General features: G+C 69.7%; 43 protein-coding genes and 1 pseudogene. 27 read left to right on the forward strand and 17 right to left on the reverse strand.

What is annotated here, in order from left to right:
• Both ABR571_RS09735 and ABR571_RS09740 read left to right on the forward strand, forming a co-directional pair.
• Nucleotides 1-462: hypothetical protein (locus ABR571_RS09735; RefSeq protein WP_409452996.1), on the forward strand; the 462-nt coding region annotated here is incomplete at its 5' end.
• Between the two features lie 126 nt (nt 463-588).
• The gene (locus tag ABR571_RS09740) at nt 589-2,256 is read left to right on the forward strand and encodes a methylmalonyl-CoA mutase (protein WP_409452997.1); all 1,668 of its coding nucleotides are present in this window, start codon (nt 589-591) and stop codon (nt 2,254-2,256) included.
• A 5-nt stretch (nt 2,257-2,261) separates the two neighbouring features.
• Here ABR571_RS09740 and ABR571_RS09745 read toward each other — a convergent pair whose 3' ends face one another.
• On the reverse strand, nt 2,262-3,266 hold the full coding sequence (locus ABR571_RS09745) for a LacI family DNA-binding transcriptional regulator (RefSeq protein WP_409452998.1): 1,005 nt from the start codon (nt 3,264-3,266) through the stop codon (nt 2,262-2,264).
• Nucleotides 3,267-3,415: 149 nt separating this feature from the next.
• Here ABR571_RS09745 and ABR571_RS09750 point away from each other — a divergent pair, with 149 nt between their 5' ends.
• The 8 genes from ABR571_RS09750 (at nt 3,416) to ABR571_RS09785 (ending at nt 11,878) form a co-directional block, all read left to right on the forward strand.
• Entirely contained in the window at nt 3,416-4,945 is a 1,530-nt protein-coding gene (locus tag ABR571_RS09750; protein ID WP_409452999.1) for an alpha-N-arabinofuranosidase, read from the forward strand.
• A 14-nt stretch (nt 4,946-4,959) separates the two neighbouring features.
• On the forward strand, nt 4,960-6,288 hold the full coding sequence (locus tag ABR571_RS09755; protein ID WP_409453000.1) for an ABC transporter substrate-binding protein: 1,329 nt from the start codon (nt 4,960-4,962) through the stop codon (nt 6,286-6,288).
• A 2-nt stretch (nt 6,289-6,290) separates the two neighbouring features.
• Nucleotides 6,291-7,253, forward strand: coding sequence for a carbohydrate ABC transporter permease (locus ABR571_RS09760; RefSeq protein WP_409453001.1), 963 nt, complete (start codon nt 6,291-6,293; stop codon nt 7,251-7,253).
• A gap of 19 nt (nt 7,254-7,272) precedes the next feature.
• The gene (locus tag ABR571_RS09765; protein ID WP_409453002.1) at nt 7,273-8,175 is read left to right on the forward strand and encodes a carbohydrate ABC transporter permease; all 903 of its coding nucleotides are present in this window, start codon (nt 7,273-7,275) and stop codon (nt 8,173-8,175) included.
• Nucleotides 8,175-9,209, forward strand: coding sequence for a glycoside hydrolase family 43 protein (locus ABR571_RS09770; protein WP_409453003.1), 1,035 nt, complete (start codon nt 8,175-8,177; stop codon nt 9,207-9,209). Before ABR571_RS09765 ends, ABR571_RS09770 begins: the two co-directional genes overlap by 1 nt.
• Nucleotides 9,210-9,445: 236 nt before the next feature.
• The gene (locus tag ABR571_RS09775; RefSeq protein ID WP_409453004.1) at nt 9,446-9,847 is read left to right on the forward strand and encodes an ATP-binding protein; all 402 of its coding nucleotides are present in this window, start codon (nt 9,446-9,448) and stop codon (nt 9,845-9,847) included.
• Nucleotides 9,834-11,552, forward strand: a complete 1,719-nt coding sequence (locus ABR571_RS09780; protein ID WP_409453005.1) for a PP2C family protein-serine/threonine phosphatase — start codon at nt 9,834-9,836, stop codon at nt 11,550-11,552. Before ABR571_RS09775 ends, ABR571_RS09780 begins: the two co-directional genes overlap by 14 nt.
• The gene (locus ABR571_RS09785) at nt 11,540-11,878 is read left to right on the forward strand and encodes an STAS domain-containing protein (protein WP_409453006.1); all 339 of its coding nucleotides are present in this window, start codon (nt 11,540-11,542) and stop codon (nt 11,876-11,878) included. Before ABR571_RS09780 ends, ABR571_RS09785 begins: the two co-directional genes overlap by 13 nt.
• 21 nt (nt 11,879-11,899) lie before the next feature.
• On the opposite strand, the gene ABR571_RS09790 is transcribed toward ABR571_RS09785, so the two are convergent.
• Together ABR571_RS09790 and ABR571_RS09795 are read right to left on the reverse strand one after the other, a co-directional pair.
• Complete coding sequence (locus ABR571_RS09790; protein WP_409453007.1) at nt 11,900-12,523, reverse strand: maleylpyruvate isomerase family mycothiol-dependent enzyme; 624 nt, start codon at nt 12,521-12,523, stop codon at nt 11,900-11,902.
• Between the two features lie 76 nt (nt 12,524-12,599).
• A complete protein-coding gene (locus ABR571_RS09795; protein WP_409453008.1) occupies nt 12,600-13,367 on the reverse strand; it encodes a crotonase/enoyl-CoA hydratase family protein in 768 nt (255 codons plus the stop codon).
• Between the two features lie 173 nt (nt 13,368-13,540).
• On the opposite strand from ABR571_RS09795, the gene ABR571_RS09800 reads away from it, so the two are divergent.
• The 4 genes from ABR571_RS09800 (at nt 13,541) to ABR571_RS09815 (ending at nt 18,773) form a co-directional block, all read left to right on the forward strand.
• Nucleotides 13,541-14,443: a co-chaperone YbbN gene (locus tag ABR571_RS09800; RefSeq protein WP_409453009.1), complete on the forward strand. Its 903-nt coding sequence runs from the start codon at nt 13,541-13,543 to the stop codon at nt 14,441-14,443.
• Entirely contained in the window at nt 14,443-15,441 is a 999-nt protein-coding gene (locus ABR571_RS09805) for a bifunctional lysylphosphatidylglycerol flippase/synthetase MprF (RefSeq protein WP_409453010.1), read from the forward strand. The genes ABR571_RS09800 and ABR571_RS09805 overlap by 1 nt, the downstream gene beginning before the upstream one ends.
• Before the next feature lie 92 nt (nt 15,442-15,533).
• Nucleotides 15,534-16,286, forward strand: a complete 753-nt coding sequence (locus ABR571_RS09810; protein ID WP_409453011.1) for an esterase/lipase family protein — start codon at nt 15,534-15,536, stop codon at nt 16,284-16,286.
• Between the two features lie 150 nt (nt 16,287-16,436).
• Nucleotides 16,437-18,773, forward strand: coding sequence for a family 43 glycosylhydrolase (locus tag ABR571_RS09815; protein WP_409453012.1), 2,337 nt, complete (start codon nt 16,437-16,439; stop codon nt 18,771-18,773).
• A gap of 20 nt (nt 18,774-18,793) precedes the next feature.
• On the opposite strand, the gene ABR571_RS09820 is transcribed toward ABR571_RS09815, so the two are convergent.
• The 6 genes from ABR571_RS09820 to ABR571_RS09845 form a co-directional block, all read right to left on the reverse strand.
• Nucleotides 18,794-19,330: a CAP domain-containing protein gene (locus ABR571_RS09820; protein ID WP_409453013.1), complete on the reverse strand. Its 537-nt coding sequence runs from the start codon at nt 19,328-19,330 to the stop codon at nt 18,794-18,796.
• 162 nt (nt 19,331-19,492) lie between these two features.
• Nucleotides 19,493-21,661, reverse strand: a complete 2,169-nt coding sequence (gene glgB, locus ABR571_RS09825) for a 1,4-alpha-glucan branching protein GlgB (protein ID WP_409453014.1) — start codon at nt 21,659-21,661, stop codon at nt 19,493-19,495.
• The gene (locus ABR571_RS09830) at nt 21,658-23,037 is read right to left on the reverse strand and encodes a maltokinase N-terminal cap-like domain-containing protein (protein WP_409453015.1); all 1,380 of its coding nucleotides are present in this window, start codon (nt 23,035-23,037) and stop codon (nt 21,658-21,660) included. Before ABR571_RS09830 ends, glgB begins: the two co-directional genes overlap by 4 nt.
• Complete coding sequence (gene treS / locus ABR571_RS09835) at nt 23,037-24,743, reverse strand: maltose alpha-D-glucosyltransferase (protein WP_409453038.1); 1,707 nt, start codon at nt 24,741-24,743, stop codon at nt 23,037-23,039. The genes ABR571_RS09830 and treS overlap by 1 nt, the downstream gene beginning before the upstream one ends.
• A 75-nt stretch (nt 24,744-24,818) precedes the next feature.
• Entirely contained in the window at nt 24,819-25,547 is a 729-nt protein-coding gene (locus ABR571_RS09840) for a class I SAM-dependent methyltransferase (protein ID WP_409453016.1), read from the reverse strand.
• Nucleotides 25,548-25,648: 101 nt separating this feature from the next.
• A complete protein-coding gene (locus ABR571_RS09845; protein ID WP_409453017.1) occupies nt 25,649-27,643 on the reverse strand; it encodes an alpha-1,4-glucan--maltose-1-phosphate maltosyltransferase in 1,995 nt (664 codons plus the stop codon).
• 141 nt (nt 27,644-27,784) lie between these two features.
• Between ABR571_RS09845 and glgP the strand changes: the two genes are divergently transcribed.
• The 3 genes from glgP (at nt 27,785) to ABR571_RS09860 (ending at nt 33,877) form a co-directional block, all read left to right on the forward strand.
• Entirely contained in the window at nt 27,785-30,337 is a 2,553-nt protein-coding gene (gene glgP / locus ABR571_RS09850; RefSeq protein ID WP_409453018.1) for an alpha-glucan family phosphorylase, read from the forward strand.
• 76 nt (nt 30,338-30,413) lie between these two features.
• On the forward strand, nt 30,414-32,363 hold the full coding sequence (locus ABR571_RS09855) for an acetoacetate--CoA ligase (protein WP_409453019.1): 1,950 nt from the start codon (nt 30,414-30,416) through the stop codon (nt 32,361-32,363).
• Nucleotides 32,360-33,877, forward strand: a complete 1,518-nt coding sequence (locus ABR571_RS09860; RefSeq protein WP_409453020.1) for a bifunctional phosphatase PAP2/diacylglycerol kinase family protein — start codon at nt 32,360-32,362, stop codon at nt 33,875-33,877. The genes ABR571_RS09855 and ABR571_RS09860 overlap by 4 nt, the downstream gene beginning before the upstream one ends.
• 16 nt (nt 33,878-33,893) lie before the next feature.
• Here ABR571_RS09860 and ABR571_RS09865 read toward each other — a convergent pair.
• The 4 genes and pseudogenes from ABR571_RS09865 to glgX form a co-directional block, all read right to left on the reverse strand.
• Nucleotides 33,894-34,737 (reverse strand): annotated as a pseudogene (locus ABR571_RS09865) (ABC transporter permease).
• Entirely contained in the window at nt 34,734-35,729 is a 996-nt protein-coding gene (locus ABR571_RS09870; protein WP_409453021.1) for an ATP-binding cassette domain-containing protein, read from the reverse strand. The pseudogene ABR571_RS09865 and the gene ABR571_RS09870 overlap by 4 nt, the downstream one beginning before the upstream one ends.
• A gap of 82 nt (nt 35,730-35,811) precedes the next feature.
• A complete protein-coding gene (locus tag ABR571_RS09875) occupies nt 35,812-36,588 on the reverse strand; it encodes an HAD-IIA family hydrolase (protein WP_409453022.1) in 777 nt (258 codons plus the stop codon).
• 45 nt (nt 36,589-36,633) lie between these two features.
• Nucleotides 36,634-38,784 (reverse strand): glycogen debranching protein GlgX, encoded by a 2,151-nt coding sequence (glgX, locus tag ABR571_RS09880; RefSeq protein WP_409453023.1) that lies wholly within the window; start codon nt 38,782-38,784, stop codon nt 36,634-36,636.
• A gap of 88 nt (nt 38,785-38,872) precedes the next feature.
• Between glgX and ABR571_RS09885 the strand changes: the two genes are divergently transcribed.
• From ABR571_RS09885 to ABR571_RS09900, 4 genes are all read left to right on the forward strand, one after another.
• On the forward strand, nt 38,873-40,111 hold the full coding sequence (locus ABR571_RS09885) for a S1C family serine protease (RefSeq protein ID WP_409453024.1): 1,239 nt from the start codon (nt 38,873-38,875) through the stop codon (nt 40,109-40,111).
• A gap of 86 nt (nt 40,112-40,197) precedes the next feature.
• Nucleotides 40,198-40,998, forward strand: coding sequence for an ABC transporter ATP-binding protein (locus ABR571_RS09890; protein ID WP_409453025.1), 801 nt, complete (start codon nt 40,198-40,200; stop codon nt 40,996-40,998).
• Between the two features lie 103 nt (nt 40,999-41,101).
• Complete coding sequence (locus tag ABR571_RS09895; RefSeq protein WP_409453026.1) at nt 41,102-42,565, forward strand: purine-cytosine permease family protein; 1,464 nt, start codon at nt 41,102-41,104, stop codon at nt 42,563-42,565.
• Entirely contained in the window at nt 42,562-43,125 is a 564-nt protein-coding gene (locus ABR571_RS09900) for a cysteine hydrolase family protein (RefSeq protein WP_409453027.1), read from the forward strand. Before ABR571_RS09895 ends, ABR571_RS09900 begins: the two co-directional genes overlap by 4 nt.
• 53 nt (nt 43,126-43,178) lie before the next feature.
• Here ABR571_RS09900 and ABR571_RS09905 read toward each other — a convergent pair whose 3' ends face one another.
• Nucleotides 43,179-43,556 carry an HNH endonuclease gene (locus ABR571_RS09905; protein WP_409453028.1) on the reverse strand — a complete coding sequence of 126 codons (378 nt, stop codon included), beginning with the start codon at nt 43,554-43,556 and terminating at the stop codon, nt 43,179-43,181.
• 50 nt (nt 43,557-43,606) lie between these two features.
• Here ABR571_RS09905 and ABR571_RS09910 point away from each other — a divergent pair, with 50 nt between their 5' ends.
• Nucleotides 43,607-45,004 (forward strand): NAD(P)/FAD-dependent oxidoreductase, encoded by a 1,398-nt coding sequence (locus ABR571_RS09910; RefSeq protein ID WP_409453029.1) that lies wholly within the window; start codon nt 43,607-43,609, stop codon nt 45,002-45,004.
• Nucleotides 45,005-45,007: 3 nt separating this feature from the next.
• On the opposite strand, the gene ABR571_RS09915 is transcribed toward ABR571_RS09910, so the two are convergent.
• On the reverse strand, nt 45,008-45,466 hold the full coding sequence (locus ABR571_RS09915; protein WP_409453030.1) for a nitroreductase family deazaflavin-dependent oxidoreductase: 459 nt from the start codon (nt 45,464-45,466) through the stop codon (nt 45,008-45,010).
• Between the two features lie 96 nt (nt 45,467-45,562).
• Here ABR571_RS09915 and ABR571_RS09920 point away from each other — a divergent pair, with 96 nt between their 5' ends.
• Genes ABR571_RS09920 through ABR571_RS09935 form a run of 4 tightly spaced genes read left to right on the forward strand, consistent with a single transcriptional unit; the run spans nt 45,563 to nt 48,562 of the window.
• Nucleotides 45,563-46,342, forward strand: coding sequence for an enoyl-CoA hydratase/isomerase family protein (locus ABR571_RS09920; RefSeq protein ID WP_409453031.1), 780 nt, complete (start codon nt 45,563-45,565; stop codon nt 46,340-46,342).
• Nucleotides 46,339-47,280, forward strand: coding sequence for a class I SAM-dependent methyltransferase (locus ABR571_RS09925; protein WP_409453032.1), 942 nt, complete (start codon nt 46,339-46,341; stop codon nt 47,278-47,280). The genes ABR571_RS09920 and ABR571_RS09925 overlap by 4 nt, the downstream gene beginning before the upstream one ends.
• An 11-nt stretch (nt 47,281-47,291) precedes the next feature.
• Nucleotides 47,292-47,933, forward strand: a complete 642-nt coding sequence (locus ABR571_RS09930) for an HAD hydrolase-like protein (RefSeq protein WP_409453033.1) — start codon at nt 47,292-47,294, stop codon at nt 47,931-47,933.
• Nucleotides 47,934-47,935: 2 nt separating this feature from the next.
• Nucleotides 47,936-48,562, forward strand: a complete 627-nt coding sequence (locus tag ABR571_RS09935) for an acyltransferase (protein WP_409453034.1) — start codon at nt 47,936-47,938, stop codon at nt 48,560-48,562.
• Between the two features lie 31 nt (nt 48,563-48,593).
• On the opposite strand, the gene ABR571_RS09940 is transcribed toward ABR571_RS09935, so the two are convergent.
• The gene (locus tag ABR571_RS09940) at nt 48,594-49,772 is read right to left on the reverse strand and encodes a glycosyltransferase family 4 protein (protein ID WP_409453035.1); all 1,179 of its coding nucleotides are present in this window, start codon (nt 49,770-49,772) and stop codon (nt 48,594-48,596) included.
• Nucleotides 49,773-49,818: 46 nt separating this feature from the next.
• Here ABR571_RS09940 and ABR571_RS09945 point away from each other — a divergent pair, with 46 nt between their 5' ends.
• Nucleotides 49,819-50,394 carry a hypothetical protein gene (locus tag ABR571_RS09945; protein ID WP_409453036.1) on the forward strand — a complete coding sequence of 192 codons (576 nt, stop codon included), beginning with the start codon at nt 49,819-49,821 and terminating at the stop codon, nt 50,392-50,394.
• Here the strand turns inward: ABR571_RS09945 and ABR571_RS09950 are convergent.
• Nucleotides 50,391-50,871: amidase family protein (locus tag ABR571_RS09950; RefSeq protein ID WP_409453037.1), on the reverse strand; the 481-nt coding region annotated here is incomplete at its 5' end. The two genes, ABR571_RS09945 and ABR571_RS09950, sit on opposite strands and share 4 nt — an antisense overlap.

The following is a 50,871-nucleotide window of genomic DNA, read 5'->3' on the forward strand; positions in this document are numbered from 1 at the left end:
CTTGACCGACGACGGCGCCAACCTCTAGTCCTCAGCTCCAACCAGCAAGCCCTGCAGTCGGTGAACCCGGCGACGGACGCGACGACGACCTACGGCCCGATCGACGACGTCGGGTGCGGTCCGCTCGCGGCGACCGCCGGCGTCATATGGAGCGTCGATGGCTGCACCGGAGCGTTCTACCAGCTCTCGGCCGAGGGGGTGGAGCAGCTCTACCTGCCATCCGCAGGTTCACCGGGCGGCATCACCACCCGTGGCAGCGAGCTCTGGATCAGCGATGACACCGCGTTCGACCAAAACACGTTCACCGGATCCAACGCCGTGCTCGAACAGCTCGACCCGCTGACCGGAACGCTGCTGCGGACAGTGCCGATCGGCGGCGATGCAGTCGACATCGCCAGCGGCTTCGGCGATCTGTGGGTATATGACGCGGTGGCCAACACGATCCGTCGCGTCACCGTGTGAGCTTCCCAGGCTGGGCCCGACGGGGGGGTCGGGCCCGGCCGGAGGGCAACTACTAGGACGTCCTACTAAATATGTAGGATGTAGTCGACACCCACCGTGCGCGAATGGCTCTCTAAGGTGCGAGACATGGATCGGGACGAGATCGAGGCGGGCCGAGCCCGCTGGCAGGAACGCTACGAGGCCGCCCGGCAGGCCGACCGGGACTACACCACGCTGTCGGGCACCGAGGTCGACCCCGTCTACGGCCCGACCGGCGCCGACGACCGGATGGAACGGATCGGGTGGCCGGGGGAGTTCCCCTTCACCCGCGGCATCCATCCGACCGGCTACCGGGGCAAGCCCTGGACGATCCGCCAGTTCGCCGGGTTCGGCAGCGCGAGGCAGACCAACGAGCGGTACAAGATGATCCTGGCCGAGGGCGGCGGCGGCCTGTCCGTCGCCTTCGACATGCCGACGCTCATGGGCCGCGACTCCGACGATTCCCGCGCGCTCGGGGAGGTCGGTCACTGCGGCGTGGCCATCGACTCGGCCGCCGACATGGAGGTGCTCTTCGACGGCATCGACCTCGCCGCGACCACCACATCCATGACGATCAGCGGGCCGGCCGTTCCCGTGTTCTGCATGTACGTCGTCGCCGCCGAGCGCCAGGAGGCCGACACGTCGGTGCTGAACGGCACCCTGCAGACCGACATCTTCAAGGAGTACATCGCGCAGAAGGAGTGGATCTATCCACCCGAGCCGCACCTGAAGCTGATCGGCGACCTGATGGAGTACGTCGACGAGAACATCCCGGCCTACAAACCGTTGTCGGTATCCGGCTACCACATCCGGGAGGCGGGCGCGACGGCCGCGCAAGAGCTCGCCTTCACCCTCGCCGACGGCTTCGGCTACGTCGAACTCGGCCTGTCCCGGGGTATGGACGTCGACCGCTTCGCGCCGGGTTTGTCGTTCTTCTTCGACGCCCACATCGACTTCTTCGAAGAGATCGCCAAGCTGCGGGCCGCCCGGCGCATCTGGGCGCGGTGGATGCGCGACGTCTACGGCGCCAAGACCGACCGGGCCCAGTGGCTGCGCTTCCACACCCAGACCGCCGGGGTATCACTGACCGCCCAGCAGCCGGACAACAACATCGTCCGGACCGCGGTCGAGGCGCTGGCCGCCGTGCTTGCCGGCACCAACTCGCTGCACACGAACGCGCTGGACGAGGTCCTGGCGCTGCCGTCGGAGAAAGCCGCTCAGATCGCGCTCCGGACCCAGCAGGTCCTGGCCGAGGAGACCGGCGTGCTGAACGTCGCCGACCCGCTCGGCGGGTCCTGGTACGTCGAGGCTCTGACCGATCGCCTCGAGGCCGAGGCGGAGAAGATCTTCGCCCGCATCAAGGACATCGGTGGCGACGGAACCATGACGGCCGGGTTGCTGCGCGGCATCGAGGACGGCTGGTTCATCAGCCAGATCGCCGACTCCGCGTTCGAGTACCAGGTCGCGTTGGAGAAGGGCGACAAGCGAGTAGTGGGCGTGAACGTCCTCACCGGCGACATCAGCGAACAGCTCGAGATCCTACGCGTCTCGCACGAGGTGGAGCTGGAGCAGCGGGCGACGCTCGCCGACCGGCGGGCCCGGCGCGACCAGGGCGCGGTCGACGACGCCCTGCGCCGGATGGTCGACGACGCGGATGCCGGCCGCAACACGGTGCCGGCAATGCTCGACGCCGCCCGGGCCGAGGCGACGCTGGGCGAGATCTGCAACGCGTTGAAGCCGCTGTGGGGCGAGTACCGCGAGCCGGCCCGCTTCTGAGCGGTTCAGCCGGCCGTACTCTCGCGGACGACCAGCCGGTAAGGCGGGAAGACCTCGCGCGGCTGGGTCGGGCCCGTGCCGTCCATCCGCTGGATGAGCAGGTCGACCGCCGTCTCGGCCACGGCCCTCTTGTCGGGCGACACCGAGGTGAGCGGCGGGGCGGTGTACATGCACTCCTCGACGTCGTCGAAGCCGACGACGGCGACGTCGTCGGGGACCTGGCGCCCGGCCTCGCGCAATGCGCGCAGCGCGCCGATCGCCAGCAGGTCGTTGAAGCAGAACACCCCGTCGATGTCGGGGCGCGTGCGGAGCAACTCGTTCATCGCGGCGTAGCCGTCGGGTCGGTGGAACCACCGCGCGTCGCCGTGCAAGGTCGGGTCCTGAGGCAGCCCGGCATCGGCCAGCGCCTCTTCGTAGCCGTGCAGGCGCAGGCGGCCCGTCTTGCTGATGTCTTCCCCGGTGCCGATCACGGCGACGACGCGCCGCCCGATGTCGATGAGGTGCTTCGTAGCCGCCCGAGCCGCGCTGACGCTGTCGATGGCGACGTGGTCGACGGTCACCAGCGCCAGCCGTTCGCCCAGCAGTACCAGCGGGTGGATCCGGCCGAGGGTGTCGACGTCGGCGGCGGTCATCGCGAGCGGACTCGCGATCGTCCCGTCGACCAGGTTGTCGCGGATCCCGGACGCAGCCACCTGCTCGTGTCCGCGCTGGCCGCCGGTCTTGTCGATGAGCACGGTGATGCCCCGCGGCTCGGCCGCGGCCACCACCTCGTCGGCCAGTTCGGCGAAATACGGGGCCGCGATCTCGGGCAGGGAGAGTGCGATCAGCCCCGATCGGCCTTTGCGCAGGCGGCGGGCGGACAGGTTTGGCCGGTAGCCCATTTGGGAAATGACGGTCTGCACGCGCGAGCGGGTCGCATCACTCACGAACGGGTAGTCGTTCACGACATTGGAGACCGTCTTGATGGAGACGCCGGCCGCTTGGGCGACATCCTTGAGGCTGACTGCCAATCCCCGACCTCCTTCCCGCGCGCGTCCGGGTGATCATCCTCTCCGACGGCTATGGCAGGTATCAGTCTGACGGCAATTCGTTTCGATCGGTTTACAACGATGTTTGCAACGTTGTAGAACGGTAGCCCGACTATGACGGAGGTCACCGGGTGACGCAAGGCCGACTCGTTGTCGATCCTGACTTCGCGCTGGGTCCCGTGGACCGGCGGCTGTTCGGCTCGTTCGTCGAGCACATGGGGCGTTGTGTCTACGAGGGGATCTTCGAGCCCGGCCACCCGTCGGCGGACGAGCAGGGCCTGCGCCGCGACGTCCTGGAACTCGTCCGCGAGCTGGGGCCGACCGTTGTGCGCTATCCGGGCGGCAACTTCGTGTCCGGCTACCGCTGGGAAGAGGGCGTCGGACCGGTCGCCGAACGCCCGACCCGCCTCGACCTGGCCTGGCGATCGATCGAACCCAACACCTTCGGCCTGCACGAGTTCATGTCCTGGGCCGCGCAGGCCGAGGTCGAGCCGATGCTGGCCGTCAATCTCGGGACGCGGGGCGTGCAGGAAGCCGCCGATCTGGTCGAGTACGCCAACCACCCGGGCGGTTCGGAGCTGTCCGACCTGCGCATCAAGAACGGGGCGGTCGATCCGTTCGCCGTCAAGCTGTGGTGCCTCGGCAACGAGATGGACGGGCCGTGGCAGGTCGGCCAGAAGAGCGCCGAGGACTACGGCAAGCTGGCCGCTGAGGCGGCCAAGGCCATGCGGCTCGTCGATCCGCGCATCGAACTGGTGGCCTGCGGCAGCTCCAACCGGCAGATGCCTACCTTCGCCGCCTGGGAAGCGACGGTCCTCGAGCACACCTACGAGTGGGTCGACTACATCTCGATGCACGCGTACTACGAGGAGGCGGACAACCTGGCCGACTTCCTCGCCTCCGCCGTCGACATGGACGGATTCATCGACGACGTGATCGCCGCGACCGACTACGTGCGTGCGAAGATCCGCAGCCCCAAGAAGCTCAAGATCTCTTTCGACGAGTGGAACGTCTGGTACCAGACCGAGTACCACCGGCTGCCACCGCGCGACTGGACGCACGCGCCCGCGTTGATCGAGGACAACTTCACCGTCGCCGACGCTGTCGCGGTCGGGTCGTACCTGATCTCGCTGCTGAACCACGCCGACCGGGTCGGCGTCGCCTGCCAGGCGCAGTTGGTCAACATCATCGCCCCGATCCGCACGGAACGCGGCGGCCCGGCCTGGCGTCAGCCGATCTTCTACCCGTTCGCCCAGATGGCCCGGCTCGCCCGCGGCGTGGCCCTGCGAGTTCCGGTGCAGTCGCCGGAGGTCGTCACTCCGAAGTACGGGGCCGTGCCCGCTGTCACCACGGCGGCGACGTGGGACGAGGAGACCAAGACACTGGCCCTGTTCCTGGTGAACCGGAGCGTCGACGACGACATCGTGACGACCGTCGACGTGCGGGCGCTGCAACCGCACCGCGTCGCCGAGCAACTGGTCCTGTCCGGCCCCGACGTCCGGGCCACGAACACCGCAACCGAGCCCGACCGGGTGCGGCCGCGTACCGAAAACTCCGCCGAACTCGACCGCGGCCGGCTGACCGTCTCGTTGCCGGCGACGTCATGGACGGCCCTCGCCGTCTCCTGTACCCCCACCCAACCCAGCACCGTCAACGCATGACACGAGGAGAAGCAATGGAACGACTCGAAGCCCACATGTCCCGGCGCGGTTTTCTCGGCGCCACGGGCGCTCTCGGCGGTGCCCTCGCCCTCGCTGCCTGCGGCGGCAAGAGCAAGCCGGGCGGCGGTGGTGACACAGGCGCGGGGGCCGGTGGCACCAGCTACAACGGTCCGGCGGTGACGCTGGCCTTCTGGAACGGCTGGACCGGCGCTGACGGCGACTTCGCCAAGAAGATGGTCGCCCAGTTCAACAAGGCCAACCCCAAGGTGCAGGTCCACATGAACGTGTACCAGTGGGCCGACTTCTTCCAGAAGCTGCCGGCCGCGGTGCAGAGTGGCAACGGCCCCGACGTCTCGGTCATGCACATCGACGACATCCCGACGCAGGCGGCGCAGCAGGTCATCGTCCCCATCGACTCGATCGCCAAGACCCTGAAGTTCCAGGAGTCGCAGTTCGCGCCGGCCGTCTGGAACGGCGGCGTCTACCAGGGCAAGCGCTACGGCATCCCGATCGACGTCCACGACCTCGGCCTGTACGTCAACCAGGACCTGCTCCACAAGGCCGGCGTCAGCTCCATCCCGACCGACGAGAACTCCTACATGGACGCCCTCGACAAGCTGAAGAGCAAAGGGATTCAGGGCTGCTGGGTCAGCCCGTTCCAGTTCACCGGCGCCTTCATGTTCGAGTCGCTGCTGTGGCAGTACGGCGGCGACCTCCTCAACAAGGACAACACGAAGGCGACGTGGGACTCCGAGGCCGGCGTCAAGGCCCTCACCTGGATGGTCGACCTCGTGAAGAAGGGCTACAGCCCGCAGAACGTCGGGCAGGACGCCGACTACATCGCGCTCAAGAACAGCAAGAACGCGTTCAACTGGCAGGGCATCTGGCAGGTCGACGATGCCCGCGCGCAGAAGGCGAAGATCGTCAACGCCCCGCTGCCGAAGATCGGGACGCAGGGTGGCGTCTGGGGCAACTCCCACCAATTCGTGCTGCCAAAGAACGGCAGCAGCGACGCCAACAAGGCGGCGGCCGCGCGGTACTTCATCCACTGGTTCACCTCGAACGAGGCCGAATGGGCCAAGAGCGCCAAGGTGCCCGCCGAGACCGACCTGCAGAAGAGCTCGGCGTTCACCTCGGGGCTGAGCTACCTCAAGCCGTTCGCCGAGGAGGTCCCCGACGTCCACTTCCCGCCGGCCGTGGCCGGATTCGGCGACGTCACGCAGAAGCTCTACGACGCGTTCCAGAGCGCCATCCTGATGAAGACGAGCCCGGAGCAGGCCCTGAAGACCTCGGCCAAGCAAGCCACGAGCATTCTCGCGGCGAACAAAAAGAAGTACGGCTGATCATGACTGCCACCTCGCTCGACACGCAGCCGTCGAAGAGCGAGTCAGCGCGCCCGCGCCGGTCCCGCCGCAAGATCCGCGGGTCCGGCCGGGCGACGCCGTACCTGTTCCTCTTGCCCTACGGCGTGCTGTTCATCGGCTTCATCGGCGTTCCCGCGATCTACGGCGTCTACATCAGCCTGCACGACTACGACTACCTCCTGCCGCATCAGCCATGGGTGGGCCTGCGCAACTACACCGACCTGTTCAAATCCGGGTCGCGCGACGGCGCCGACTTCTGGCAAAGCATGCGGGCGACCCTGGTCTTCACGATCTTCAGCGTCCCGCTCCTGGTCGTGATCCCGCTCGGCGTCGCGCTGCTGCTGAACCGTAAGTTCCCCGGACGCACCTTCTTCCGCGCCATCTTCTTCACCCCGTTCGTCCTCGGCGTGGCCGTCGTCGGCGTCCTGTTCCGTTTCCTGCTGGACCCGAACATCGGCGTGGTCAACCACTACCTGCACTCGGCCGGTGTCTCGCGCAACATCCCCTGGCTCACCCAGTTGCCGTGGGCCTGGATCTCGCTCGTGTCGATGACCGTGTGGTGGACCCTCGGCTTCAACGCGATCATCTATCTGGCCGGGCTGCAGGACATCTCGCCGGAGCTCTACGACGCCGCCGACATCGACGGGGCGAACGAGTGGGGCAAGTTCCGCAACGTGACGCTGCCCGGGCTGCGACCGGTCATGCTGTTCGTGACCACGGTGACGATCCTTGCCTCGGCGAACATGTTCGGCCAGGCGCTGCTGGTCACCAACGGCGCACCCGGGAACGGAACCCGCACCGCGATCTTCTACATATCCCAGGTCGGTCTCCGGCAGTACCGGCAAGGCGCGGCGGCGGCGATGAGCTACATCTTCGCGATCATCTTGATCCTGATCAGCCTCGTCAACTATCGCTTCTTCCGCGGCGAACAGGCCAAGACGTGACGGCCGGGAAGGACTACCGATGACCACCGTGACCGAGGACGCGCGGCCGACGGATGCGCCGGCCGCCCGCTACGTGGCCGGCAAGAGCTCCGGCGGCGCCGGTCGCACCACCCGGCGGGTCGTGTTCTGGCTGACCATGGCCTTGCTGACCCTGATCTTCGTCGCCCCGCTCATCTGGATGCTCATCACCTCTTTCCAGACGAAGGACGCGGCGACGTCGAGCTACTCGTGGTGGCCCAATCCATTCGACACCTCGAGCTACCACGCCCTGTTGCACTCCAATTCCCTGCCGGTGCTGCGGTGGTTCGTCAACAGCCTGCTGGCCGGCCTGGCCAACGCGGCGCTGATCGTCGTCGTCGATTCGATGGCCGCGTACGCGCTCGCGCGGCTGGACTTCTTCGCGAAACGGCCGATCTTCGCGATCATCATCGCGACGATCTTCCTGCCGGTGTTCGTCTTCCTCGTGCCGAACTTCCTCATCGTCAGCAAGCTGGGGTGGCTCGACTCGCTGTGGGCGATCATCGTGCCCAGCGCCGGCGGAGCCTTCGGTGTCTTCTTCCTCAGGCAGTTCTTCCTCAGTCTGCCCATGGAACTCGAAGAGGCGGCGCGGATCGACGGCGCCAACACGTGGACGATCTTCACCAAGGTGGTCCTGCCGCTGTCCCGGCCGGCCCTGGCGACACTTGGTGTGCTGTCGTTCCTCACCAACTTCAACGACTTCATCTGGCCGATCTACGTGCTGTTCAGCCCCAACTCGCTGACGATGCCGGCCGGGCTGAACACCTTGCAGAACTCGGCGAGCACGAACTATCCGCTGATCATGGCCGGTGCGGTCATCGCCAGCGTCCCGGCGATCATCCTGTTCGTGATCGCGCAGCGGCAGATCATCGAGAGCGTTTCGCGCAGCGGACTCAAGGGTTGATGCCCCGACGGCTCGGCGTGATCTCCGCGGCAGCAGCGGTGCTGACCGTCGCGGCGTGTGGGGGGTCGAGCCGAGGGGCGGACAAGTCGTCGAACGGTTCGACGGCGCCGGCAACCGCGGCGGCGGGCGGGTACGTGAACCCCGTCTACGACCAGGACTTCCCCGACCCGGCCGTCCTGCGCGTCGGCACGACCTACCACGCCTACGGCACACAGGGCGCCGGCAAGAACATTCAGACTCTGAGCTCGCCCGACCTGGTGCACTGGCGCCCGGGCGGGGACGCGTTGCCCCAACTCGGATCCTGGGCCGACGCCGGCAACACCTGGGCGCCTGAGGTGATCACCCTCGGCTCGACCTACGTCATGTACTACGTGGCCCGCTCGGCCGACCGCGGCGTCCAATGCATCGGCCGGGCCACCGCGTCGGCACCGGGCGGCCCGTTCACCGATACAGCGACCCGACCGCTCGTGTGCCAGGCATCGCTGGGCGGCTCGATCGACGCCGACCCGATCCGCGCGAAGGACGGGTCGCTCTACCTGTACTGGAAGAACGACGGGAACTGCTGCGGCAAGCCTGTGCACCTGTGGGGGCAGCGGCTCAGCGCCGACGGGGCGGCCCTGGTCGGCCGGCCCGTCGCGCTCATGACCAATGCGAAGGCATGGCAGGGCAACCTCGTCGAGGCACCGGAAATGGTCGCCCACGGCCGCGGCTACGTCCTGTTCTACTCGGCCAACAACTACGCATCGGCCGACTACGGCATCGGCTACGCCACCTGCCGCACGCCGCTGGGGCCGTGCACCGACCGGTCGAACGCATCGATCATCGCGTCCGACGACGTGGCGGCGGGCCCCGGTCATTGCTATGTCGTCGTCACGACGAGCGGCGCGACCTGGTTGCTGTACCACGCGTGGCCAGCCGGTGCGATCGGTTCGACGACTCCCGGGCGGCAGCTGTGGCTGGAGCCGGTCACGTGGCGCGGCGACGTGCCCTCGGTCCATCCGTCGCAGGCCGGTCCGCAGCCGGCGCCGCGTTGACCGGCGACGCGCCCGCCAATCCGGCCGGAGGTGGGGGAACCGGGCGCCCGAGGTGCCAATGCCTGTGAAATAGGGCCGAATGGTGCCTGGTCACCGCCCTCGGCGTCCCGGATACTCGGCCGGAGCGGAGGATGCGCCTAGTCCGACGCGGCCCCCTCCCACCCCGCCAGAGGAGCGTCCATGCCCCCCGACACCGCGCCGGTGCTGTCGCGCCGCCAGGCGATCGGTGGTGCCTGATGACGCAACTGAGGGCCGTCGTGGAGCTGCCGGCGAGCGTGCGCTCCGCGGCCACGGCCCGGGCGCTAGTCCGGGCCCTGCTGCCCGCATGGGGACTCACGCCGGTCGTCGACGACGCCGAGCTGGTGGTCAGCGAGCTCGTCTCCAACGCGGTTGAGCACGCGCCCGGCTCGGAAACATACGAACTCGAGGTGTCGCAGCGCGACGGCAACGTCCGAATCTCGCTGATCGACGGATCGTCGATCAGGCCGGTCGTCGCCGAGCTGGCCCACGATCGTCCGCGCGGCCGGGGAATGCGAATGGTCGAAGCGCTGACCGACTCGTGGGGAGCCGACGATCACCACGGCGGCAAGCGCGTCTGGGTCGAGTTGCATGCGAGCGGTGGCCATGACGACCCGTGAGCTCGGCTCCACCGTGGTGAGCGCGGGGGGCGCCAGGGGGCAGGACCCCGAAGCGGCCGCTGCGCCGTCCGGTGCGGCGACGACACCTCCACCGCCGGCCGTGGCCCCCGGCCCTCCGGTGACGTCGCGCCGGCCGGTCAATCGGATCAGCGCGCTCGTGCTGGTGGTCGGGTTGGCGATGACGGCGGTGCTGTCCTGGACGACGTTCCATCTCAACCGCAAGAACGAGGATCGGCTGCTGCGGTTGGAGACCAAGCAGGCGTCCACGGTCCTGTCAGCGGTGGTGCCGACGATCCAGACGCCGCTCGATTCCGCGGTAGGGATCGCGGCGCGAAACCCGGACAGCAGCGCGGCGCGCTTCCGCAACTACATCACGGCCTACGTGGGCGCCAAACAACCGTTCGCGTCGGCCTCCCTCTGGCGGGTCGGGTCCGGCTCGGCCCAGATGGTCACCGTTGTCGGCCCGACGCCGCGACTCGCTGCGGACCCGGCGGCCGCCACCAAGTTCCTGACCGCGGCCAAGCCGGGTCGGGCGTTCGACGTACTCGGGCCGCTCGGCACCGTCGCGCGATCGAGTCTCGGTTACGCCGTCGCAGCGAGCGGTCGGACCGAGCGGTTCGTGGTCTACGCCGAGAGCCCCCTGCCGGCCGGTCGGAAGGCCGTCGTGGCCCCCGGGTCGGCGTTCTCCGATCTCAGGTTCGCGCTTTTTCTCGGCACGTCCCCGACACCTGGCATGCTTCTGGAGGGCAACACGCCGACGCTCCCGGTGGAAGGCCGCACGTCATCGGTCCAGACCCCGTTCGGCACCTCGGCTCTGCTGCTCGTGGCCGCGGCCCAGCGTCCCCTGGGGGGGCCGCTCGCCGCCCGGCTCTGGTGGATCCTCGCGATCGGCGGCGGCGTTCTGTCGCTGGTGGCCGCGGGCACCGCGGAGGGTCTGGTACGCCGCCGGCTGGCCGCCGAGCGCCTCACCGGCGACGTCGAGCATCTGCTCGGCGAGCAGCGGACGATCGCCGAGACGCTGCAGCACGCGCTGCTGCCGCAGGCCCTGCCGCAGGTGGCCGGCATAGAGACGGCCGTGCGCTACCTATCGGGTACCAACGGCGTCGACATCGGCGGTGACTGGTACGACTTGGTACCCATCGACAGCGCCCGATTCTTCTTCGTCGTGGGAGACGTCTCGGGTCGGGGCGTCCCCGCGGGCTCGGTCATGGGCGCTTTGCGGTTCGCGATCCGGGCCTTCGTCTCCGAGGGGCACCCGCCTGACGTCGTACTCGAATCGCTGCGCAAGATGCTCGACGTGGTTGACGACCAGCACTTCGCCACCGCCGTGTGCGGCCTCGCCGACGTCGAGCGCCACGAGGTCACCATCGCCAATGCCGGGCATCCGCCGCCGCTGTGCGTCACGTCCGATCACGCCGTGTATGTCGATACCCCCGTCGGCGTGCCCATAGGAGTAGCGAGCCCCCATGCCTACAGCTCCTCATCGGTCACCGTCCCGCCCGGGGCAACGCTGCTCATCTACACCGATGGGCTGATCGAGCGCCGCGGCGAGAACCTGAATGCCGGCTTGGACCGGCTGCGCGCTCTGGCGACGTCGGCCGCTGCGTTGCCGGTCGACGCGATGTTGGACACTGTCGTCTCTGAAATCGCACAGGGCGGTTTGGATGACGACACGGCGATCCTGGGGGTTCGGTGGCTGAGCTAGAGGAGAACTCGGGAGCGCAACTGCAGTTCTCCGTGCGCGTCGACGACGGAGCCGAACCAGGCGCCGCCCTGGTCTGGCTGAGCGGCGATCTCGACCTCGCCGGGGCCGACGAGGCCCGCGCGGCCGTCGATCAGGCCGTCGCGGCCGGCCCGGCCACGCTGACCTTCGACGTGACGGAGCTGCGCTTCATGGACAGCTCGGGCATCGCCGTGCTCATCGCCGCGGCACAGAAGGTCGACTCGGTGGTGCTGCGCAATCCGTCGCCGGTCATCCAGCGCCTGCTGACCCTTGCCGGGCTGGCCGACGTTTTCGTCATCGAGACCTGATCCGCCCGCGCACCCGCCGCCTCAGAACCGCTGCCGGAGCACCTCGACACCCGGACCGCTCAGCTCGTCCAGCGCACAGGGGCGGCCGGACGCGGCCAGCAGCAGCGACATCACCGGTCCCTCCACCAGTGGGCCGGAGCCGACCGACAGGTCCGTGTCGGTGGCTCGAAGCGTCAGCCCGGCCACGCGGTCCCGTCCGCCGATGATGGCGTTGCTCTTCGCGTAGAACTGGAGAGCGCGGGCGACCTGCGCGGCGGCGTAGTCGTGCGCGATCCCGAGCGGACGGCGGATGTCCTCGCCGTGGACGAACGCCTCGCCGAGCCAGGTCTCCTTGGGACCGGGTGGCGCGCTCGTGCGTTGCTGTGCCGCGCGGAACGCAGCCAACGTCGCCGCCGGGCCGCCCCGGCTCAGGCGGGACACCTCGCCCGCGGTGAACCGGTCGAAGTTGAACCGCGCCGCGGCGAACTTCCGGAGGAACTTCGGCGGCGTCATCGTCGCGGACGACACTAGGTGGGCGAGTGCCTGGTGGACGTCCCACTCCGAACACAGCGACCGGGTGGACCACTGCGCATCGGTCAGGCCGTCCAGGTCGTCGGCCAGCGCGGCCCGCTCGGTGTGGATCGTGGGCCAGATGCTGTCGGCCATTGACGCCTCCTCGAGGGGTTGTCCCACCTCAACGACGGGTCAACCTACGCCGGATCGATCCCGCCGGCAGGACCGTTCAGCCGTCGAAAGCCCCGTGCCGCCCGTCGCCCTGGGCAAATCGGGCGGCGCCGGCCAATCCCTCGGACCGGACGGAGTCCAGACCATTGGCGAATTCGGTTGCGAGCGCGGTCGGCTGATCGCGGCCGAATCCGTCGTACACGGACCGCCGGTCCGACCGCATGCAGGCCTGCGGGAAAGCAGCGATCTCGGAGGCGAGCTGCTCGGCCGCAGCGCGGGCGGTCCCCGGCTCGACGACCCGGTTGGCGAACCCCATGGTCAAGGCCTCCTCCGCCCCGACCGGGCGGCCGGTGAGGATGAGGTCGAGGGCGCGCCCGAGGCCGACGATCCGCGGCAACCGGACCGTCCCGCCGTCGATCAACGGCACCCCCCAGCGGCGGCAGAACACCCCGACGACGGCGTCGGACTCCATGACGCGCAGATCGCACCACGCGGCCAGTTCGATGCCGCCCGCGACGGCGTAGCCACTGATCGCCGCGATGACGGGCTTGGTGAGCACCATCCGGCTGGGTCCCATCGGCCCGTCCGCGGACATGTCGGCGTCGAGGTGATTCGACATCTGCTTGAGGTCCGCACCGGCGCAGAAGGTGCCGTTCGCCCCGCAGAGGACCGCGGCCAGGGCGGACTCGTCGGCCTCGAACGCGCGGAACGCCTCGGCCAACGCGACGCCGGTCGGCCCGTCGACCGCGTTGCGGGCTTCGGGCCGGTCGATCACGACCGTCCGCACTTCGCCGTTGGGCCCGCTGTGCTCGACTCGCACTGTCATTGGGCGGACGCTACCGAGCCCGGGAACCTATTCCCAGGGGGCTGCGTCAGTGGGAGGACTCACCGCGCGCACAGTTCAGGTGACGCGTCTGGGAAACTGGACACATGCGTCCAGGTGCACCACGGCGAAGCCCTGCCCCCGGCGGCCCGGCCAGTCCGGCAACCGCCGCAGCCATGGCCGGCGCCGTCGATCTCGCGGCCGTCAAGGCCCGCTCCGAGGCGGCGGCCCGAGCGGCCGAGGCGCCGGCGCCCGCCGCCGGCAACTACGTCGTCGCCGTCAGCGAGGCGACCTTCCAAAGCGAGGTGCTCGACCGCTCGTTCCAGGTGCCGGTACTGCTCGTGCTGACCTCGCCGCGGGCCCCGTCGAGCGCCCAGCTGGTCGATGCGCTCGTTCCCGCGGTGACTGCGGCCAACGGCGCCCTGGTGCTTCGCGAGATCGACGCCGACGCCAATCCGCGAATCGTCCAGGCCCTGCAGGTTCAAGGTGTGCCGGCCGTGTTCGCCGTGATCAGCGGCCAGCTCATCCCCGGCTTCGAAGGCGTGCTCCCTGAGGCCCAGATCAACGAGTTCCTGGCCGCTGTGGTCCAGGCCGGCCGCGAGGCCGGACTGACGGCCGCCGGCGCCGCGCCGGCCGAGGCGGCCGAACCGGGGGCGCCCGCAGCGCCCGAGGACCCGCGGTTCGCCGCCGCGGAAGAGGCGCTCGAGGGCGGGAACTTCGAACTGGCCGCCCAGCGCTACCAGGCGATCCTCGACCAGGAACCGGCCAACCAGGAAGCCGTGCTGGCCCTCGGCCAGGTTCGCCTGCTGCAGCGCCTCGAGTCGGTCGACCGGGATGCGGCCCAGCGGGCCGAGTCGGCCCCTGACGACATCGAGGCGCAACTCGCTGCCGCCGACCTCCTGTTCGCCGGCAACGACATCGCCTCGGCGCTGGACCGGTTGCTCAAGACGATCCCCCGGACCGGCGGCGAGGACCGCGAACAGGTGCGCACCCGCCTGCTGGAGTTCTTCGAGCTCCTCGGCCCGGACGACCCCAGGGTGCCGGCCGCCCGGCGCGAACTGGCAAGGGCGCTGTTCTGATGGCCCGACCCCTCAATGACGAGGGTGGCTCGAGCGACTGGCAACGCGTCCGTCATCTGGTCGCCGTCAGCGAACGCGACCCGCTCGCTCCCTTCGCCCTACGGCCGGAGAAGAGCTACGCCTTCGCCGGTGACGGCAGCGCGGCGGTCGGGTACCGGGTGCGGGTGCGCACGGCGGTCGCGAGCGGGGACCCGGTCGGCGCGGCGGAGGGTTGGCCCGACGCGATCGAGGCCTTCGTGCAGGAGGCCCGCCGCCGCGGTCTGCGGATCGCGGTACTCGGCGCGGGGGAGCGGGCCCGGCCCATGTGGGAGCAGTACGGCTTCGGCCATCTCGCCATCGGCCGCGACGTCGTGGTGCACCGATCGGAGTTCACCGTTCACGGCCGGCGGTTCCGCAACCTGCGCCAGGCCATCCAGCGATCGCGCAACGCCGGCGTGACTGTCGAGATGCATCGGGAAGGCGACCTGCGTCCGGAGCAGATCCTCGAGCTGCGGGGGTTGATGAAGCGCTCGCGGCGCGAAGACACGCGGGGCTTCTCGATGATCCTGGGGGGCCTGTTCGACGGCCGCGAGCCGGACGCCATTCTCGTCGTCGCCCGCGACACCTCCGGCGCGGTGATCGGCGCCCACCGCTACCTGTGGGCCGGCAAGCAGGATCTGTCGCTGGACTTCCCGCTCCGCTCGCAGGACGCCCCGAACGGAATGGACGAGCGGCTGATCGCCGAGATCGTCGAGTGGGGCGCCACCCGCGGCGTGGAGCGGGTGTCGCTGGCGTTCGCACCGTTCCCGGACCTGTTCGCCAACCGCAAGCACCTGGGCGTGCTGGGCAAGGTGGGCTACGGCCTCGTCCATCTGCTCGACCCGCTCATCAGCGTGGAACGGCTCTACCGCTACCTGCGCAAGTTCCACGCGTTCGACCAGGAGCGTTACGTGATGCTCCGCTGGCGCCAGGTCCTGCCGGTGCTGGTGGCCCTGCTACTGCTCGAGTTCGGCGGCTGAAACTCCTGCTGCCGGGACTTTTCCCCGGAGCTGACCGGTTTACCTGTCAGTAACCAGTCGGTTGCGGGGAGAAGTGCCAGCAGGGAGGCGTCATGACTCTTGGCCCGGTCACTGACTACGTGCCCGACGCCGCGGCGAGGCAGGCGGAGCTACGGGCGTACCGAGGCCTTGTGCGGCTGTTCGGGCGGGCCGTTCGCCAACCCCCCGGCGGGTCGCCGGTTCCGGTGATCCTGGTGCCCGGGTTCATCTCCGGCGACGTCTCCCTCGCGATGCTGGCCCGCACGCTTCGGCGGGCCGGCCACCGGACCTTCCGCAGTGAGATCGGAGCGAACCTCGGCTGTACCGACGCCATGGTCGAACGGCTCATCCGCCGAATCGAGCGGGTGGCGGCCGAGGAGGGCCGGCCCGTCACGCTCGTGGGGCACAGCCGGGGCGGAATGATCGTCAAGCTGGCCGCGATCCGACGCCCCGACCTCGTCGCCGGCATCGTCGTGCTCAGCGCGCCGGTCACCGGGACGTTGAGCATCGCGGCCCACGTGCGCAAGCAACTCGAGCTGTTGTTCCGGCTCAACCGCCGCGGCCTGCGGGCCGTGATCGCCGAGGACTGCGTGACCGGCGAGTGCGCCGACCGGGTCGCGGCGGAGCTGATGGCGCCATTCCCCAGCGACGTCGCGTTCACGTCCGTCTACACCCGCTTCGACGCGATCATCGACTGGCAGACCTGCCTCGACCCGGCCGCCGAGCTGGTAGAGGTCGACTCGAGCCACACCGGCATGGCAACCGATCCGGCCGTCCACCGGATCGTTGCCGGCCGGCTGGCCGTCATCTCCGACCGCGCCGCCTAGGGCCCCGTCCGGGCGATTTCTCCATCGTTGGAAATTTTCTCGACGAGACCCGTGTCACAACCCCTCAACTTGGGTACGCCAGCGCCAGTCAACGTCGATTGGGGTCGTGCGATGCAACATCTCCGCGGACGCAGGTCCGGTTGGCTCGTAGTGATAGCGCTCGCCGCGCTCGTCGGCGCGACCCTGGCCGGTCCGGCGCAGTCGAGCGTCGCCGCGGCGACCACGGCGACCTACGTCAACCCGGTCTCGAAGACCATCCCCGCCGACACCTTCGCCGATCCGTCGATCATCCGGGGCAAGGACGGCTACTGGTACTCCTACGGCACCTCCGATCCGCTGTGCGAGCAGCAGAACACCGACCCGGGCTGCGCGGCCGAGAACGGCTACGTCCCGCACCGGATCCCGATCGCACGATCGTCGGACCTCGTGACCTGGAAGTTCGCCGGAGACGCCTTCGCCGATCCCGGCCCGGGCAGCAACTTCCCGAGCTGGGCCGAGGACAACGCCGGGCTGTGGGGGCCCGACATCCGCTACGTCAACGGCCAGTACCGGCTGTACTACGTCGTGACCGAGACGAAAGTGACCCCGGACGGCGGCGACAACGCCATCGGCATGGCGACGGCGCCCACCCCCGTCGGCCCGTGGACCGACTCGGGTGGCCCGGTCCTGGGGCCGCGGCGCGGCGGTCCCGGCGACAACTTCAAGTGGACCTTCGACCCCGCCGTCGTCACCGACACCGACGGCTCGCAATGGATGTTCTACGGGTCGTACTACGGCGGCGTCTGGGTGACCAGGCTGACCGACGACGGCCGGACCGCGGTCGGGGACCCGACCATGGTCGCGATCGACAACAAGTTCGAGGGTTCCTACGTCGTGCGACGAGGGGGCTACTGGTACTTCTTCGCCTCCACGGCGAACTGCTGCGCCGGGCCGACCACGGGCTACAGCGTGCAGGTGGGGCGCTCGAAGGATCTGCGCGGCCCGTACATCGACCGCGACGGGGTGTCGCTGCTAGCGTCGCGGGCCGGTGGCACTCCGACGCTGAACCAGAACGGCAACGTCTGGATCGGGGCTGGGCACAACGCGATCGCCACCGACCTGTCCGGCCAGGACTGGATCGTCTACCACGCCATCAACCGCAACGATCCGTACCTCAACGGCACCGACGGCATCAATGAGCGGCCGATGCTGATGGACCGGCTGGACTGGGTGAACGGCTGGCCCTACGTCCGCGCCGACCACGGACCCAGCGACACTCCGCAAACCGGCCCGGTCAGCGGCGGCGCGACGTTCACCCGCTTCGACGACGGCACCGGCGCGTTCCGGCCCACCGGGGTGTGGAGTTACCCGCAGGACCCGCAGTCCGGCCGGTACGCCCACGCGCTGCGCAACCAGTCCACCCTGACCGCGACGGCACCGGATGCCCACCAGCTCCGGGCTGAGGCCGACGTCCGCGGCTCGGCCGGCATCACCCTCGGGAGCCGACATGACCGGCCGCGGCTGCAGGTCTGGGTCGCCTCCAGCGACGCGCGCTGGCAACTGCGGGCGCAGGTGACCGGCGGTCCCGGTGGCGCGGTCACCGCGCCCTTGCCGGCCAACTTCAACCCGAGCGCGTGGCATTCCCTGGCCGTCGAGCTGCGCGGGAACTCTGTCTACGCGGAGCTGACCAACGCCCGTCTCGGTGACCCGCTCGCGACCCTTCGCCTGCAGTTGCGACGAGGCCTGGGCGACTCGGTCCAGGCCGGTGCGGTCGCGCGCAAGCCCGGTGCGGACGTGGACAACCTCAGCGTGCTGAAGGCGTACACGCCGGTCACCCAGCTCGCGACGCACTCTTTCCCGACCACACTCGACCCAGCCGCGAGCGACGAGTTCGACGGCGCGACGTGGAACTCCGGCTGGACCTTCGTCGACCGCAACACCCAACCTCTGACGGTGACGGGCGGCAATCTGGTCTGGCCGGTCGAGGACTCCGACCTGAACGGGTGCAACACCTTGCCCGGCTGTGCGCCGAGCACCGCGGGTCTGCTGTTGCGCGACCCCCCGAGCCAGCAGGGCGATTGGGCCATCGAGACGAAGCTGACGCTGGACACCGGGACCGACGAGATCCTGAACTACCAGCAGGGCGGGCTCCTCGTGTACGTCAACGACGACCTGTTCACCCGACTCGACAACGTCGCAATCTGGAACACGCGGCAGATCGAGTTCGGCAAGGAGATGATCTACGCAGGACGTACCTCGAACGGCGGGACGATCGTCGGCCCGCCGGGGGCCACCACCTACCTGCGCATCGTCCACCACTACAACGCGGCGCGCGGCGAACACGAGTTGCGGGCGTGGACGATGCGCGAGGGCGGCCACTGGGTCCACGGCGGCGTGTGGACGCTGCCGGGCGACGCCCAGCTGAAGGTCGGTTTGGTCTCCCAGGGCCGGCAGACCGGTGACCGGAAGACCTCGGTGTTCGACTACTTCCGCTCCTACATCGGTTGACGCGGCGAGGACTTCGCCGCTCAGGCCGGAGCGGCGAAGTCCTCGGTGATCCAGGCCTTGAGGTGAACGGCGTCCATGACGATGTCGATGCCGACGTCGCGCAATGTGGTGCTCAGGATGTTGCGCCGGTGCGGGTCGTTCGGCGCGACCTCGTTGTACATGCCGTTGTGCGCCGCGAGGACGCCGGCGAGGCTCCAATTGGACGTCCACGCGCAGTTCTCGCCGATCGCGCGCCAGCTGTAGCCGGCGGCAGTGATGCGGGCGCCGAAGGACAGTTCGCCGGGAAGCTGGTGGGACAGGGTGTTGTACTTCGCCATCAGCAGGTTGTGGCTGTGCGCCGCCGCGCTCAGCCGGGTGTTCCACCGCAGCGCGGCCAAGCCGTGCGCGTGCCGCTCGGTGTTGATCAGCGCGAACACCTGTTGCGCGTCGTAGGCGGCAGTGGCCGGGCTCGGCGTGGTCGCGGCCGCTGGGCCGGGGCCGGCGATGGTTGCCGTCGCCAGGCCCAGGGTGAGGACCAGCGCGGAGACCCAAGCTCGAGTAGCTCGCATGCGTGCCATGAGCACCATCCGTTGTCAGTGGTAGCTACAGGCACGGGGGCAACCTGAGCCACGCGAAGCTACACCCGTTTCGGCGGTCGAGTCGGACCGAGCGGGGCGAATCGGGCACATCGGCAGCGCGAACCGGGACTTTCGCCCCGCAGGCGGAGCTCAATCACAAGGTCAGCCGGCGTAGCGCAGCCAGATGGCGCCCAGGGGCGGCACCCGGACCGACGCGGACGCCGGCTGCCCGTGCCACATCTCGTCGCGCGCCTCGACGCCGCCGAAATTGCCGACGCCGGAGCCGAAGTACACGTCGGCGTCGGTGTTCAGCACTTCGTCCCAACGTCCGGGGAAGGGCAGCCCGAGGCGGTAGGCCTCGTGGGGCACCGAGGCGAAGTTGGCGATGCACGCGATGACCGAGCTGTCGTCACCGAAGCGCAGGAACGAGTACACGTTCCCGGACGCGTCGTTGGCGTCGATCCAGTGGAAGCCGGTCTCGAGGGTGTCGCGCGACCACAGGGCCGGCGTCGTCTTGTACGTCGCGTTGAGGTCGGCGATCAGCCGGGCCACGCCACGGTGCCCCGGGTCGTCGAGCAGCCACCAGTCGAGCGAGCGCGACTCGGCCCATTCCCCGCCCTGCCCGAACTCCTGGCCCATGAACAGCAACTGCTTGCCCGGGTGCGCCCACATGTAGGCATACAGCGCGCGCAGCGTCGCCATCTGCTGCCACCGGTCGCCGGGGATCTTGTTCAGCAGCGAGCCCTTGCCGTGGACGACCTCGTCGTGCGACAGCGGCATCACGAAGTTCTCGGTATAGGCGTACATCATCGAGAAGGTGAGTTCGTTGTGGTGGTACTGCCGGTAGATCGGCGGATGCGAGATGTAGCTGAGCGTGTCGTGCATCCATCCCATGTCCCACTTGAAGCCGAACCCGAGACCGCCGAGGTGCGTGGCCCGCGTGACGCCGGGCCAGGATGTCGACTCCTCGGCGATGGTGATCGCGCCGGGGACGCGCTTGTCAACGGTCGCGTTCATCTCCTGAAGGAAGGCCACGGCCTCGAGGTTCTCCCGGCCGCCGTGGATGTTGGGCTCCCACTCGCCGTCCTTCCGCGAGTAGTCGAGGTAGAGCATCGAGGCGACGGCGTCGACCCGCAGCCCGTCGATGTGGTACTCCTCCAGCCAGTAGAGGGCGTTCGCGACGAGAAAGTTGCGCACCTCGGAGCGGCCGAAGTTGAAGACGAAGGTGCCCCAGTCCGGCTGCTCACCGCGCCGCGGGTCGCCGTGCTCGTAGAGCGCGGTGCCGTCGAAGCGGCCGAGTGCGAACGCGTCCTTCGGGAAGTGTGCGGGGACCCAGTCGACGATCACCCCGATGCCGGCCTGGTGCAGCTTGTCAACGAGGTAGCGGAAGTCGTCCGGGCTGCCGAAGCGGGCCGACGGCGCGTAGTAGGACGAGACCTGATAACCCCACGATCCGCCGAACGGGTGCTCGGCGACCGGCAGGAACTCGACGTGGGTGAAGCCGGCGTCGACGACGTAATCGACGAGCTCTTCGGCGAGCTGGCGGTAGGACAGCCCCATCTTCCAGGAGCCGATGTGGACCTCGTAGATCGACATGGGCGCCTTGTGCCAGTGCGTAGCGGCGCGGCCGGTGATCCACTCGTCGTCGCTCCACTCGTAGCGCGACGTCGTCACCACCGAGGCGGTCGCCGGCGGCGTCTCGGTGCCGAAAGCCATCGGGTCGGCCTTATCGCGCCACACGTTGTCGGCGCCGAGGATCTGGAACTTGTATCGGCAGCCGTCGCCGACGTCGGGGACGAAGATCTCCCACACGCCGCTCGACCCGAGCGCGCGCATCGGCAGGGCACGGCCGTCCCAGTAGTCGAAGTCACCGATCAGCCGCACGCCGCGGGCGTTGGGTGCCCACACGGCGAAGGACGTCCCGGTGACCGGGCCCCCGGGGGTGTCGTAGGTGCGGACGTGGGCGCCCAGCGCCTTCCACAGGTTCTCGTGGCGGCCTTCGCCGATCAGGTGCAGGTCGACCTCGCCGAGGGTCGGCAGCCACCGGTAGGGGTCGTCCACGCGGTGCGTCTGGTCGCCGTAGCTGACCTCGATGCGGTAGTCGGACGGCGGCCCCTCGACCAACCCCTCGAAGACACCGCCGTCGTGTACGCGCTGCATAGGCGTTCGCGTGCGGCCGGCCACGACCGACGCGGTGGCCGCCTCGGGACGCAGGGTACGGATGACGGTCGTACCGTCCGGTCGCGGGTGCGCACCCAGCACGCCGTGCGGGTTGTGGTGGGCGCCGGACACCAGGCGGTCGAGTTCGTCGCGGGCAACAATGGTCGTCACGATTGTTCTCCAGACGAGAGTCGGGTAAGCGACGCGAGCGGGATGGGCAGCCAGGCCGGCCGGTTGCGCGCCTCGTAGACGGCCTCGTACACCGCCTTGTCGGCTTCGAAGGCGCGCAACAGCACACTGTGGGTACGTGGGTCGGCGCCGGCCCCCGAGGCGTAGCCGATGCAGAACGCGTCGCGATTGCGCGCGGACCATTCGTCCGCGCGATAGGACAGCTGCGGGTCGTGCCCGATCTCGATCACCCGGTGGTGCCCGGCGTACTCGAAGGAGCGCATCATCCCGGCGACGTCGCGCAGCGGTGAGTCGAAGGCGCGGCGCTCGGACATGGCGGCCATCGGTTCGCCCTCGAAGTCGATCAGCACCCACCGGTGGACGGTGCGCAGCGCCTGCCCGAGGTGCAGGTCGCCGTGGATGCGTTGCGTGGTGACGGAGCCGGCCAGGGTCGCGACTTCGGCGAAGATCCGCCGCAGCCCGTCGGCGACATCGCCCAGCTCCGGCACGATCGCCAGCGCCCTGTCGAGGCGCTCGGCCATGTCGCGCGACCGGCGCTGCAGCTCGTCGGCGTCGGCCTCCCGCACGCCGAAGGCGACAGCCAGGTCGGCGTGCACGGCCGCGACGGCCTCGCCGAGGCGCTCGGCCTCGCCGGCGAAGTCGCCGCCGGCCTCCTCGGCGTGCAGGTCAGCCTCGGCCATCAGGTCACGAACGCTGGTCTTCGCGAGCTCCCAGCCGTCGGTTCCGCTCGTCATGAACTCCTGCAGCATCGCCAGCGACGAGGAAACCCCGTCGACCTCGGCCTCGACCGCCCCGAGGAGCCGGGCGATGTGCTTCGCGCCCAGCTTGCTCAGCTCGCCCTGCACCTCGATGTCGGGGTTGATCCCGGGCTGCAGCCGGCGGAAGACCTTCATGATTGCGACGTCACCGAACACCATCGATGTGTTCGACTGCTCACCGGTCATCACGAGGCTGGGGAGGTCGACGGGGATGTCGTCGGGCGATTCGGCGTAGCGCAGGAAGTGCAGCGGGCCGTCATGCGCCTCGTCGCGCATGCCGACGAGCCACGCGGGCGTGACGTCCTTGTCGTGCAGGGCGTCGTAGATCCATACCGGTCCGTCGTCGCCTTCGACGGTGCCCACGAGGACGTGCTCCAGCGAGTCGACCGGGTGAGCCCGGGCCACGAGCGGAATCTGGTAGGTCTCGGTGCCGCCGTCGGTGTAGTCGACGTGGGCGGTCCAGATGGTGACCGGCGGATCGGCCACGAGCTCGGTCAGCGGCGTGACGGTGACGTCGGCGTTGCGGCCCTTGCCGGCGAACCAGCGTTGGGCCGGCATCCACGCCTCGATCAGCGGGCCGATCTTCTCGGGTTTCATCATCAGATATCGCTCTCCGCCGCCGGCTCGCCGGTCGGATGTGGCACGCGCGGGATGCGCAGCCAGTAGAAGCCGTGCCCGGCCAGGGTCAGCAAGTACGGCAGCTCGCCGATCATCGGGAAATGACCGCCGCCGAGCAGCTCGATGGGTTGCGCGCCTTGCCACGGCCGAAGGTCGAGCTCGGCGGCCTGCGGGAAGCGGGACAGGTTGTTGACGCACAGCACGATGTCGTCGCCGAATTCGCGGACGAAGCTCAGGACCGAGGGGTTGCTGCCGCCGATGTCGGTGAACGTGCCGATGCCGAACGCCGGGTTGGACTTGCGCAGCTGGATCATCCGGCGCGTCCAGTGCAGCAGCGAGGACGTGTTGCGCGTCTGCGACTCGACGTTGGTCACCTGGTAGCCGTAGACCGAGTCGATGTTGACGGGCAGGTACAGACGGCCCGGCTCGCAGGTGGAGAAGCCGGCGTTGCGGTCGGGCGTCCACTGCATGGGGGTGCGCACGCCGTCGCGGTCACCGAGCCAGATGTTGTCACCCATGCCGATCTCGTCGCCGTAGTAGAGGACGGGCGATCCCGGCAACGACAGCAGCAGTGCGGTGAACAGCTCGATCTGATTGATGTCGTTCTCGAGCAGGGGCGCGAGCCGGCGCCGGATCCCGATGTTGGCCTTCATCCGCGGGTCGCGCGCGTATTCCGACCACATGTAGTCGCGCTCTTCGTCGGTGACCATCTCGAGCGTCAGCTCGTCGTGGTTGCGCAGGAAGATGCCCCATTGGCAGTTGTCGGGGATCGGCGGGGTCTGCGCCATGATCTCCGAGATCGGGTAACGGCTCTCGCGCCGGACGGCCATGAAGATGCGCGGCATGACCGGGAAGTGGAAGGCCATGTGGCACTCGTCGCCGCCGACGGACGGATCGCCGAAGTACTCCACGACGTCCCCCGGCCACTGGTTCGCCTCGCACAGCAGCACCCGGTCGGGGTAGTCGCGGTCGACCTCCTTGCGCACCCGCTTCAGGAATTCGTGCGTCTCCGGCAGGTTCTCACCGTTCGTGCCGTCGCGAACATAGAGGTAGGGGACCGCGTCCAACCGGAAACCGTCGATGCCTAGATCGAGCCAGAAGCGCAGCGCCTCGAGGATCGCCTGCTGCACACCGGTCGAGTCGAAGTTCAGGTCGGGCTGGTGGCTGAAGAAGCGGTGCCAGTAGTACTGCTTACGCACCGGGTCGAACGTCCAGTTCGACGGCTCGGTGTCGACGAAGATGATGCGCGCCTCAGGATAGCGGCGGTCGTCGTCGTTCCAGACGTAGAAGTCGCCGTAGGGGCCGTCGGGGTCGGACCGGCTGGCCTGGAACCACGGGTGCTGGTCGGACGTGTGGTTCATGACGAAGTCGATGATCACGCGGATGCCGCGTTCGTGCGCCGCGTCGAGGAACGCTTTGAAATCGTCGACCGTGCCGAACTCGGGCAGCACACCGGTGAAGTCGCTGACGTCGTAACCACCGTCGCGCAACGGGGACGAATAGAACGGCGGCAGCCACAGGCAGTCGATGCCGAGCCACTGCAGGTAGTCCAGCCGTTCCTGCAGTCCGCGTAAGTCGCCGGTGCCGTCGCCGTTGGAGTCCTGGAATCCGCGGACGAGGACCTCGTAGAAGACGGCGCGCTTGAACCAATCGGGTTCGTGCAGCACACCAGTTGTCGGACCAGACATCGGGGACGAGATCGTCACCTTCCATTCCTAGCAGCAGACGGAGCTGGTGTGCGAAGCGCGAACAGGTTCGCTCGGTCACTCCGTACGGCCTACCCAGGTCGTCGCGAGCCTGAACGAGGAGCGGGCGGCGGCAAGCGGCGGGCGGGACCCGACGATGCCGAGAAAGTGCTGATAGCTGTAACTGTGCTGCTCGCCCGGCGAGTGCGCTTCGACGAGCCCGTTCAGCCCCGCGTCCTGGAGCCACGTCCTGACCTGGGCCAGTTCCGGGTAGTAGTGATACTCGCCGCGACGGATCTGCTCGCCCGTCGCCATGGGCAGGCCCTGGTCGCGGGCTTCGGCGTAGGAGAGGGCAAGCCCGGCCGGATCCGTGCGCTCCACCGTCAGGTAGATGCTGCCGCCGGGACGCGCGGCGCCAACCAGCCGCTCGAGCACCACCGGCCATTGCTCGGGAGGCATGTATTCCATCGCGTCCACGCACATGACGGCGTCGAACTCGCCCGCGAAGGGGAGATCCTGCCGGCCTGCCTTCTGCCGCGCAACGGACGGGAACTTTGCGGCGGCCCGGGCCAGCATGCCCGCGGATCGGTCGACTCCGCTCACGGCGAAGTCTGCCGCCAGGACGACCCCGAAGTACTTGCCCGTTCCACATGCGGCGTCCAGCACCCGACCTCCGCGCGGGCAGCGACCCAGTAGGCCTTGCACGAAGCGGCGGTGTGTCTCGTCCATCGGCGCGTCATCGGCGTCGTAGGTGGGTGCGTAGCTCGTGTCGAAATCGCGTTCGGCGGCGCGTTGCTGCTCGGCCAATCAAGCGGCTCGGTCCATCGGATCCCTCGCTCTCGTCGCGGGGGGGTCCATGCCTTCTCAGCATCACACACCGCGCCCAGCGCCGGAAGTCGACGCCGGATTCAGCTGGGCAGCACGGAGAAGATGTGGGCCGGGCGGGTCAGGGGATCGAGCCGGACGTAGTTGTGCTCGCCCCAGTCGTACTCGTCGCCCGTCAACAGGTCGCGCACGCGGAACGCGCCGCCCCATTCGACGCCGAGCGTCTCGAGGTCGACCGACACCGTGGCCTCGCGCCATTCGTGCGGGTTGACCGTGCACACGACCAGGATGGTGTCGCCGGTCGCCGCGTCGCGCTTGCTGAACGCCGTGATGTCGGGGTTGTCGACGTGGTGGAAGTGGACGTTGCGCAGCTGTTGCAGCGCCAGGTGCTCGCGGCGGATGCGATTCAGTTTGCCGACCAGCGGGGCCAGCGACCGACCGTCGGCGATGGCGCCGCTGAAGTCCCGGGGGCGCAGCTGGTACTTCTCCGAGTCGAGGTACTCCTCACTGCCCGGGCGGACCGGAAGGTGTTCGTACAGCTCGTAGCCGGAGTACACGCCCCACGACGGCGACGTGGTTGCCGCCAGGACGGCTCGGATCGAGAATGCACCCGGCCCGCCGTTCTGCAGGTACTCGTGCAGGATGTCGGGCGTATTCACGAAGAAGTTCGGATGCATGTAGTGCGCGGTGCCGGCCAGCTCGCCGACGTAGGTCTCGATCTCCTCCTTGCTGGTGCGCCAGGTGAAGTACGTGTAGCTCTGGTGGAAGCCGATCTTGGCCAGCTCGTGCATCATCGCGGGACGGGTGAAGGCCTCGGCCAGAAACAGCGCGTCCGGATCGGTCTTCTTGACCTCGGCGATGAGCCACTGCCAGAAGTTGAGCGGCTTGGTGTGCGGGTTGTCGACCCGGAAGATCCGCACTCCGGTGGCGATCCAGTGCTGGATGATGCGCAGGCACTCGGTGTACAGACCCTTCGGGTCGTTGTCGAAGTTGAGCGGGTAGATGTCCTGGTACTTCTTCGGCGGATTCTCCGCGTAGGCGATCGTGCCGTCGGGCTTGGTGGTGAACCACTCGGGGTGCGACGTGACCCAGGGGTGGTCGGGCGCGCACTGCAGCGCGAAGTCCAGGGCGACCTCCATGTCGAGCTCGCGGGCGCGGCGGACGAACGCGGTGAAGTCGGCCATCGTCCCGAGCTCGGGATGGATCGCGTCGTGACCGCCGTCGGCCGAGCCGATCGCCCAGGGCGATCCGACGTCCCAACTCGCGGCGACGAGGGTGTTGTTCGGCCCCTTGCGGTTCACCTGACCGATCGGGTGGATCGGCGGCAGGTAGACCACGTCGAAACCGAGCGAGGCGACGTAGTCGAGGTGCTCGGTCGAGTCCTTGAACGTGCCGTGCCGCACCGGTCGGGCGGGGGAGACCGGGTCGCCGGCGAGCTCGGCGCCGATCGAGCGGGGGAAGAACTCGTACCACGATCCGAACAGCGCGCGCGGCCGGTCCACCCACAGCGGATATCGCGGCGATGACGTCACCAGTTCGCGCACGGGGTTGTCGAACGCGAGTCGCTGCAGGTAGTCGTCCAGCGCCGGTCCGACGCGGTGGGCGACATCAAGCGTCGTGTCCCGCAGCGCCCGGGCCGCCGCCACCGCGCGCGGCCGGTCCGCCTTGGGCAGCGTGCGGCCGAGCTGGTCGAACAGCCGCGCGCCGCTCTCGAAGTCGTTGGCCAGGTCGTCGCTGCCCTGTCCGGCGTCGATCTTGGCGGTGACAGCGTGATGCCACGTCGCCATCGGGTCGCTCCACGCCTCGACCGCGAACGACCATGGGCCGGGACGGTCGGGCACGACCTCCGCGTGCCATTGATCGGTGCCGACCGCGCCGGGGCGCATCCGCGCCACGGCGGCCTTGCGCCCGGCCGCGTCGCGCAGCACCACGCTCGCCGCGACGGCGTCGTGGCCCTCGCGGAACACCCTCGCCGAGACGGGCACGGCCTCGCCGACCACTGCCCGCGCCGCGAACTCGGGTGTCGCGGTCGAGCCGACGAGGGGAGAGATGTCGGTCAGTCCGAATCGTCCTACCACCCAACCGACGTTACCCAGGTCGTGTCGAACCTCCCAATGCGACCGCCCGGCTTCGACGGCACCGCGGTTGGGCCGGCTGCCTGCGGTAAGTCGTCTGCGCGGCTGCCGTAAGCCCTTACGGAACTGCTAGCGTCCGCACACGTGAAAGCACTTCGACGACTCACTGTCCGCGCCGCATTTCCTGACGAATTGGTGCGACTGGGCGACATCGTCGCCAACCTGCGCTGGTCCTGGCACGCCGAATCACTCGACCTGCTGGAAGCCGTCGACCCCGACCTCTGGGGCGAGTGCGGTCACGACCCCGAGCGGATGCTCGGCGAGGTCAGCGCGGAGCGCTACGCCCAGCTCGGCCGCGACCGCAAGTTCGTCCGGCGGCTCGACGACATCCACGACGACCTGACCGACTACCTGACCCAGCCGCGCTGGTACCAGCGGGAGGCGCAGAAGTCGACCCTGCCCGAGTCCATCGGCTACTTCAGCCCGGAGTTCGGCATCACCGAGGTGCTCCCGCAGTACTCCGGCGGCCTCGGGATCCTGGCCGGGGACCACCTCAAGGCGGCCAGTGACCTCGGCGTCCCAATCATCGGCGTGGGGCTGCTGTACGGATCGGGTTACTTCCGCCAGACGCTGTCGCGCGACGGCTGGCAGCTCGAGCAGTACCCGGCGCTCGATCCGCAGGGCCTGCCCATCAGCATTCTCGAGACCGCCGACGGAACGCCGGCCCGGGTCGCGATCGCGCTGCCCGAATCGCGGACGCTGCACGCCCAGATCTGGGTGGCGCAAGTCGGCCGGGTCCCGCTGCTGCTGCTCGACAGCGACATCGAGGAGAATGACGCCGACGCGCGTCAGGTCACCGACCGGCTCTACGGCGGCGGCAAGGAGCACCGGCTCGAGCAGGAGCTGCTGCTCGGCGTGGGCGGCGTCCGGGCCATCCGGGCGTACTGCGCGGCCACCGGCACACCCGCCCCCACGGTGTTCCACACCAACGAGGGGCACGCCGGATTCCTCGGCGTCGAGCGGATCCGCGAGATCGTCGAGGGCGACGGCCTCGATTTCGACGCGGCCCTGCAGGCCGTCCGGGCCGGCACCGTCTTCACCACGCACACGCCGGTGCCCGCCGGCATCGACCGCTTCGACCGGACGCTCGTGGCGGCGCACCTGACGGGCATGAGCCCGCTGCCGGCCGAGCGCATCCTCGACCTGGGCGCCGAAGAGGACCCGACCATCTTCAACATGGCGCACATGGGGCTGCGCCTCGGCCAGCGCGCCAACGGCGTGTCGCTCCTGCACGGCGAGGTCAGCCGCGAGATGTTCGCCGACCTCTGGCCCGGGTTCGACACCTCCGAGGTGCCGATCACGTCGGTCACCAACGGCGTACACGCGCCGACCTGGATGGCCCGGGAGATCCTCGAGATCGCCGAGCGCGAGGTCGGGTCGGCCGTGCTCGACGAAGGCGGCGGCTGGGAGGCGATCGACAAGGTCGGCGACGCGGAGCTGTGGCGGGTGCGCAACCTGCTGCGGGCTCGGCTGGTGGACGAGATCCGGCGGCGCATGCGCCAGTCCAACCTGGTGCGCGGGTTCAGCGAGGCGGAGCTGGGCTGGACGTCGTCGGCGTTCGACCCGAACGTGCTGACGATCGGCTTCGCCCGCCGGGTGCCGTCCTACAAACGGCTCACGCTGATGCTGCGCGACCCGGAACGGCTGCGTGCGCTGCTGCTGGATCCCGAACACCCGGTTCAGATCGTGATCGCCGGCAAGAGCCACCCGGCCGACGACGGCGGCAAGCAGCTGATCGCCCAGATGGTGCAGTTCGCCGACGACCCCGAGGTGCGACACCGCATCACGTTCCTGCCCGACTACGACATCGGCATGGCCCGCTACCTGTACTGGGGCGTGGACGTCTGGCTGAACAACCCGCTGCGTCCGCTCGAGGCCTGCGGCACGTCCGGCATGAAGGCGGCCCTCAACGGTGCCCTCAACCTGTCCATCCGGGACGGGTGGTGGGACGAGTGGTTCGACGGGGAGAACGGGTGGGCCATCCCGTCCGCCGAGGGGCTGACCGACCATGACCGGCGCGACGACCTCGAAGCGCACGCGCTGTACGACCTGATCGAGAAGAACGTCGCGCCCCGGTTCTACGACCGGCAGCGGGGCGGCGTCCCCACCCGGTGGGTGCAGATGGTGCGGCACACGCTGAAATCGCTGGGCCCGAAGGTGCTCGCCACCCGGATGGTCAGCGAGTACGTGCGACGCCTCTACGCGCCGGCGGCGTCCTCGGCGGCGCGGATGGTGGCCGACGAGTTCGCGGCCGCGCGCACGCTGGCGACGTGGCGGCGCGAGGTCGAGGCCCGGTGGCCCGGCGTCGCCGTCCTGCACGTCGACTCGCAACTGTCCGGCGGCGGCGTCGCGCAAGTCGGGGAGTCCTTGACGCTGCGGGCCGAGATCGCGCTGGGCGGCCTTTCGCCCGACGACGTGGTCGTCGAGGCGGTGTACGGACGGGCCGCGGCCGACGACCGGCTGACCGACATCTCGACGGTGTCGCTGCACCCGGTGGCCAACGGGGACGGCACCGACCGGTACGAGGGGGACGTCCCGCTCGAGCGGACCGGTGCCTTCGGTTACACGGTGCGGGTGCTGCCGAAAAACGAGCTGCTGGCCTCACCGGCCGAGCTCGGCCTGGTCGCGACCGCCTGACGTCCCGCTCGGAGTTGTCCGTGCCTCCCCACGTCATTGCGTGGGGACGCACGGACAACTCGATAGGTTCGGGGGCATGACCGCCGAAGGGGAACCGCTCTGGGAACCGTCCCCGGCGAGGATCCAGAGTGCCCGGCTCACCGAGTTCGCCACGTGGCTCGGCAGGCGGGGACGCGCGTTCGTCGGCTACGGCGAGCTGTGGCAGTGGTCGGTCGGCGACCTCAACGCCTTCTGGGGCGAATTGGCGCAGTGGTTCGGCGTCCGCTGGCACAGCCCGCCGACTGCCGCCTTGGCCGACGCGTCGATGCCCGGCGCCCGGTGGTTCCCCGGCGGAACGCTCAATTACGCCGAGCACGCGCTGTACCCGCCGTGCGACGTCGACCCCGACGACGTCGCCGTGTTGTTCACGCGGGAGGACGGGCTCGAAGAGACGCTGACCTGGGCCGAGCTTCGGACCCAGGTGGCCTCGGTCCGCACCGCACTGGCGGCCGCCGGCGTTGGCCGCGGTGATCGCGTCGCCGCACTCGTCCCCAACTCGCCCGTCGCCCTGATCGCCATGCTGGCCACGACCTCGCTCGGCGGCGTCTGGTCGTCGTGCTCGCCCGACTTCGGCGCCCGGGCCATTGCCGACCGCTTCACCCAGATCGAGCCCGTCGTCCTCGTCACCGTCGACGGATACCGCTACGGCGGCAAGGGCTTCGACATCCGCTCGACCGTCGAGGCGCTCCGCGCCGAGCTGCCCACCCTGCGGGCAACCGTTCTCGTGCCCTACCTGGACGAGGCCGCTACCTTGCCCGGCGCGCGGGCCTGGGCCGAGCTGCTCGCCTCTGCGGGCGAGTTGGCCTTCGAGCCGGTGCCCTTCGACGCGCCGATGTGGATCCTCTACTCCTCGGGCACCACCGGCCTGCCCAAGCCGATCATCCACGGCCAGGGCGGCATCCTGCTCGAACACATGAAGCAGCTGGCGCTGCATCTCGATCTCGGCCGGGGCGACCGGTTCTTCTGGTTCAGCACAACTGGCTGGATGATGTGGAACCTGCTCGTGTCCGGCCTCACGGTCGGGTCGGCGGTCGTCCTCTTCGACGGCAACCCCATGTACCCGGAACCGGACGCGCTCTGGCGCCTCGCCGAGCGGCAGCGGATCACTGCCTTCGGGGTCTCCGCGCCGTACCTGCAGGCGTGCATGAAGGCGGAGCTGCAGCCGGGCTCGCTGAATCTCGCCGCTCTGCGGTCGGTGGGTTCCACGGGTGCGCCGCTCTCGCCCGAAGGCTTCGCGTGGGTCTATCAGGCCGTGAAGCCCGACGTCATGCTCTCGTCGCTGTCCGGTGGAACGGACGTGTGCACGGCGTTCGTCGGGGGAGCGCCCACCCTGCCGGTCCGCGCTGGTGTCATCCCGTGCCGGATGCTCGGCTGCGCCGTTGAAGCCTACGACGAGCACGGTGTGCCGGTGATCGGGACGGTGGGCGAGCTCGTGCTCACCGAACCCATGCCGTCCATGCCGGTCGGGTTCTGGAACGACCCCGACGGCGCGCGGATGCGGGAGGCGTACCACGAGACCTTCCCCGGCGTGTGGCGGCACGGCGACTGGATCAAGATCGATCCGGACGGTTCGTGTGTCATCTACGGACGCTCGGACTCCACCCTCAACCGCGGCGGGGTGCGCATGGGCACGGCCGAGTTCTACCGCGTGGTGGAGGAACTGCCCGGCGTGGACGACTCCCTCGTGATCGACACGTCGGCCGCAGGGGTGGAGGGTCGGTTGCTGCTCTACGTCGTCCTCGCCGACGGAGAGTCTCTGGACGACGCCCGCGACGCGATCCGCACCGCGATCCGCACCCAGCTCTCGCCCCGGCACGTCCCCGACGAGATCACCGCCATCGCTGAGGTGCCGCGGACGCTGAACGGCAAGAAGTGCGAAGTGCCCGTCAAGCGGGTACTAGCGGGGGTACCGCTGGACAAAGCTGTGAGTGAGGGTGCCTTGAAGAATCCGCGTGCGATGACGCCGTTCCTGCCGGTTGCCCGGTGAGCACCCGCCGAGAGCTGCAGCGCGCCCGCCGGCGGTTGAACACCCGCCGTCGGCTCGGCCGGCTAGACCGGCAGCTGCTGGCCGCGGCGATCCGCGGCCGCTCGCCGGTCCGCGACCGGATCATGACCACGGCCAGTGGCGCGGCAAACCGGTCCATGCTCTGGGTCGCGGTCGCCGGCGTGCTCACCGCCACCGGTCGGCGACGTCCGCGCACCGCGGCGGCCAGCGGACTGATGGGCATCGGCATCGCCGCGACGCTCGTCAACGGGCCGTTGAAGTTCGCCTGGCAGCGTGAGCGACCGGCCACCGACTTCATCGGTTCGGCTGCGCCGCTGCTGCCGTTGCCGCGGACGTTCTCGTTCCCGTCCGGGCACTCCGCCTCGGCCTTCGCTTTCGCGACCGGGGTGACCTCGGCGATGCCGGTGGCGGGTCCGGTCGTCGTTCCGATGGCCGCCAGCGTCGCGTACTCGCGGGTGCACACCGGCGTCCACTTCCCGAGCGACGTCGCCGTCGGGGCGAGCATCGGTGTCGCGTCGGGCCTGCTCGGAGCGCGAATCGCGAAGCGCATCCGCGCCCGCTCGGTGCACCACCCCGAGTCGCCGACGCTGGATCGGCCGATCCCGGACCACGTCGTCTTCCTCACCAGCGAGAAGTCCGGCTCGGCCGACGACTTCGACGCCGCCCGCAAGACCCTCGAGGACGCGGGCCGGCGGGTGGACGAGGTCATCGACATCGAGAACGTCGAGCGCCTGACCGAGCTGGTCAAGGGTGGCGGAGCGAACCTGCCGCTGGTGATCGCTGCGGGCGGGGACGGGACGGTCTGCATGGCCGTCAACGCGATCGCCGAGTCCGACGCCCTGTTGGCGATCGTCCCGCTCGGGACTTCGAACGACGTCGCCCGCTCGCTCGGGATCCCCCCGAATGCGGTTGAGGCGGCGCGGGCCATCGTCGAGGGCCGGGTCACCAGGGTCGACGCCGCGTCGGTGAAGGTGGGTCCTGGAACCGCGCAGACCTTCCTCAACGCGGCGACCGCCGGGTTGAACGTCGAGTTCGCCAGCATGGCGACGGACGGCACCGTACGCGATCAGCTCGGTGGGCTGACCTATCCGATCGCCGCCGCCCGCGCATTGCGGTCCTATGAGGCATTCGAGTGCACGCTCGAGTACGACGGCGAGCAGCGCACCGTGCCGGCCGTGCATCTGTCGGTGAGCAACGCGCCGGTCTTCGGAGGCCTGCTCGGGTTCCGCGTACCCGGGGCCAGCATGACCGACGGCTTGCTCGACGTGATTGCCGTCGAGCCGTTGTCGCTCGCCCGGCTCGTGCTTGCCGTCGCCGACGCCGCCGTCGGACGGCACCGGCCGGTGCACGGCGTGCACGCGATGCGGGTCAAGTCGCTGACCGTGCGCTCGGCACCGGGTCAGGACATCGCCCTCGACGGCGAGGTGATCGGCGAGCTGCCGGCCGAGTTCCGGGCCCTGCCCGATGCGATCCGGGTGGTGGTTCCGCGCATCTGATGCAGCGCGCGACCGGTCAGTGCCCGGCCGCCCGCTTGTACTGGCGGACCGACAACGGGATGAAGACGATCAGCAGCGCAACGATCCAGATCAGCGTGTAGATGATCGGGTGGTGCAGCGACCAGGGATGGTCGGAGCAGCGGCGCCGTGCCCGTGTTGCCGAATAGTTGGCGGCTGGCCTGGGCCACCGCCGACACCGGATTCCAGTTGGCGACCACCTTGAGCCCGGACGCGAAGTGGTTCGTCGGCACGAACGTGTTGGCCACGAAGGTGAGCGGGAAGATGACGATGAACGAGGCGTTGTTCACCACCTCGGGGCTCGGCACGAGCAACCCGACCAAGGCCATGATCCAGGAGAACGCGTAGGCGAACGCGAGCAGCAGCAGGAAACCACCGATGGCCTCGGCCACGGATGAGCGGATCCGCCAACCCACCAGCAGCCCGGTGAGCGACATGATCGTGACGACCAGGATGTTGTTCAGGACGTCGCTCGTCGTGCGGCCGACGAGCACCGCCGAGCGCGACATCGGCAGCGAACGGAACCGGTCGATGATGCCCTTCTGCATGTCGTCGGCCAGCCCGGCGCCGGTGATCGTGGCGCCGAAGATGACCGTCTGGACGAAGATGCCCGGGATCAGGAACTCGCGGTAGCCGATGCCCGGCCCGGCGGAGATCGCGCTGCCGAAGACATAGGCGAACAGCAGGATGAACATGATCGGCGAGATCGTCGAGAACACCAGCAGGTCGGGTACCCGCTTGATCTTGATCAGATTACGTTTGGCGACGATGGCGCCGTCGGTGAGCGCCTTGGCCAGTCCTCCGGTGGCCACCTCGGGGCGCTGCTCGCTGAGCGCGGTCATCGGGTCGCCTCCGCCAGCATCGGCTCGGGCTCCTGGGCCGGCGGGTCGTCTTCGCTGCGGTGCCCGGTGAGGGTGAGGAAGACGTCGTCGAGCGTCGGGCGGCGCAGGGCGACGTCCTGCAATGCGACGTCGGCGGCGTCGAGGCGCCGCAGCGCCTCGGTCAGTGTCGCGGCACCGCCGGTGACCGGCGCCGTCAGGCGCCGGGTGTGCTGGTCGACCTCGACGACGTCGCCCTCGGCCAGTTGGGCCAGGACTGTGCGGGCGGTGTCGATGTCGCCCTGGGTGGCGACCACGATCTCGACCCGCTCGCCGCCGACCTGGTCCTTCAGCTCGTCGGCCGTGCCCTCGGCGATGGAACGGCCGTGGTCGATCACCACGATGCGGTCGGCGAGCCGGTCCGCTTCTTCGAGGTACTGCGTCGTGAGCAGCAGGGTGGTGCCGGTCTTGACCAGCTCGACGATCACCTCCCACATGTCGGTGCGGCTGCGCGGGTCGAGCCCGGTGGTCGGCTCGTCGAGGAACAGGACCGGCGGCGCGGCGACGAGCGCCCCCGCGAGGTCGAGGCGGCGCCGCATACCGCCGGAGTACGTCTTCACCGGCCGGTCGCCGGCGTCGGCCAGCGTGAACCGGTCGAGCAGTTCGCGGGCCCGAGCCCGGGCCCGGGTGCGCCCAAGCCCGTAGAGCCGGCCGATCATGTCGAGGTTCTCGTAGCCGGTGAGGTACTCGTCGACCGCGGCGTACTGCCCGGACAGCCCGATGCGGGCCCGGACCTGAGGCGCCTCCCGCCGGACATCGAGGCCGGCGACCGTGGCGGTCCCACCGTCGGGCGGCAGCAGGGTGGTGAGGATGCGGACCGCCGTGGTCTTGCCCGCACCGTTCGGCCCGAGCAGCCCGAGCACCGTGCCCTCCGGAACGGCCAGATCGAGACCGTCCAGCGCCCGCAGGCCGCCGTAGGTCTTCACCAGCCCTTCGGCGCGGATGACGTCAGCCACGATGTGCCCCGAGTTCGCCCATGCGATCAAGGGTAGGGGCGGCCACCGACAGAAATCTTCGCTGCGCGCGCCGGGCGAGCGGTCAAACGATTTCGATCGCGTCGGCGATCGAGTCGAGCACCCGTCCCGGTCGCCAGGGAAAGCGCTCGATCTGCGTGCGCGTGGTCGAACCGGTGAGGACCAGGATCGTGTCGAGACCGGCCTCGATGCCGGCGACGACGTCGGTGTCCATCCGATCGCCCACCATGACGGTGTTCTCGGAGTGGGCCTCGATCTTGTTCATCGCGCTGCGCAGCATCATCGGGTTCGGCTTGCCGACGAAATACGGGTCGCGACCAGTCGCGCGGGTGATCAGCGCGGCCACCGAGCCGGTCGCCGGCAGCGGGCCCTCTTCGGACGGCCCGGTGACGTCGGGGTTGGTGGCGATGAACCGGGCGCCCTTCTCGATCAGCCGGATCGCCCGCGTGATCGCTTCGAACGAGTACGTGCGCGTCTCGCCCAGCACGACGAAGTCGGGGTCCCGGTCGGTGAGGGTGTAACCGACCTCGTGCAGCGCGGTGGTCATGCCGGCCTCGCCGATGACGTAGGCCGAGCCGCCCGGCAGCTGGTCGGCGAGGAAGGTGGCGGTGGCCAGCGCCGACGTCCAGATGGACTCCTCCGGGATCAGCAGGCCGGAGCGGGCCAACCGCGCGGACAGGTCGCGCGGAGTGAAGATCGAGTTGTTGGTGATGACGAGGAACCGGCGGTCGCGCTCGATGAGCCGCCCCAGGAACTCGGCGGCTCCGGGGAGGGCGTGTTCCTCGCGGACGAGGACGCCGTCCATGTCGGTCAGCCAACATTCGGGCGGATGGTCGCGCATGCCGACAGTCTGGCAGGCGGACGACGTGCGAGTGGACCTTCGCGGTCAGCCGCGCCGCACCTGGAGCAGCAGCACCGAGCGCGCCTGCATGGGCAGATCCATCCCGCCGGTCAACGGAGCGCTCGAGCCGGCCGGAACGCCGCCCGGCTGGGTGGTGTCGATGATCGCCTCATATGCGGTGGCCCAGGGCGCGTCCGGGAGCGTGAAGTAGCCGTCCGCGTCGCCCGAATGCAGCAGCAGCAGGAACGATTCGTCCATGATCGTCTCGCCGCGGGCAGTGCGGTGACGCAGGCCGCGCCCGTCGAGATACATGCCGATGGAACGCAGCCCGGTGTCGAACCAGTCGTCCTCGGCGAGCTCGCGCCCGGCCGGGTGGAACCAGGCGAGGTCTTTGGTGTCGGAGTAGCCGTCTCCTGTTTTGACGGGATGGCCCTCGAAGAAGGCGCTCTGCCGAAGCACCGGATGCGCCCGGCGCAGGGCCAGCAGCCGTCGGGTCAGGGTGAGCATGTCCTGACCGGGCTCGGTCGGTGTCCAGTCGAGCCACGAGACCTCGTTGTCGTGGACGTAGGCGTTGTTGTTCCCGCGCTGCGTGCGCCACATCTCGTCGCCGGCGACGAGCATCGGCGCGCCGGTCGACAACAGCAGGGTGGCGAGCAGGTTGCGCGCTTGCCGCCGCCGCAGCGACTGGACCGCGGGCGGGGCCGGTTCACCCTCCACGCCGCAGTTGTAGGAGCGGTTGTCGTCGGTGCCGTCGCGGTTGTCCTCGCCGTTGTCGTCGTTGTGCTTCTCGGCGTAGGAAACCAGGTCGCGCATGGTGAAGCCGTCGTGCGCAGTGATGAAGTTGATCGACGCGATCGGCAGCCGCCCGTCGTCGCCGTAGAGGTCGGACGAGCCGGAGAGCCGGAAGGCGAGGTCGCGCACGCCGTCGGCCCCGTGCGCCCAGAACGACCGGACGGTGTCGCGGTACTTGCCGTTCCACTCCGTCCACAGCGGGGGGAACTCGCCGACCTGGTAGCCGCCGTCACCGACGTCCCACGGCTCGGCGATCAGCTTCACCTGCGAGATCACCGGGTCCTGGTGGATGGTGTCGAAGAACGACGACAGCTTGTCGACGTCGTGCAGTGAGCGGGCCAACGCCGAGGCCAGGTCGAAGCGGAACCCGTCGACATGCATCTCGGTGATCCAGTATCGCAGCGAGTCGGTGATCACCTGGAGCGGGAAGGGGCGGCGGGGATCGAAGGTGTTGCCACAGCCGGTGTAGTCGACGTAGCGCGACAAATCGGTCTCGTCGAGGCGGTAGTAGGCGTCGTTGTCGATGCCGCGGAACTCGAGCATGGGGCCGTCGGGTCCGCCCTCGGCCGTGTGGTTGTAGACGACGTCGAGGATGACCTCGATGCCGGCCTTGTGCAGCGCGCGGACCATCGCCTTGAACTCGCGCACGGCATCGGCCGCGTCGCCCAAGCTGGTTGCGTACGCGGCGTGCGGCGCGAAGAAGCCGACCGAGTTGTAGCCCCAGTAGTTGCGCGCGCCGCGTCGCTGCAGGTGCGGTTCGGAGACGAAGGCGTGGATCGGCATCAACTCGACGGCCGTCACGCCCAGTGAGCGCAGGTGGTCGATCGCCGCGGGGTGGGCGAGCCCGGTGTAGGTGCCGCGCAGTTCCGGCGGGATGTCGGGATGGTGCTGGGTGAACCCGCGCAGGTGCAGTTCGTAGATGACAGTGTCGTCCCATGGCACGTTCGGGCGGTGGTCGTCGCCCCATGGGAAGCCGTCGTGGACGATGACCGACCGGGGGACGCACGGGGCCGAGTCGGCGCCGCTGCCGGGGTAGACGGACGGGTCGTCGGTGAAGTCGCCCTCGATCGCGCGGGCGTAAGGATCGAGCAGCAGCTTGGCCGGGTTGTGGAACAGCCCCTTCGCCGGTTCGAACGGGCCTTCGACCCGGAAGCCGTACCGCTGGCCGGGCCCGACGCCGGGGACGTAACCGTGCCAGACGTGATAGGTGCGATCGCCCAGGGCGATGCGGGTCTCGAGGCCGTTGGCGTCGAAGAGGCAGACGGATACCGCGGTCGCCGTGGTCGACCACAGCGCGAAGTTGGTTCCTTCGCCGTCCCAGTTGGCCCCGAGCGGGAACGGCGCACCCGGCCACGCCCGGTCCAGCCGCTTGGCGAGGGCGGCGCTCAGTTGATCGGGCAGCACCGGTGGGACGATAGTGGATCGATCATTCCCAGCATGCTCATGGCCAGCGCTCAGTGAGCGGCGGGGTACGGAGGGTTACGTAGTTGTCATGACCTCGCTCAACCCGTACCCCGACCCCGCCGCGGGCGCCGACGGCCCGCATCCCGGCGCGTACAACCCCTACGCCGGCTACTACCCTGCCTACGGCCAGCCGCTCGCGCCGCCGGCCACCGGCCCTCAGCGCGGGAAGCGCGGCCGACTCCTCGGCGCCGGCATCGCGATCCTGGCCGCCGGTGCGGTGTTCGGCGGCGTCGCGGTCTCGGAATCCCGCAGCGTCATCAGCGGCAACGGATCGTTCGCCCAAGCCCTGCCAACGACGCCGAACCCGGGGTCGGGCGGGCTGAACCCGAACGGTCGCCCCGGCACGTCGACGAGCGCTTCGTTGGCCACCGCCGAGCAGCAGAAGGGGATCGTCACCATCGTCTCGGTCCTGGCGTATCAGCGGGCGGAGAGCGCGGGAACCGGGATGGTCCTCACCTCGAACGGCGAGATCCTGACCAACAACCACGTGGTGAACGGCGCTACCAGCATCACGGTGACCGTCGCCTCCACCGGGAAGTCGTACCGCGCTGACGTCGTGGGCACCGACCCGTCCGACGACGTGGCCCTGCTGCAACTACGTAATGCGCCCGGCCTGACCACCGCCAAGGTCGGTGACTCCTCCGACGTCGCCGTCGGCGATGCCGTCGTCGGCGTCGGCAACGCCGGCGGCACCGGCAAGCTGCAGGCCTCGCCGGGTGCGGTCACCGCGCTGAACCAGTCGATCACCGCGACCGACGAATCCGGTCAGAGCGGCGAGCGACTGACCGGACTCATCGAGATCAACGCCGCCATCATCTCCGGCGACTCGGGCGGTCCGCTCTACAACGCCAAGGGCGAGATCATCGGCATGGACACCGCCGCCTCGGCCAACCGGGCGGTGACCTCGGCCGCGTACGCGATCCCGATCGACGACGCGGTCAAGATCGCCGACCGGATCGAGAGCGGCGTCGAGACGAGCACCATCCACATCGGGCTCCCCGCGTTCCTCGGAGTGGGCGTCGGAGCCGGCGGCACGCAGGGCGCCGCCGTCACGACCCTGCTCCCCGGCGGCCCCGCCGGCGACGCCGGGATCACTCAGGGTTCGACCGTCACGGCGATCGACGGCAAGCAGGTGACCTCGGCCGACACGCTGAAGAGCACCCTGGCGAAGTACCAGCCCGGCAATCGGGTCTCGGTCAGGTGGACCGACCCGGCCGGCACCTCACATACGGCGACGGTCACCCTCGGCACGGGGCCGGCCGACTAGCTCCACCGGGCCGAGAGGCCCCGAGCACCGGTGCTGCCGCGAGAGCCCTCCTGCTCGCGGCAGCGCCGGTGCGCTTTGATGGACGAGTGGTGGAGATCAACCCCGACGCGGTGCTGCAGTTCGTCGACGTGACGGTGCGGCGCGGGTCGAAGACCCTGCTCGACCGGATCAACTGGACCGTCGAGGAGGACGAGCGGTGGGCGGTGTTGGGGCCCAACGGCGCCGGCAAGACGACGCTCCTGCAGATCGCCGCCGCCAACATGCACCCCTCGGCCGGGGAGGCGTATGTCTTCGGCGAACGGCTGGGCCGCGTGGACGTGTTCGAGCTGCGGCCGCGGATCGGGCTGGCCAGCGCGTCACTGGCCGAGCGGATCCCGGCCGGCGAGCGGGTCAGTGACGTCGTCGTCAGCGCGGGCTACTCGGTGCTCGGGCGGTGGCGGGAGGCCTACGGCCGGCTGGACGTGCGGCGGGCGGTCCTGCTGCTCGACCGGCTCGGCGTCGGCGGGTTCGCCGAACGCATCTACGGCACGCTGAGCCAGGGCGAGAAGGCCCGCGTCCAGATCGCCCGGGCCCTGATGACCGATCCGGAGGTGCTGCTCCTGGACGAGCCGGCCGCGGGCATGGATCTCGGCGGGCGCGAGGATCTGCTGAGGCGGCTCACCCGGTTCGCCGAGGACCCCGACGCCCCGGCCTCGGTGCTGGTGACCCACCACGTCGAGGAACTGCCGCCGGGGATCACCCACGTCCTGCTGTTGCGCGACGGGGCGGTGGTCGCGTCCGGCCTCGCCCGTGACGTCCTCACCGACGAGCACCTGTCCCAGACGTTCGGGCTGCCGTTGCGCGTCGAGCGGCGCGGCGGCCGCTGGTACGCCCGGGCCGACCACTGACCTCGCCTTCCCGCCCGGTGTGGTTGATTTCACCGGCCGGAATCAACCACCCGAGGTGGGAAGGCGCCGCTGAGGGTCGGCGTTTCCTCTGACGGAGGCAACCATGACCAGTACCGAAGCCATCGCACCCGAGACCGCCGCTCTGCGCGTGGAGACCAACGGCATCAACGTCATCCCCGATCTCGAGCGCAAGGGCGCCCCGCGACAGCTGTTCTGGCCCTGGTTCGGCTCGAACGTCTCCGTGCTCGGGCTCGCCTATGGCGCGTTCGCCCTCGGGTTCGGCATCTCGTTCTGGCAGGCGCTGATCGCCGGCGTGCTGGGCATCGCCGCCTCGTTCCTCCTCTGCGGTTTCGTGGCCGTCGCCGGCAAGCGCGGTTCGGCGCCGACGCTCGTGCTGAGCCGCTCGTCGTTCGGCGTGCGCGGCAACCGGGTCCCGGCCGTGTTGTCCTGGGTCCTGACCGTGGGGTGGGAGACCGTGCTCGTCATCCTCGCCACGCTCGCCACCGCAACGGTGTTCGACCGGTTGGGATGGGGCGGGGGGGACGGGACGAAGGTCGGCGCGATGATCGTCGTCGCGCTGCTCACCGTGGCCGCCGGCGTATTCGGCTTCGACCTGATCATGCGCCTGCAGACGTGGATCACCGTCATCACCGGGATCCTGACGATCGCGTACATCGTCGCGGTCTCCGACAAGATCCATTGGCAGACCGTCTCGGCGATCCACTCGGGCTCGACGCAGCACGTCCTCGGCGCGTTCGTGCTCTTCGTGACGGGTTTCGGACTCGGCTGGGTCAACGCGGCCGCCGACTACTCGCGCTACCTACCGCGGCGCTCGTCCAGCGGACAGGTGGTCTTCTGGACGGCCTTCGGCGGTGCGGTGGCGCCGATCGTCCTGCTGGTCTTCGGCCTTCTGCTGGCCGGCTCCTCACCGAAACTGAGCGAGGGCATCGCCGCCAACCCGATCGGTGCCCTCTCGGTGGAGCTGCCCAAGGGCCTGCTGGTGCCGTTCGTGATCGTCGCGGTGCTCGGGCTCATCGGCGGGGCAGCGCTCGACATCTACTCGTCCGGCCTGTCCTTGCTCACGGCCGGGTTGCGGATCCCGCGCTACCAGGCCGCGCTCATCGACGGTGTGATCATGATCGCCGGCACGATCTACGTCGTCTTCTTCGCCGACAACTTCTTCCAACCGTTCCAGGGCTTCCTGTTCACCCTCGGCGTCCCGATCGCAGCCTGGTGCGGCATCTTCCTGGCCGACCTCGCCCTGCGCCGAACCGACTATGCGGAGCCGGAGCTGTTCGAGCCACACGGGCGCTATGGCGACGTCCGGATACTGCCACTGGCGGTGCTCGCGGTGGCAACCGCGTTGGGCTGGGGTCTGGTGACGAACACCAACGCCGACTGGCTGGATTGGCAGGGCTACCTGCTCGACCCGATCGGCCTCGGCGGCAAGACCGGTTCGTGGGCCTACGCCGGCCTGGGCGTCCTCGCCGCGCTGGCGCTTGCCTTCCTCGTCACCTTCGTCGTCGAGCGGCAGCGCGTCCGCGCACAGGAGTCGCGACCGGCATGACCGAGCACCTGGTCGTCATCGACATGCAGCACGTGTTCGGCGACCCGGACAGCGAGTGGTTCACCCCGCGGTTCGCCGAGATCGTCCCGCGAATCGTGGCGCTGGCCGAGCGGTACGCGCCGCGCGTGACGTTCACGCGGTTCGTCGCGCCGGCCGAGCCGCAGGGCGCCTGGCGGCCGTACTACGAGCGCTTCCCGTTCGCGTTGCAGCCGCCCGATGCGCCGCTCTACGACCTCGTCGAACCGTTCGCCCGCTATGCAGGCGACGCGGTGGCTGCGCCGACGTTCGGCAAGTGGGGACCGGAACTCGCCGGCCGCGTCGGCCGCGACGACATCGTGCTGGCCGGCGTATCGACGGACTGCTGCGTCATTTCGACGGCGTTGCCGGCGGCCGATGCCGGGACGCGGATCCGGCTCGTCACCGACGCGTGTGCCGGGGCGACCGACGTCAGCCACGAGCAGGCCCTGGCGGTCATGGGGCTGTACGCGCCGCTCATCGAGCTTGTCACGACCGGCGACCTAGCACCCGACCGACACCGCCTTCCTACCTCGGGTGGTTGATTTCTCGGGCGCGAATCAACCGCACGGGGTGGGAAGACGGCATTGAATCCGCTTCAGAGGCGGGCCAACCGGCGCCGCTGGTGCGCGATGTACGGCCGCGCCCGGTGGTGCCCGCCGCGAGCCGCTATCGCGACATCCAGTGACGCGAGCACCCGCTCGACGCGGGCCAGGTCGGGTGGCCAGCCGCGGCGACGGCATTCCTCGGCCCACTGGGAGATCGACTGATGACCGCGTTGGCTGTTGCACCGGCGGCACGCGGCCACCTCGTTCTCCAACCACGACGGGCCGCCCTTCACGCGGGGGACGAGATGCTCGGTCGTCGGTCGGACGAGGTCGCCGAACGGGCGGGCGCACCAGACGCAGGCCGGGCCGTCGCGGGCGATCGCGGCGTGCAGGCGATCGGCCCGGTTGAGCTGCGGCGCCGCCTCCACCACGTCCACGATAGGTCGCGCAGGCGCCGGTCGCCGCCTACGCTCGCGACGTGCCGATCCGCCGCGTTGTCGTCATCGGTGGTGGCGTCACCGGGCTGGCGACGGCGTTGCTCGCAGCACGCCGCGACGCCCAGGTGACCATCGTCGAACGTGACGTCGTGCCCGCGGGTCCGATCGAGATGGCGCCGGACCTGCCTCGTCCCGGCGTCCCGCACTATCTCCAGCCGCACGCGTTCATACCCCGCGCCCGACTCGAGCTGCGGCGAGAACTTCCGGACGTCTATGACGAGCTGCTGGGCGCCGGGGCGTCGGAGGTGGACCTGCGCGCCAAGCTGCCCGGGCCCGTCCGGTCCGAGGATGCTGACCTCGTCTACCTGGCCGTCCGCCGACCGCTCATCGAATGGGCGCTGCGCTCAGCAGTTGCCGCCGAGCCTGGCATCACCGTCGCCGCCGGTGTGCGCGTGCACGCGCTCACCGCCGAACAGGGCACCGTCACCGGCGTCCGGACCGACGACGGCGAGCTGCCCGCCGACCTCGTGGTCGACGCGCACGGCCGGCGCCCGCCGCCCGCAGGCTGGCTCCCCTCGACCGGCGCGACCGAGCCGGAGCCCACGGTCAATTCCTGCGGCGTCGTCTATTACTGCCGCTACTACCGGCAGCGTCCTGGCTTCGACCTGCCCGACGGTCCGTGGTTCCTCAGCCCGCGCGGTGACCTCGGCTACCTGGCCTTCGCGACCTTCCCGGGCGACAACGGGACGTTCGCCGGGCTGCTGGCGGCCCCGGCCGGCGTGCTCGATTGGCGGGTGCTGAACCATCCGCCGGCGTTCGAGGCCGCGGTCGCCCGCATCCCCGCCCTCGCGTCGTGGGTGAACCGGGACGGCGTCGACCCGATCACCGATGTGATGCCGATGGCCGGTCTGCGCAATTCGTTCACCGACCGGGCGTCGCCGATGCCAGGCCTGCTGCTCGCCGGGGACGCCTACTGTCACACCGACCCGACGCTGGCGCACGGACTGGCCTTCGGTTTGATACACGCCGCGGCGATCGCCGGCGCGCTGTCCGACCACGCCGACGTTGTCGACGCCGCGGACGCCTACGCCGTCGCGACGCTGCCCGAGCTGCAGGAACGGTTCAGCTGGGCAAGCGCGCTCGACGAGCAGCGGCTGCGCAACTGGATGGGCGAATCCGTGGACGCCGCCCACCATGACGGTGACTACGCCCTGTTCACCATGACCGCCGCGGGGGCCGTGGCGCGCGTCGATCCGGACGTCTTCCGGGTCTTCAACCGGCGTATCGGACTGCTCGACCGCACCGGGGTGCTGGACGACGACCTGGCCCTCCAGCGCCACATCGAGGCCCGCTTCGCCGAACTGCGAGCAACCCCCTCGGTTCCACTCGGCCCTCCGCCCGAGGAGCTCCTGGCGGCGGCGCGAGCGGCTGCGGCCTGACGGTCAGCGCGGGGACAGCACCACGACCGGGATGGGCCGGCTGGTCTGTTTCTGATAGGCGCGGTACCGGCCTTCGTTGTTCTCGTCAGCGAGTTGCCACAGGCGCTCGCGGTCGGGGTCGCCGGGTAGCACGGTCCGGGCCGTGACCTGGATGCGCCTCGTCCCGACCTGGATCTCGACGTCCGGATCTGCCCGCAGGTTGTGGTACCAGCCCGGCGATCGGGGCGCGCCGCCCATCGACGCCACCACCACGTAGTCGGCTCCGTCCTTGACGTAGGTCAGAGCGTTGGTGCGAGGCTGTCCGGTCTTCGCGCCGACGGTGCGCAGCAGCAGGCTGCGGGTGCCGGCCAGCCGGTGCCCGATGCGGCCGCCGCTGCGCTCGTAGACGAGCTGATGCACCTTCAGCACACGCACACCGATCGCCTTGACGACCGGTATCGATTCGATCTTGCCCAGGTTCATCCGCGATCCCTTCCGATCCGGCTACACCGTAGGCTCCTGGAGACCGAGGCGGGAAACCGGAAGGGCGTTGTGAGCGACGCCGGGCGGAGTGAGGGCATGAGCAGCGACGACGTTGTCAGCGTTCAGGTCAGCGACGGGGTGGCGACCATTCGGCTGCAACGCCCGCCGATGAACGCGATCAACTCGGCCATGCAGGAGCAGCTCCGGGCCGCCGCGACGCAAGTCGGCGCCGAAGAGTCGGTGCGCGCTGTCGTGCTCTACGGCGGTGAGAAGGTCTTCGCGGCCGGCGCCGACGTCAAGGAGTTCGCCGGGCAGGACCACGCCTACATGATGCGCGACGCGGCTCGGGTGATGTCCGCGCTCGACGCGCTCGCGCGGATCCCCAAGCCGGTCATCGCTGCAGTGACCGGTTACGCCCTGGGCGGCGGTTGCGAACTCGCCCTGACCGCCGACTTCCGGATCAGTGCCGACAACGCGAAGTGGGGCCAGCCGGAGATCCTGCTCGGAATCATTCCGGGAATGGGCGGGACGCAGCGGTTGCCGCGCCTCGTCGGCCCGGCCAAGGCCAAGGACCTCATCTTCACCGGCCGCTTCGTCGATGCGCAGGAGGCGCTGGACATCGGGTTGGTCGACGCCGTGGTGCCCGCCGCCGAGGTGTACGACGCCGCGCTGGCCATGGCCGGCAAGTTCGCCAAGGGGCCGGCCCTCGCGCTGGCCGCGGCCAAGGCCGCGATCGACGGTGGACTGGACGGCGACCTCGCGACGGGGCTGCGCCTCGAGTCCCACCTGTTCGCCTCCGTCTTCGCGACGAAGGACCGCGCCACCGGCATGCAGTCCTTCATCGAGAACGGGCCGGGGAAGGCGGTGTTCGAGTGAGCGCTCCCAACCCGCACGCGACGGCCGAAGAGGTCGAGGCCGCGTGGAGCGACCCGAAGCTGGCCAACATCCTCTATCACGACTGGGAGGCCGGCACCTACGACGAGAAGTGGTCGATCTCCTTCGATCAGCGCTGCATCGACTACGCGCGTGACCGCTTCGTGCACGTGGCGGGCAACGGCGGCTGGCCGTATGCCAAGTCGCTCGAGTTGGGCTGCGGCACCGGTTTCTTCACCCTCAACCTGAAGCTCGCCGGCATCATCGACGAGGGCTCCGTCACCGATCTGAGCCCTGGCATGGTCGAGGTCGCGCAGCGCAACGCGCGTGGGCTGGGCTTCCAGGTCGAGGGTCGGGTGGCCGACGCCGAACGCCTGCCGTACGACGACGACACGTTCGACATCGTCATCGGGCATGCCGTGCTGCACCACATTCCCGACCTCGACCTCGCCTTCGCCGAGATCCTGCGGGTGCTCAAACCCGGTGGCCGCTTCGTCTTCGCCGGCGAGCCGACTCGGCACGGCGACTACGTCGCGCGGCGACTGTCGCGGTTCACCTGGTGGGCCGCCACTCGCGCGACCCGCCTGCCGCAACTGGCCGGCTGGCGGCGTTCCCAGGCCGAGCTCGACGAGTCGTCGCGGGCCGCCGCGCTCGAGGCGGTGGTCGACATCCACACGTTCGCGCCCGACGGTCTGGAGGCGACGGCCCGTCGCGCGGGTGCGGTCGAGGTGCGGGTCGCGACCTCGGAGCTGCTCGCGTCGTGGTTCGGTTGGCCCGTCCGTACCTTCGAGTGCGCCGTGCCGAGGGAGAAGCTCGGTATGCGGTGGGCGAACTTCGCCCTCAAGGGTTGGCAGCGGCTGTCGGCCGTGGACCAGCGTCTGGAGGGGCTCGTGCCCCGCGGCCTGTTCTACAACGCCGAGATCACCGGTCTGAAGCCCTGACCGTGGCGGCCGTGGTGCTCTTCGACCTCGACGGAACGCTGTCGGACTCGGCGCCGGGGATACTCGGCGCGCTGCGTCACGCCTTCACCGTGAACGGCCTGCCGCCGTTGGATCCGACGACCGAGCAGGTGCTGCTCGGCCCACCGTTCTACGAGTCACTGCCTCCGCTGATCGGCGGCGAGGACAAGCTGCCGGCGGTCATCGGCGCTTACCGCGAGAAGTACGGCGCGGCCGGCATGTACGAGACATCCGCCTACGCCGGCGTCCGCGACGTGCTGGCCGTGCTGCATGGGTCGGGCGTGCGGCTTGCCGTCGCGACGAGCAAGCCCGAGCACTACGCGAAGCCGATCGTCGAACACCTCGGTCTTGCTGAGTTCTTCGAGACGGTGGGTGGCGACGAGCTGGACGGATCGCTGCGCACCAAAGCCCTCGTCATCGACAAGGTTCTCGGCCGGTTGGGCGCGCTGGACCCGCCCGACGTGGTGATGGTCGGGGACCGTGCGCACGACGTGCTCGGGGCGCGCGAGCACGGCATTCGCTGCATCGGCGCCGGCTGGGGTTACGGCCGGCCCGGCGAGCTGGAACGGGCCGGCGCCGACCCGGTGTGCGCCGAGCCGCGCGACCTGCTGCCCGCACTGGGCCTGGCGGCCTGACCATGCTCCAGCGCCGTGACACCGAGCTGCGCAGCGCGAAGTTCTTCACGGTGTCGTCGCTGCGCTGGATCATCCGCCACCGGGCGTTCACGCCGTGGTACCTCGTCCGTTACTGGCGCTTCGTCATGTTCCGGCTGCGCAACCGGCACATCGTCGCTCGCGGCCTCGTCTTCATGGACCGCGGTGTCGAGATCTACGCCCGCCGCGGCTACGGCCGGATCGTCCTCGGGCGTTGGCTGCACCTGGGCGTCGACACCGCGCTGCGCTGTCACGAAGGCACGCTGACGGTGGGGGACAAGAGCGTCCTGGGCCGCGGTGTCTCCATCAACTGTTACCTCGACATCGAAATCGGCGCGGCAGCGCTGTTCGCCGACGACATCTACGTCTCGGACTTCGACCACAAGTTCAACGACCTCACCATGCCAATCAAGGACCAGGGAATCAGCAAGTCGCGGGTGCGGATCGAGCCCGACGTGTGGATCGGGACGAAGGTGACCGTGGCTCGTGGCGTCGTGATCGGCGAGGGCGCGGTGGTGGGGGCCAACGCCGTCGTCACCCATGACCTGCCCCCCTACTCGGTGTCGGTGGGGGTACCGGCGCGGGTCATCAAGGACCGCCGCCTCCTCTGAGCGTCGTGCACGTTCGGACAACTCGAGCGGTTCAGTCGAGAACGGAACGGTAGACGTCGACGGTCCGGGTGCCCACCGTCGCCCAGGTGTAGTCGCGGCGCACGACGCGGGCGGCCCGCAGCGCCGCCCGACGTGCCCCGGCCGGATCGGCCAGCAACGCTGCCACCGCGTCGGCCAGGGCGGCGGCGTTCCCGGCCGGGAAGGATGCCGCCGCCACACCGGCCGTGGCGAGGTCGCGCAGGCCTCCGGTGTCAGCCACCACGAGGGCCGTTCCGGCGACCGCGGCCTCGAGGGCCACGATCCCGAACGGCTCGTAGAGGGACGGGACGACGGCGACGTCGGCGGCACCGAACAGCGCCGGGAGCTCGGCTTCGGCGACGAAATCGAGCCAGTCGACCGCCCGGGCGATCCGCAGCTGCCGGGCCCGGGCGCGCAGGGTTGTCTCGTGGGCTCCCGTCCCGGCGACCGCGAGCCGGATCCCAGGGTCGGTGTCGCGCAGGAGCCGAAGCGCCTGCAGCAGCGTCTGCACACCTTTCTCGTGCACCAGTCGACCGGCGAAGACGAGCAGGGGTCCGTCGCCTGGGATGCCGGCTCGGGTCCGGGCCTTCGCCGCGGCCGTGGCCGTCCATCGCGCGGCCTCGACCCCGTTCGGAACGATGGTGATCTTGTCCGGCGGCAACTCGTACAGGGTGGCCGCGTCGTCACGCATCGTGGTCGAACAGGTGATGACGGCCGCAGCCCGCTGCGCCAGCCAGCGCTCGACGGAGTGGATCGCCAGATTCAGCGGACGGGGCAGCCAGCCGTGATGGCGACCGGCTTCGCTGGCGTGCAGGGTCGCAACCAGGGGCGCGGCGGTCGACTCCGACACCGTGATCGCGGTCTGGGCGACGAGCCAGTCGTGGGCGTGGACAACGTCCGGCCGCCAGCGCTTGACCACCGGCAGCGCGGCCCGCAAGAGCGCGTGCTCGGCCGCCTGCGACCAGGCCAGCAACGACTCGGTGGTGAAGTCGATGGCGAGCGGATCGGCCGCCGCCCGGGTGATCCGCACGCCGTCGCGCTTCTCCGCCGAGCCGGCCGACTCCAGCCCTCGGGTCACGACCCGAACGTCGTGGCCCTCGGCGGCGAGTTGGCGGGCGAGTGCCTCGACGTGACGGCCCAGGCCACCGACCACCAGAGGTGGGTACTCCCACGACAGCATGAGCACCCGCACGGCGTCGCACACTAGCCCCCGCCCGTCGAGCACTAGTCTCTCGGTTGTGTCCGCTCCTCGTGCCGGCTCCGTCCGGACTCTCGTCTGCGGCATCGTCGTGGTCCTCGCCGGCACCGCGTGCTGGGCGCTCTACGGAGTGCAGGCGGGATTGGAGCGCCGCGCGTACACCCACGCCGGCGCCCCGCCGGCCTACGTGCAGCTGACCGCCGGGCACACCTACTGGCTGTCCATCCCGGCTGGCGTCCGCCGTCTCGACAAGGTGGGCGTTCAGGTGTCGTCACTGCATTGCACCGCCGCCGAAGCCGGGCAGCCGGCCGCGGCCCTCTCGGTCAGCCCGCAGGGCAAGGACACCAAGGCGACCGACGAGATCGCGTCGTTCCGCTCCGGCATCACCGGCGCCGTGCACATCGAGTGCGCCGGCGTCGGCGCGGTCTTCGTCTCCGGCGGGGGCGCCGACGGATTCGACTGGTCGGGGCTGTGGTTGATCCTCGCGTCGGTGCTGTTCGTGATCGGCATCCCACTGACGCTGTCGGGACGTCGTTCGTTGCCGAGCGGACCGGTGGGCGACGAGCGCGACGACGACGACCTCGCGCCTTCGGTCCTGTTCGGGTCCGACGACTAGCCCGCCGCCGGATCCACCCAGCCGCCGAGCGCGTCCTCCAGTTGCAGCGCCACGGCGATGCCGACGTGGTCCGCACCGGGTTGCGCGACGACCTGCACGCCGAGCGGCAAACCGTTGTCGGTCAGGCCTAGCGGCACCTGGGTGGTGGGCAGGCCGTACAGGTTGAAGATCGCGGTGTTGGTCGCCAGCCACGGCTGCCCGATCGTGTGCCGGTGCTTGGGCACGAGCCGCGGGAAGGGCGGGTACAGCAGCACCCCGTCCCCGATCGTGTCGACCAGGGTGTCGGTCGCCCGCTGGGCCGAGTCGATGAGCCGCCGGGCCACCCTCGTGCGCACCGAGCGCACCGGCGCCGATTCGACGACCTTGAGCAGCGCCGCCGGACCGCGCACCACGAGCGAAGGCGCGCTGTCGGGCCGGGTCGGCGCGGTGATGCCCTCCCACGAGGTGAGCAGATCGATCTCTGCGGTCGCCGTGGCC

This window comes from Jatrophihabitans sp. (assembly GCF_046262535.1).
In the GTDB taxonomy this organism is placed as follows: domain Bacteria; phylum Actinomycetota; class Actinomycetes; order Mycobacteriales; family Jatrophihabitantaceae; genus Jatrophihabitans.

Coding starts and splice junctions, on each gene's coding strand:
- ABR571_RS09885 (WP_409453024.1), top strand. CDS start 38,873: ATGACCTCGCTCAACCCGTACCCCGACCCCGCCGCGGGCGCCGACGGC.
- ABR571_RS09915 (WP_409453030.1), bottom strand. CDS start 45,466: ATGAACCTGGGCAAGATCGAATCGATACCGGTCGTCAAGGCGATCGGT.
- ABR571_RS09795 (WP_409453008.1), bottom strand. CDS start 13,367: ATGACAGTGCGAGTCGAGCACAGCGGGCCCAACGGCGAAGTGCGGACG.
- ABR571_RS09920 (WP_409453031.1), top strand. CDS start 45,563: ATGAGCAGCGACGACGTTGTCAGCGTTCAGGTCAGCGACGGGGTGGCG.
- ABR571_RS09775 (WP_409453004.1), top strand. CDS start 9,446: ATGACGCAACTGAGGGCCGTCGTGGAGCTGCCGGCGAGCGTGCGCTCC.
- ABR571_RS09935 (WP_409453034.1), top strand. CDS start 47,936: ATGCTCCAGCGCCGTGACACCGAGCTGCGCAGCGCGAAGTTCTTCACG.
- ABR571_RS09875 (WP_409453022.1), bottom strand. CDS start 36,588: ATGCGCGACCATCCGCCCGAATGTTGGCTGACCGACATGGACGGCGTC.
- ABR571_RS09760 (WP_409453001.1), top strand. CDS start 6,291: ATGACTGCCACCTCGCTCGACACGCAGCCGTCGAAGAGCGAGTCAGCG.
- ABR571_RS09900 (WP_409453027.1), top strand. CDS start 42,562: ATGACCGAGCACCTGGTCGTCATCGACATGCAGCACGTGTTCGGCGAC.
- ABR571_RS09895 (WP_409453026.1), top strand. CDS start 41,102: ATGACCAGTACCGAAGCCATCGCACCCGAGACCGCCGCTCTGCGCGTG.
- treS (WP_409453038.1), bottom strand. CDS start 24,743: ATGTCTGGTCCGACAACTGGTGTGCTGCACGAACCCGATTGGTTCAAG.
- ABR571_RS09740 (WP_409452997.1), top strand. CDS start 589: ATGGATCGGGACGAGATCGAGGCGGGCCGAGCCCGCTGGCAGGAACGC.
- ABR571_RS09810 (WP_409453011.1), top strand. CDS start 15,534: ATGACTCTTGGCCCGGTCACTGACTACGTGCCCGACGCCGCGGCGAGG.
- ABR571_RS09855 (WP_409453019.1), top strand. CDS start 30,414: ATGACCGCCGAAGGGGAACCGCTCTGGGAACCGTCCCCGGCGAGGATC.
- ABR571_RS09820 (WP_409453013.1), bottom strand. CDS start 19,330: ATGGCACGCATGCGAGCTACTCGAGCTTGGGTCTCCGCGCTGGTCCTC.
- ABR571_RS09830 (WP_409453015.1), bottom strand. CDS start 23,037: ATGATGAAACCCGAGAAGATCGGCCCGCTGATCGAGGCGTGGATGCCG.
- ABR571_RS09805 (WP_409453010.1), top strand. CDS start 14,443: ATGGCCCGACCCCTCAATGACGAGGGTGGCTCGAGCGACTGGCAACGC.
- ABR571_RS09770 (WP_409453003.1), top strand. CDS start 8,175: ATGCCCCGACGGCTCGGCGTGATCTCCGCGGCAGCAGCGGTGCTGACC.
- ABR571_RS09755 (WP_409453000.1), top strand. CDS start 4,960: ATGGAACGACTCGAAGCCCACATGTCCCGGCGCGGTTTTCTCGGCGCC.
- ABR571_RS09765 (WP_409453002.1), top strand. CDS start 7,273: ATGACCACCGTGACCGAGGACGCGCGGCCGACGGATGCGCCGGCCGCC.
- ABR571_RS09790 (WP_409453007.1), bottom strand. CDS start 12,523: ATGGCCGACAGCATCTGGCCCACGATCCACACCGAGCGGGCCGCGCTG.
- ABR571_RS09800 (WP_409453009.1), top strand. CDS start 13,541: ATGGCCGGCGCCGTCGATCTCGCGGCCGTCAAGGCCCGCTCCGAGGCG.
- ABR571_RS09780 (WP_409453005.1), top strand. CDS start 9,834: ATGACGACCCGTGAGCTCGGCTCCACCGTGGTGAGCGCGGGGGGCGCC.